The 57,671-nt window shown below is 34.4% G+C and carries 58 protein-coding genes, 1 tRNA gene and 1 other RNA gene (1 of these 60 cut by a window edge); 33 read left to right on the plus strand and 27 right to left on the minus strand.

Annotated elements, in window-relative coordinates:
- Positions 1-34: 34 nt before the first annotated feature.
- Positions 35-2,047 carry a potassium-transporting ATPase subunit KdpB gene (gene kdpB / locus F0460_RS03615; RefSeq protein ID WP_150010346.1) on the minus strand — a complete coding sequence of 671 codons (2,013 nt, stop codon included), beginning with the start codon at positions 2,045-2,047 and terminating at the stop codon, positions 35-37.
- 91 nt (positions 2,048-2,138) lie between these two features.
- Here kdpB and F0460_RS03620 point away from each other — a divergent pair, with 91 nt between their 5' ends.
- Entirely contained in the window at positions 2,139-2,498 is a 360-nt protein-coding gene (locus F0460_RS03620) for a four helix bundle protein (protein WP_150010348.1), read from the plus strand.
- 139 nt (positions 2,499-2,637) lie between these two features.
- Here the strand turns inward: F0460_RS03620 and kdpA are convergent, their stop codons facing one another.
- The 8 genes from kdpA to F0460_RS03660 all read right to left on the minus strand — a co-directional run bounded on the left by kdpA (position 2,638) and on the right by F0460_RS03660 (position 10,774).
- Entirely contained in the window at positions 2,638-4,326 is a 1,689-nt protein-coding gene (gene kdpA, locus F0460_RS03625; protein WP_150010350.1) for a potassium-transporting ATPase subunit KdpA, read from the minus strand.
- A gap of 122 nt (positions 4,327-4,448) precedes the next feature.
- Complete coding sequence (locus tag F0460_RS16415; RefSeq protein WP_223810762.1) at positions 4,449-4,526, minus strand: potassium-transporting ATPase subunit F; 78 nt, start codon at positions 4,524-4,526, stop codon at positions 4,449-4,451.
- A gap of 2 nt (positions 4,527-4,528) precedes the next feature.
- Positions 4,529-4,906, minus strand: a complete 378-nt coding sequence (locus tag F0460_RS03635) for a DUF7674 family protein (protein WP_150010352.1) — start codon at positions 4,904-4,906, stop codon at positions 4,529-4,531.
- 123 nt (positions 4,907-5,029) lie between these two features.
- Positions 5,030-5,389 (minus strand): DUF7674 family protein, encoded by a 360-nt coding sequence (locus F0460_RS03640; RefSeq protein ID WP_150010354.1) that lies wholly within the window; start codon positions 5,387-5,389, stop codon positions 5,030-5,032.
- 167 nt (positions 5,390-5,556) lie between these two features.
- Positions 5,557-6,897 (minus strand): sigma-54-dependent transcriptional regulator, encoded by a 1,341-nt coding sequence (locus F0460_RS03645; RefSeq protein WP_150010356.1) that lies wholly within the window; start codon positions 6,895-6,897, stop codon positions 5,557-5,559.
- Positions 6,898-6,908: 11 nt separating this feature from the next.
- Positions 6,909-8,900, minus strand: a complete 1,992-nt coding sequence (locus F0460_RS03650; RefSeq protein WP_150010358.1) for a KUP/HAK/KT family potassium transporter — start codon at positions 8,898-8,900, stop codon at positions 6,909-6,911.
- A 130-nt stretch (positions 8,901-9,030) separates the two neighbouring features.
- A complete protein-coding gene (locus tag F0460_RS03655) occupies positions 9,031-9,711 on the minus strand; it encodes a response regulator (RefSeq protein ID WP_150010360.1) in 681 nt (226 codons plus the stop codon).
- On the minus strand, positions 9,704-10,774 hold the full coding sequence (locus F0460_RS03660) for a sensor histidine kinase (RefSeq protein WP_150010362.1): 1,071 nt from the start codon (positions 10,772-10,774) through the stop codon (positions 9,704-9,706). Before F0460_RS03660 ends, F0460_RS03655 begins: the two co-directional genes overlap by 8 nt.
- Positions 10,775-11,002: 228 nt before the next feature.
- On the opposite strand from F0460_RS03660, the gene F0460_RS03670 reads away from it, so the two are divergent.
- From F0460_RS03670 to F0460_RS03735, 14 genes are all read left to right on the plus strand, one after another.
- The gene (locus F0460_RS03670; RefSeq protein ID WP_190304078.1) at positions 11,003-11,248 is read left to right on the plus strand and encodes a hypothetical protein; all 246 of its coding nucleotides are present in this window, start codon (positions 11,003-11,005) and stop codon (positions 11,246-11,248) included.
- A 467-nt stretch (positions 11,249-11,715) separates the two neighbouring features.
- The gene (locus F0460_RS03675; protein ID WP_150010364.1) at positions 11,716-12,024 is read left to right on the plus strand and encodes a phage integrase SAM-like domain-containing protein; all 309 of its coding nucleotides are present in this window, start codon (positions 11,716-11,718) and stop codon (positions 12,022-12,024) included.
- Between the two features lie 723 nt (positions 12,025-12,747).
- Positions 12,748-13,485, plus strand: coding sequence for a Fic family protein (locus F0460_RS03680; protein WP_150010366.1), 738 nt, complete (start codon positions 12,748-12,750; stop codon positions 13,483-13,485).
- A gap of 627 nt (positions 13,486-14,112) precedes the next feature.
- The gene (locus F0460_RS03685; RefSeq protein WP_150010368.1) at positions 14,113-15,156 is read left to right on the plus strand and encodes a hypothetical protein; all 1,044 of its coding nucleotides are present in this window, start codon (positions 14,113-14,115) and stop codon (positions 15,154-15,156) included.
- A gap of 1 nt (position 15,157) precedes the next feature.
- Positions 15,158-15,688 (plus strand): RNA-binding protein, encoded by a 531-nt coding sequence (locus tag F0460_RS03690; RefSeq protein WP_150010370.1) that lies wholly within the window; start codon positions 15,158-15,160, stop codon positions 15,686-15,688.
- Between the two features lie 54 nt (positions 15,689-15,742).
- Entirely contained in the window at positions 15,743-16,420 is a 678-nt protein-coding gene (locus F0460_RS03695; RefSeq protein WP_317132131.1) for a TIGR02117 family protein, read from the plus strand.
- 194 nt (positions 16,421-16,614) lie between these two features.
- Positions 16,615-16,824 carry a hypothetical protein gene (locus F0460_RS03700; RefSeq protein WP_150010372.1) on the plus strand — a complete coding sequence of 70 codons (210 nt, stop codon included), beginning with the start codon at positions 16,615-16,617 and terminating at the stop codon, positions 16,822-16,824.
- 148 nt (positions 16,825-16,972) lie between these two features.
- Positions 16,973-17,932 (plus strand): YihY/virulence factor BrkB family protein, encoded by a 960-nt coding sequence (locus F0460_RS03705; RefSeq protein ID WP_150010374.1) that lies wholly within the window; start codon positions 16,973-16,975, stop codon positions 17,930-17,932.
- Positions 17,933-17,986: 54 nt separating this feature from the next.
- Complete coding sequence (locus tag F0460_RS03710) at positions 17,987-19,840, plus strand: DNA topoisomerase IV subunit B (RefSeq protein ID WP_150010376.1); 1,854 nt, start codon at positions 17,987-17,989, stop codon at positions 19,838-19,840.
- A gap of 11 nt (positions 19,841-19,851) precedes the next feature.
- Complete coding sequence (locus tag F0460_RS03715) at positions 19,852-22,503, plus strand: DNA gyrase/topoisomerase IV subunit A (protein WP_150010378.1); 2,652 nt, start codon at positions 19,852-19,854, stop codon at positions 22,501-22,503.
- Between the two features lie 29 nt (positions 22,504-22,532).
- Positions 22,533-23,180, plus strand: coding sequence for a response regulator (locus tag F0460_RS03720; RefSeq protein ID WP_150010380.1), 648 nt, complete (start codon positions 22,533-22,535; stop codon positions 23,178-23,180).
- 276 nt (positions 23,181-23,456) lie between these two features.
- Positions 23,457-23,858, plus strand: a transfer-messenger RNA (tmRNA) gene (gene ssrA / locus F0460_RS03725).
- A gap of 95 nt (positions 23,859-23,953) precedes the next feature.
- Positions 23,954-24,487 (plus strand): hypothetical protein, encoded by a 534-nt coding sequence (locus tag F0460_RS03730; protein ID WP_150010382.1) that lies wholly within the window; start codon positions 23,954-23,956, stop codon positions 24,485-24,487.
- A 2-nt stretch (positions 24,488-24,489) separates the two neighbouring features.
- The gene (locus tag F0460_RS03735) at positions 24,490-25,392 is read left to right on the plus strand and encodes an IS3 family transposase (protein WP_150010384.1); all 903 of its coding nucleotides are present in this window, start codon (positions 24,490-24,492) and stop codon (positions 25,390-25,392) included.
- Between the two features lie 743 nt (positions 25,393-26,135).
- Here F0460_RS03735 and ychF read toward each other — a convergent pair.
- Positions 26,136-27,230 (minus strand): redox-regulated ATPase YchF, encoded by a 1,095-nt coding sequence (ychF, locus tag F0460_RS03740; RefSeq protein ID WP_150010386.1) that lies wholly within the window; start codon positions 27,228-27,230, stop codon positions 26,136-26,138.
- Between the two features lie 129 nt (positions 27,231-27,359).
- Here ychF and F0460_RS03745 point away from each other — a divergent pair, with 129 nt between their 5' ends.
- A complete protein-coding gene (locus tag F0460_RS03745; RefSeq protein ID WP_150010388.1) occupies positions 27,360-28,007 on the plus strand; it encodes a hypothetical protein in 648 nt (215 codons plus the stop codon).
- 34 nt (positions 28,008-28,041) lie between these two features.
- Here the strand turns inward: F0460_RS03745 and F0460_RS03750 are convergent, their stop codons facing one another.
- The gene (locus tag F0460_RS03750; protein ID WP_150010390.1) at positions 28,042-28,734 is read right to left on the minus strand and encodes a carboxylesterase family protein; all 693 of its coding nucleotides are present in this window, start codon (positions 28,732-28,734) and stop codon (positions 28,042-28,044) included.
- Positions 28,735-28,764: 30 nt separating this feature from the next.
- Positions 28,765-29,598: a 4,5-DOPA-extradiol-dioxygenase gene (gene ygiD, locus F0460_RS03755; protein WP_150010392.1), complete on the minus strand. Its 834-nt coding sequence runs from the start codon at positions 29,596-29,598 to the stop codon at positions 28,765-28,767.
- Between the two features lie 85 nt (positions 29,599-29,683).
- Here ygiD and F0460_RS03760 point away from each other — a divergent pair, with 85 nt between their 5' ends.
- Positions 29,684-30,271, plus strand: coding sequence for a hypothetical protein (locus F0460_RS03760; protein WP_150010394.1), 588 nt, complete (start codon positions 29,684-29,686; stop codon positions 30,269-30,271).
- Between the two features lie 9 nt (positions 30,272-30,280).
- Here the strand turns inward: F0460_RS03760 and pdxH are convergent, their stop codons facing one another.
- The 9 genes from pdxH to aroB all read right to left on the minus strand — a co-directional run bounded on the left by pdxH (position 30,281) and on the right by aroB (position 38,098).
- A complete protein-coding gene (pdxH, locus tag F0460_RS03765) occupies positions 30,281-30,925 on the minus strand; it encodes a pyridoxamine 5'-phosphate oxidase (protein ID WP_150010396.1) in 645 nt (214 codons plus the stop codon).
- A gap of 5 nt (positions 30,926-30,930) precedes the next feature.
- Positions 30,931-31,836, minus strand: coding sequence for a ribonuclease Z (locus F0460_RS03770; protein ID WP_150010398.1), 906 nt, complete (start codon positions 31,834-31,836; stop codon positions 30,931-30,933).
- Between the two features lie 24 nt (positions 31,837-31,860).
- On the minus strand, positions 31,861-32,187 hold the full coding sequence (locus F0460_RS03775; protein ID WP_150010400.1) for a ribonuclease Z: 327 nt from the start codon (positions 32,185-32,187) through the stop codon (positions 31,861-31,863).
- A 20-nt stretch (positions 32,188-32,207) separates the two neighbouring features.
- Positions 32,208-33,134, minus strand: a complete 927-nt coding sequence (locus F0460_RS03780; RefSeq protein ID WP_150010402.1) for an aspartate carbamoyltransferase catalytic subunit — start codon at positions 33,132-33,134, stop codon at positions 32,208-32,210.
- Between the two features lie 28 nt (positions 33,135-33,162).
- On the minus strand, positions 33,163-33,711 hold the full coding sequence (gene pyrR / locus F0460_RS03785; RefSeq protein ID WP_150010404.1) for a bifunctional pyr operon transcriptional regulator/uracil phosphoribosyltransferase PyrR: 549 nt from the start codon (positions 33,709-33,711) through the stop codon (positions 33,163-33,165).
- A gap of 120 nt (positions 33,712-33,831) precedes the next feature.
- Positions 33,832-34,275, minus strand: a complete 444-nt coding sequence (locus F0460_RS16105) for a DNA primase (RefSeq protein ID WP_190304079.1) — start codon at positions 34,273-34,275, stop codon at positions 33,832-33,834.
- 82 nt (positions 34,276-34,357) lie between these two features.
- Positions 34,358-35,332, minus strand: a complete 975-nt coding sequence (locus F0460_RS03790; RefSeq protein WP_150010406.1) for a deoxyhypusine synthase family protein — start codon at positions 35,330-35,332, stop codon at positions 34,358-34,360.
- A 17-nt stretch (positions 35,333-35,349) separates the two neighbouring features.
- Positions 35,350-36,762, minus strand: coding sequence for a type III PLP-dependent enzyme domain-containing protein (locus tag F0460_RS03795; RefSeq protein WP_150010408.1), 1,413 nt, complete (start codon positions 36,760-36,762; stop codon positions 35,350-35,352).
- 268 nt (positions 36,763-37,030) lie between these two features.
- Complete coding sequence (gene aroB, locus F0460_RS03800; protein ID WP_150010410.1) at positions 37,031-38,098, minus strand: 3-dehydroquinate synthase; 1,068 nt, start codon at positions 38,096-38,098, stop codon at positions 37,031-37,033.
- A gap of 75 nt (positions 38,099-38,173) precedes the next feature.
- Between aroB and F0460_RS03805 the strand changes: the two genes are divergently transcribed.
- Positions 38,174-39,346, plus strand: coding sequence for a proline dehydrogenase family protein (locus tag F0460_RS03805; RefSeq protein ID WP_150010412.1), 1,173 nt, complete (start codon positions 38,174-38,176; stop codon positions 39,344-39,346).
- A gap of 123 nt (positions 39,347-39,469) precedes the next feature.
- Here F0460_RS03805 and F0460_RS03810 read toward each other — a convergent pair whose 3' ends face one another.
- The gene (locus tag F0460_RS03810) at positions 39,470-41,389 is read right to left on the minus strand and encodes an amino acid permease (RefSeq protein WP_150010414.1); all 1,920 of its coding nucleotides are present in this window, start codon (positions 41,387-41,389) and stop codon (positions 39,470-39,472) included.
- Positions 41,390-41,611: 222 nt separating this feature from the next.
- Between F0460_RS03810 and F0460_RS03815 the strand changes: the two genes are divergently transcribed.
- The 9 genes from F0460_RS03815 to F0460_RS03855 all read left to right on the plus strand — a co-directional run bounded on the left by F0460_RS03815 (position 41,612) and on the right by F0460_RS03855 (position 49,188).
- A complete protein-coding gene (locus tag F0460_RS03815; protein WP_150010416.1) occupies positions 41,612-42,250 on the plus strand; it encodes a peroxiredoxin in 639 nt (212 codons plus the stop codon).
- 75 nt (positions 42,251-42,325) lie between these two features.
- Positions 42,326-42,634: a thioredoxin family protein gene (locus tag F0460_RS03820; protein WP_091525819.1), complete on the plus strand. Its 309-nt coding sequence runs from the start codon at positions 42,326-42,328 to the stop codon at positions 42,632-42,634.
- A 2-nt stretch (positions 42,635-42,636) separates the two neighbouring features.
- The gene (locus F0460_RS03825; protein WP_150010418.1) at positions 42,637-42,894 is read left to right on the plus strand and encodes a DUF6952 family protein; all 258 of its coding nucleotides are present in this window, start codon (positions 42,637-42,639) and stop codon (positions 42,892-42,894) included.
- Between the two features lie 98 nt (positions 42,895-42,992).
- Positions 42,993-43,364, plus strand: coding sequence for a diacylglycerol kinase family protein (locus tag F0460_RS03830; RefSeq protein ID WP_091525823.1), 372 nt, complete (start codon positions 42,993-42,995; stop codon positions 43,362-43,364).
- Between the two features lie 3 nt (positions 43,365-43,367).
- Entirely contained in the window at positions 43,368-45,812 is a 2,445-nt protein-coding gene (locus tag F0460_RS03835) for a DNA translocase FtsK (protein WP_397361822.1), read from the plus strand.
- The gene (locus tag F0460_RS03840; RefSeq protein WP_150010421.1) at positions 45,812-46,435 is read left to right on the plus strand and encodes a LolA family protein; all 624 of its coding nucleotides are present in this window, start codon (positions 45,812-45,814) and stop codon (positions 46,433-46,435) included. The genes F0460_RS03835 and F0460_RS03840 overlap by 1 nt, the downstream gene beginning before the upstream one ends.
- An 8-nt stretch (positions 46,436-46,443) precedes the next feature.
- Positions 46,444-47,889, plus strand: coding sequence for an LptF/LptG family permease (locus tag F0460_RS03845; RefSeq protein ID WP_150010423.1), 1,446 nt, complete (start codon positions 46,444-46,446; stop codon positions 47,887-47,889).
- 1 nt (position 47,890) lies between these two features.
- Positions 47,891-49,024, plus strand: coding sequence for a 3,4-dihydroxy-2-butanone-4-phosphate synthase (gene ribB, locus F0460_RS03850; protein ID WP_150010425.1), 1,134 nt, complete (start codon positions 47,891-47,893; stop codon positions 49,022-49,024).
- A gap of 79 nt (positions 49,025-49,103) precedes the next feature.
- Positions 49,104-49,188 (plus strand) — tRNA-Ser (locus F0460_RS03855).
- A gap of 271 nt (positions 49,189-49,459) precedes the next feature.
- Here F0460_RS03855 and F0460_RS03860 read toward each other — a convergent pair.
- Positions 49,460-49,867 (minus strand): alpha/beta hydrolase, encoded by a 408-nt coding sequence (locus F0460_RS03860; protein WP_150010427.1) that lies wholly within the window; start codon positions 49,865-49,867, stop codon positions 49,460-49,462.
- A gap of 429 nt (positions 49,868-50,296) precedes the next feature.
- Here F0460_RS03860 and F0460_RS03865 point away from each other — a divergent pair, with 429 nt between their 5' ends.
- The gene (locus F0460_RS03865) at positions 50,297-51,355 is read left to right on the plus strand and encodes a linear amide C-N hydrolase (RefSeq protein WP_150010429.1); all 1,059 of its coding nucleotides are present in this window, start codon (positions 50,297-50,299) and stop codon (positions 51,353-51,355) included.
- Positions 51,356-51,425: 70 nt separating this feature from the next.
- Here the strand turns inward: F0460_RS03865 and F0460_RS16110 are convergent, their stop codons facing one another.
- From F0460_RS16110 to F0460_RS03885, 4 genes are all read right to left on the minus strand, one after another.
- Positions 51,426-51,692 (minus strand): PepSY-like domain-containing protein, encoded by a 267-nt coding sequence (locus F0460_RS16110; RefSeq protein WP_190304080.1) that lies wholly within the window; start codon positions 51,690-51,692, stop codon positions 51,426-51,428.
- 201 nt (positions 51,693-51,893) lie between these two features.
- Positions 51,894-52,337, minus strand: coding sequence for a PepSY-like domain-containing protein (locus F0460_RS03875; protein ID WP_150010433.1), 444 nt, complete (start codon positions 52,335-52,337; stop codon positions 51,894-51,896).
- A gap of 54 nt (positions 52,338-52,391) precedes the next feature.
- Positions 52,392-53,675: a sensor histidine kinase gene (locus F0460_RS03880; protein ID WP_150010435.1), complete on the minus strand. Its 1,284-nt coding sequence runs from the start codon at positions 53,673-53,675 to the stop codon at positions 52,392-52,394.
- Entirely contained in the window at positions 53,672-54,343 is a 672-nt protein-coding gene (locus tag F0460_RS03885; RefSeq protein WP_150010437.1) for a response regulator transcription factor, read from the minus strand. The genes F0460_RS03880 and F0460_RS03885 overlap by 4 nt, the downstream gene beginning before the upstream one ends.
- 214 nt (positions 54,344-54,557) lie before the next feature.
- Between F0460_RS03885 and F0460_RS03890 the strand changes: the two genes are divergently transcribed.
- The 5 genes from F0460_RS03890 to F0460_RS03910 form a co-directional block, all read left to right on the plus strand.
- Positions 54,558-54,887 carry a PadR family transcriptional regulator gene (locus tag F0460_RS03890; protein ID WP_150010439.1) on the plus strand — a complete coding sequence of 110 codons (330 nt, stop codon included), beginning with the start codon at positions 54,558-54,560 and terminating at the stop codon, positions 54,885-54,887.
- Position 54,888: 1 nt separating this feature from the next.
- Positions 54,889-55,479, plus strand: a complete 591-nt coding sequence (locus F0460_RS03895) for an HAAS signaling domain-containing protein (RefSeq protein WP_150010441.1) — start codon at positions 54,889-54,891, stop codon at positions 55,477-55,479.
- A gap of 7 nt (positions 55,480-55,486) precedes the next feature.
- Positions 55,487-56,803, plus strand: a complete 1,317-nt coding sequence (locus tag F0460_RS03900; protein WP_150010443.1) for a serine hydrolase domain-containing protein — start codon at positions 55,487-55,489, stop codon at positions 56,801-56,803.
- A gap of 118 nt (positions 56,804-56,921) precedes the next feature.
- Entirely contained in the window at positions 56,922-57,098 is a 177-nt protein-coding gene (locus F0460_RS03905; RefSeq protein WP_150010445.1) for a histone H1, read from the plus strand.
- A 128-nt stretch (positions 57,099-57,226) separates the two neighbouring features.
- On the plus strand, positions 57,227-57,671 hold the 5' portion of the coding sequence (locus F0460_RS03910) for a TetR/AcrR family transcriptional regulator (protein WP_150010447.1). It continues 149 nt past the right edge of the window; 445 of the gene's 594 nt are visible here — the first part of the coding sequence; the start codon lies at positions 57,227-57,229; its stop codon lies beyond the right edge, outside the window.

Below are 57,671 nucleotides of genomic sequence, written 5' to 3' on the forward strand. Positions count from 1 at the left end.
CTTTTTACTTATTTACTTCTCACTTATTACTTTTTTAAATAAATAATGACACTACGATATCGATTAATTTAATCCCTATGAACGGAACAATAACGCCGCCCAAACCGTAGATAAAAAGACTTCTACGGAGTAATGCCGATGCACCGATTGGTTTGTAAGCAACCCCTTTCAAAGCCAGTGGAATAAGAAACGGAATGATAATCGCATTGAAGATTACAGCCGATAAAATGGCACTTTGCGGACTGGAAAGATTCATAATATTCAGACTTTGCAATGCCGGAATGGCTGTAATAAACAAGGCCGGAATAATCGCAAAATATTTAGCCACATCATTCGCAATACTGAATGTAGTAAGCGTTCCACGGGTCATTAACAACTGTTTTCCGATTTCTACCACTTCAATTAATTTGGTAGGATCATTGTCTAAATCCACCATATTTCCGGCTTCTTTTGCAGCTTGTGTTCCGCTGTTCATGGCTACCCCCACATCTGCCTGTGCCAATGCCGGTGCATCATTGGTACCGTCGCCCATCATGGCGACCAATCTTCCTTCAGCCTGTTCTTTCTTGATGTAATTCATTTTATCTTCCGGTTTTGCTTCGGCAATAAAATCATCTACACCCGCTTTTTCAGCTATGAATTTGGCTGTTAAAGGATTATCACCTGTAACCATTACGGTTTTAATACCCATTTTTCGCAAACGTTCAAACCGTTCCTGAATACCGGGTTTAATGATGTCTTGCAATTCAATTACACCCAGTGCTTTTTCATTTTCCGAAACCACTAAAGGAGTTCCGCCATTGCTCGATATTTCCTTTACCTTTTCTTCAATTTCTTTAGGGAAAACATTGTCTGCTTTTTCTACAATATTCCTAATAGCATCGGTTGATCCTTTGCGAATTCGGGTATTTTTAAAGTCAATTCCAGAGCTTCTTGTTTCAGCAGAAAACTGTATGAAATGCGGCTCATCAACTTGAAAACTCAATGGATTTACGCCCGCCAATTCAATAATCGACTTTCCTTCCGGGGTATCATCACTCATAGAACTCAATACGGCGGCACGTATCAGCTGCTTCTCATCAATGGTATTTGCAGGATAAAAATGAGTAGCTTTTCTGTTTCCTATGGTAATAGTACCTGTTTTGTCTAATAGCAATACATCAATATCTCCGGCTGTTTCCACGGCTTTTCCGCTTTTGGTGATCACATTGGCACGCAGAGCTCTGTCCATTCCTGCAATACCGATGGCAGAAAGCAAACCGCCAATTGTGGTAGGAATCAAGCACACAAACAACGCAATAAATGAGGCGATGGTAATGGGTGCATTGGCATAATCTGCAAAAGGTTTCAAGGTTACCGTTACAATGATAAATACCAATGTAAAGCCTGCCAACAGAATCGTCAAGGCAATTTCATTGGGTGTTTTTTGTCTAGATGCACCTTCTACCAAAGCAATCATCTTGTCCAAAAAACTTTCGCCGGGTTCGGTGGTTACTTTTACTTTTATTTTGTCTGATAAAACTTTGGTACCGCCCGTTACTGAGCTTTTATCTCCACCGGATTCTCTGATTACGGGTGCGGATTCACCGGTAATGGCACTTTCGTCAATCGTTGCCAAACCTTCTATAATTTCGCCATCGGTGGCAATAGCATCTCCTGCTTCGCAAATAAAAACATCTCCTTTTTTAAGCTGGGAAGAAGATATGATTTGACCGTTTTCTAATCTGGCCGGCGTTTCTTCCCGTGTTTTTCTTAAACTGTCTGCCTGTGCTTTTCCTCTTGCTTCGGCAATGGCTTCGGCGAAATTGGCGAAAAGCAAAGTAAGTAACAGGATTAAAAAGACCGAGAAATTGTAGCCGAAACTTCCTTGATTGGTTGCTCCAAACAATGTCCATAAAGAAACGACGAACATCACGGCAGTTCCTATTTCTACGGTAAACATTACCGGATTTCGAAACATTAATTTGGGATTGAGTTTCACAAAAGAGTGCTTGAAAGCTTCGTTCAGCAAATCTTTTTGAAACAATGATTTATTATCTGATTTCATTTTTTAATTTGTAAAATGTTATTTGTGAAAAGTTATTTGTGAAAAGTTATTTGTGAAATGAAAATGTTTATTTTAGTAAAAAACATTTCTTATGAAACCACACCAAAAATTAAACGTATGGGTAAATAGTTTCAAGTTTGTTAAAACACTTTATGAAACTACGAACACTTTTCCTGCCGAAGAAAAATTTGGATTAACATCGCAGATTCGTAGAGCTGCTGTTTCAGTTCCTGTTAACATTGCCGAAGGATCTGCGAGAAAAGGCAAAAAAGAGTTCATACAATTTCTATACATCTCATTGGGTTCATTGACAGAACTTGACACTTTAATTCTATTAAGTTGTGATTTAGGATTTATCTCAGGTGATAAGACAACCTTGCTGATAAACGAAATGGACTCCATTGGTAAAATGATATATGGTTTGATTAAAAAACTTGAAGGCGAGATGTGACGGAGGTGAGAAGTGAGATGTTTTTTGTGTGAGAAGGGATCAGTAAAAAGTGAGATGTTTTTGTGAAAAGTATAACTCTTACTTCTCATTAATCACTTTTTACCCTTTGTCTTTTCCCATTTTTACTTCTCACCTATCACTACTTCATTGAAAAATATTCTGCAATTGGACCCAATGTCAACGCCGGAAAAAACGACAATGCTGCTATGATTGCGATTACCGCGAATACCATTAAACCAAATGTTGCCGTATCAGTTTTTAACGTTCCGTTGCCTTCAGGAATGTATTTTTTGTTAGCCAAGAATCCTGCAATGGCAATCGGTCCGATGATGGGTAAGAATCTTCCCAAAATCAATACAAAACCGGTTGTGATGTTCCACCACAAATTATTGTCACCCAATCCTTCAAACCCGCTACCGTTGTTGGCTGCAGAGGATGTGTATTCGTACAAAATTTCACTAAAACCATGGAAACCGGGATTGTTCAAAGTTGAAGCTCCATGCTCTGGAAATGCCGTTGCTAAAGCGGTTCCCACCAATATTAAAAATGGATGCAGCAAAGCGATAATCATTGCAATCTTCATTTCTCTTGCTTCAATTTTTTTTCCCATAAATTCGGGTGTACGTCCTACCATTAATCCACTGATAAAAACAGCGAGGATAATGAAGATGAAAAAGTTGAGCAATCCCACGCCACAACCGCCATAAAAGGCATTAACCATCATTGCGAGTAATTCATTCATTCCAGACAAAGGCATGGTACTGTCATGCATCGCATTAACCGAACCAGTAGAAATTACGGTGGTTACAATACTCCAAAATCCTGTAGCAGCCGCACCAAACCTGATTTCCTTTCCTTCTGTTGCTCCTAATGAATTATCGATTCCCATTGCAGAAATGGCAGGGTTTCCATTCATTTCCATATTGATGTTGGGAATAGTGAGGAGTAAAAATCCAACGGTCATCACACCAAAAATCATCCATGAGAACTTCTTTCTCCTAATGAAATAACCAAATGCAAAAATCATTGCCAAGGGAATAATCAGCTGAGCAACCATCTCTACCATATTGGTAAAATAGTTGGGATTTTCGAACGGATGGGCAGAATTGACTCCAAAGAAACCACCGCCATTGGTACCCACGTGTTTGATGGCAATAAATGCGGCAGCCGGCCCGGTAGAAACATTTACGGTATCGCCCTGTAAAGACGTGATTTGATCTTTGCCTTCAAAAGTCATGGGTGTGCCACTGAAAACCAATAGCAGAGCCACGATAAACGAAACAGGCAATAAAATTCTGGTACAGGATTTTATTAGAAATTCATAGAAATTACCTAATTTATCGGTTGTTTTTTCTCGGAAAACTTTAAACAAAATGGCTGCCGCTGCCAAGCCTGTTCCGGCACTTACAAACTGTAAAAACATTAACCACATTTGCCCCAGATAGCTCATTCCTGTTTCACCGGAATAGTGTTGCAGATTGCAATTGACCACAAAAGAAATGGTGGTATTAAATGCCAAATCAGGACTCATATTCGGGTTTTTATCCGGGTTGAGCGGCAACCACTGCTGCGTCATTAAAATAGCCATACCCAACAGGAACCAAACAAGATTAATGGTCAGCATAGCAACCATGTGTTCTTTCCAGTTCATTTCTTTGCTGGGATTGATACCGCTGATTTTGTAAAATATTTTTTCTATGGGATTAAAAACGGGGTCGAGCAAGGTTTTCTCGCCGCCATAAACTTTTGCAATGTATATACCTAACGGCAGTGCTAAAACAAGTGCAGCAACAAACATTGCGATTATACCTAATATTTCTGTATTCATTTTTTATTTTTTTGTGAAATGTTTTTTTGTGAAATGTGAGATGTGATTAGTGAAAAGTAAGTAGTAAAATAAACTTGCTGTTTTCACCTCTTATTTTTTACTTCTTTCTCAAAATCGATCTATTAAAATTTTTCGGGTTTCAGCAAAACGTAAACGATATAGGCGAAAACGCCTGCTGCCAGGAAGAAAAGTGCTATCATAATTATTGTATTTTAATAAGTTGTGGTTGATACTGCTGTGTGTAAACCGCTTTAAACGGCAGCGGTATCTTTTTATAAATAAGATTCCATTGTTCGGTAGTAGCTCTTTTTTGAATTCCATTAAAAGAACGTACAAACAGATTTTCTACAATGTATCTTATATACTGGTCGCCGTTCATATAAACCCAATAAACAAAGCCTATGCGCCGGCTTACCGTCTTGACCCTGCCCTGAACAACCAACTGCTTTAAGTTATTGACCACAGCCTGCAGAACCCCCGGGAAATTTCCGTATTTAGAAAGACTTCTTATCTCAACTTTAATTTCTGAAAAACGACATCCCAGATAAGCGGAAGCCCTTAATGGTGTAATTTGGTACATGACTTATATTTTTTCAAAAAAACCGACTGATTTATAAAAGATTGCGAAGCAGGCACAACCTGCAATTATTAGAATGAGTGTTAACATTTTTTTGCTGTTTAGTTATTGGGATTAAATTCAAAATCAGATCGCAGAACTGTAAATCTGTTTCAGATAAACAGCCTGAAGGCTTTGTGGCAGTATATTAATCAACCGTTTACGATGGGAAAGTATGCACGAAGCAAGGACTGCATCCAATGAAAAAACAAATACATCGGTAACGGCAGTTTTAAGTACGGCATCTCCTTTGATATAAATATTCCCTATAAGTTTCATGCACTTATCCGTCATTAAATCGTTGTGCTGTTCTATCATTTTACGCGTATAACGTGTAACTGATCTAACTACTGCAAAAGGATTTCTGCCATTGGCTGTTCTTGTTATTTCAGGCTCGAGTTCAGGTAAGACAGCAGCTATTTCGACAATTAATTTAGTTTGATTCATTTTGACTGTAATTTGTTTTACTGCTTTATACCAACCAGATGCCAGATTTAGAATACCAACACAAAAGCACTAACTATCAATAACTTATAATTACAATTAAAAAGTAGCGCATAAAAAAAGCCTATCAAAATGATAGGCTTTTTCTCAAAACGATACGGTAAGATAATTTACAGACCATATTCTTCGATTTTACGGTAGAGGGTGGCAGTGCCTATTTCGAGCAGTCTTGCTGTTTCGGCTTTGTTGCCACCGGTATGGTTAAGAACCTTTTGAATATGAAGTTTTTCGACACTCTGCATTGAAAATGCCGAAAGTTGCCTGCCAATTACAGCACTTGATTTCACTTGAATTTCCACAGGTAAATCATCAAGCGATAATTCATTCCCGTTGGAAAGGATTACAGCTCTTTCTATCACATTTTTCAATTCCCGAATATTTCCATTCCATTGATGTTGTTGCAACGCCGTAATAAAATCAGCATGGATTGCAGTTATTTTTTTATTCATTTTCAATGCGAAAATACCGGTAAAATGATGTGCTAAAATCTCGAGATCGGCTACTCTTTCACGCAATGCCGGCAATTGTATTTGAAACACAGATATACGGTAGAACAAATCTTCACGAAAATGCCAGTGCTCAATCTCTTGCTTTAGATCACGATTGGTAGCAGCAATAATACGCACATTTACTTTAGTGGGCTTTGTTTCGCCAACCTTTATAAACTCACCCGATTCAATCACCCGCAGTAATTTTGCCTGTAAATCTAAAGCCATTTCACCCAATTCGTCTAAAAATATGGTTCCATTATGGGCTTCTTCAAACAAACCTTTTTGGTCCTTCGCCGCACCGGTAAAGGCTCCAGCTTTATGACCAAACATTTCACTCTCCAACAAATCTTTGCTGAAAGCCGAGCAATTTATGGCAACAAAATTCTCTTTACTGCGGTTACTTTCGTGATGGATTGCTTGTGCAAACACTTCTTTACCAGTTCCTGTTTCACCGGTTAAAAGTATAGTCGTATCCGTTTTTGCAACCTTTTTAGCCAGTTCAACAGCCTGTAAAATTGGCTTTGATTTTCCGATAATTTTATCAAAAGAATGTTTGCCTTCCAGCTGTTTTTCCAACTTTAATAATCTATTATTAAGCGCAGCTTTTTCGATAGCCCGATAAAGCAACGGGATGATTCTGTTATTGTCGTCGCCTTTTGTAATATAATCAAATGCACCATTTTTTATTGCCTGAACACCATCGGGGATATTGCCGTAAGCAGTTAGCAAAATGATTTCTGTGGCGGGATATTTTTCTTTAATAATTTTTGAAAGTTCCACACCGCTGCCATCGGGCAATTTCACATCGCAAAGCACTACATCTACCGTTTGTCTGGATAATTTCTGCAATCCCGTTTTACAGTCGGCAACCTGTATTACTTCAAACCCTTCCAGAGTAATGATCCTTGCAAGCAGTGTGCGAAGTTTCTCTTCGTCGTCTATTATCAATACTTTTTTCAAAACCTACCTTTTTAAGATCTATCAGTAATTTTACGTTTTAAATCAAACGCTTTTACCGGTTGGTAAACCAACGGAATATGTTCGATCAACACATCGTTTCTGTCCAGACCAAATGCCTGTTCATCTTTTTGGGCAAACTGTTTAAGGAAGAAATACGATTTTAAGGTAATGCTTTCTTTGATTGCAAATTCGTTATCTACCGAAAGATATGCCTGTAAAACGATAAATTTAAAATCGATGGAAGGATTGTATTTGGTACTTCCATTATTACGCAGGTGCAGATTAAGTTCTTTGTTGGCTATTAAATCGTCAATCACTTTTTCGAAATACAGTTCGGTTTTTGGCTGTATGCGGAAACCTATGTTCAATACAATTTTAATAACCTTATCGTCTACCAGTTCAGACACTTCATAATTTAAGGTATAGGGATTGTTTGTTCTGTTGATATGGAAAAACCAGTAAACATCTGCCCTTTTAGGTTTTTTATCGAATATTGAACGGATAATTCTGGCTTCGATCTGATCTCTTCTATCTGCTTTTGTAAGGTAAATTAAATGCGTTGTAAATTTCGGGATGCTTTCATCATTACTCAACTCTGCAATGGTATGGGCGTATTTACCCAAATCTTCGAATTTGGTATAACTGCTGTTTATTTTTCTGGCGAAATAACTTACATACATTACAAAAAAGAATATTCCACCTGCAATCACGGTTATGTAACCACCTTCTTGGAACTTAACCACATTGGCAACAAAGAACGACAATTCGATAAGAAGAAATACCGCCAAAAACAGGAGTACCAGCAGCTTGTTCCACTTTAACTTGAACAACAGGAAGTAAGACAGCAGAACGGTAGTAGTAATCATTGCCAAAGTAATGGCAAGACCATATGCGGCTTCCATGTGTGACGAATCTTGAAAATAAAGAATTACAAGAACACAGCCTATCCACAATAAATTATTTACACTTGGTATATAAATCTGTCCTTTGGTATCAGAAGGCTGCTTAACCCCTACTCTTTGCCAGAAATTAAGGTTTATAGCTTCGTTAATCAGTGTAAACGAACCGCTTATCAATGCCTGTGAAGCAACTATAGCCGCCAGCGTTGCAATTACTATACCCGGTATTAAGAACCATTCGGGCATCATTTCAAAAAACGGGTTACGCCCGTTCAGGTGCAAACCACCGTGATTTAGCAACCATGATGCCTGTCCCAGGTAATTTACAATAAGACACAGTTTTACAAATGCCCATGTAATGCGGATATTATCTTTACCGCAATGCCCCAGATCAGAGTACAATGCTTCTGCACCTGTAGTACATAAGAATACCGCACCCAAAAGCCAGAATCCCTGAGGATAATGCGTTAACAGTTCATACGCATAATAGGGATTCAATGCACGAATTACAGATGGTGACTGAACCACCTGGAAAAGTCCGATTGCCAGCAGCACGGAAAACCAGATCATCATAACCGGGCCAAATGCCTTACCCATTTTGTGCGATCCGAAGCGCTGCAGGAAGAATACAAGCGATACTACTGCAATAACAACAGGTACCACAGGAATATGCTTTAAACCGTTGATTTTTTCCAATCCTTCAATAGCCGAAGTTACAGATACAGCAGGTGTAATCATCCCATCTGCAAGCAGTGCCGCAGCACCAATCATGGTAGGTATAACCAATTTTTTACCGTACCGCCTTACAAGCGAATATAAAGAAAAAATACCGCCTTCGCCCTGGTTATCTGCTTTCAGGGTTAGCCATACATATTTTATGGTAGTCTGCAGAACAAGTGTCCAAAAAACGCAAGACACACCGCCTAAAACCAATAATTCGGAGATTTCTCTTTTTCCGATGATTGCCTTAAAGGTGTAAAGCGGACTGGTACCTATATCGCCATATATAATGCCAAGGGCAACAAGTAAAGTAGCAAAAGTTATTTTACTGTGGTTATTTACCAAAGAATGACCTGTGTTTGGTATAGATGAATTTTCTTTCATTTATATAGTTGTTGTAATTTTTGTACAAATTTGGACAACAACCCATCAAGGAAATATAAAATTTATCCGAAACCGTATAAAGAAAATATAAAGACCGATATAAGTTTGAGATAAACCAGCCTGAAAACAACTATTGAAACCTGTATCCTACCCCATTTTCGGTAATAATATGTACCGGTTCGTTAGGCGAATCTTCGATCTTTTTTCTTAAAGCAGCTACAAAGACGCGCAGATACTGCGTTTCGGCCTGACTGCCCACACCCCAAATTTCCTTCAGAATATATTGATGCGTGAGTACGCTGCCTTCGTGTTTGGCAAAAAGTACCAGCAGATTATATTCTGTAGAAGTAAGTTTAATAATTTCATTATTTTTCTTTACCGTATGTGCCGTAAGATCTATTTCGAGATTGCCGATGACAAAAACACTGGAATTATTATCTATATTATGATTTCTACGGATTGCCGAACGTATACGAGCAAGAAGTTCTGCAGTACGAAACGGTTTGCATAGGTAATCTGTAGCCCCATTGTCTAGCGCAGTTACGATATCGTGCTCACTATTTTGTACAGACAAGATGATGACAGACTTTCGGTACCACTGCCTTAATTCTTTAAGTACCTCATGACCGCTTTTATCAGGCAGACCCAAATCGAGCAAAATCAATTCGGGAGTATGGTTAGCAGCCAATAGAATACCCTCGTGACCTGTTTCTGCCAGAAATGTTTTATAATCGTTACTTTTCAGCGTAATTTCCAAAAGTTTTCTGATTTGTGGCTCATCGTCGATAATCAAAATCTCGTTTCTACTCATTTTTCAAATTGTTTAAATAAGACATTTCGGCGGGTATTCTTATAATAAATCTTGCACCGCCCGTTGGAATATTTTCAAGTGTTACGGTTCCGTTCTGCGCCTCGGTAAATCCTTTAACAATTGACAACCCCAGTCCGCTACCGCCTGATTTTGTATTAGGCAGTCTGTAAAACTTATCAAATACCATAGAAAGCTGTTGTTGCGGGAAGCCATTTCCATTGTCGGAAACCGTTATGATGCAGTCATCTAAAAGTGGGGCTACTTCAACCATTACCACTGACTGTTTGGGAGTGTACAATACCGCGTTATGAATAAGGTTTAACAGGATCTGCTCGGTAAAACCGATATCAAACTTAAACAACGGAAGGTTTGCAGTAGGAGTAAAAGATATCTTATGCCCGTTTAAAACATCTGCTTTACGGATAATGCCGTTAACCAGTTCTTCCATATCGCACCAATCTAGTTTGGGTTTAAGCGTTCCGCTTTCCAACCTGCTCATATTCAAAATATTTTCAACCTGACGGTTTAAACGTATACTTGCAATGCCGATATCGTTGAGCAGATCGAACTGTTGTTCCTTATCAAGCTTATCATTATTGTCCTTTAATGTATCAACCGTTCCCAAAATGGTAGCTATAGGAGTTCTTAACTCATGCGAAAGAGAGTTAAGCAGGGTATTGTACAAGGTAATGGTTTTTTCTTTCTCTTCCCTGTCTCGAACATTTTTCTCTGCCTGCCTGATTTTAAAGGTAAGTACCGCATTTAACATGGCTACAAAGAAATACGACATAAACATAAGCAGATCTTCGGCATTGCCTACATCAAGAGTGAAAATAGGCGGAATGAAGCAGTAATTCCAGATAAAAGCACTTAACAGCGCCGAAAGTAATACCGGAAAAATATCGTAAAGCATTGCGATTACAGATACTGTAAGCAGAAGTATGAGCGCCACGATTCTGTAATTAAGATCTTCTTTAACGATAAAACACAAGCCCGACACGCTTAGAACTATTGCTACGCTGACAATATACTGTAATTTACCCTTGTTTAATGTAAAAAGCATCAGTTTAAAATTTACATACGCTAAAGGTAATTGTAAATTTTATAAATGAAAAAATGATAAAGCTTCTTTTTAATTATCTGACCTACAAAATAATTTCTTTTTCAAAACAGATACTGCTTTCTACATCTGCATATTGACCATAGTTAGGTATAATTTGAAAATCATTTTTCTTATACAGATCAATTGAATCAATCATATTTGGAAATAAGGAACTTGATGAAAACAAGCTTGAAAAAAGTATCAAACCTATTGGAACACTATGAAAATGGAACAGTTGAGGAAAAAAGAATTATAGTGAGTTCGATGTTCCCAGAAAATTTGGAATTTGACGGAGCCAAACATCGAACTCAAAGATTAAACGAAGCCATCATACTTATTTATCAGAATAACAGTAAATTACAAGGTAAAATAAAGGAAACAAATCTATCCTTTTTAGACTTGTCCCCAGAAGTGGAGTCGCAGGGAATTTTTTAGATACAATCTAATATTTCCATAACTAGCTCTAAAATTGTACATAAAACTTTTGTAATCGAGATATTTTCAAATTTTCAAATGTAGAATGAAATCTAAAGAAATTGAATCAAATCGACAGAAACTATACAAGTACTATACAACTTATTTGTATTTGTAACTTTACTAAAAATAAGGAAAATTATGGCAACAATACAATTCTTGTAAAGATTAAAAAAAGAAAAAACAAACCTAACATTACGGGTATTTAACAGAATTGAACAAAGGAATACTTTTGTTGAATGTAAAACAAAGGTTGAGGTTACTAAGTTATATTGGGAGAAACATCATAATGGAAAACCAAAAGAAATTGAAATCAGAAATAAAATCATTGAGGTTAATGCAGAACTAAATCTTATTGAAAACTATGATTCAACAAATAGTAAATTTGGTAATTCCTGTAAATATTACAAAAGAATGGTCACCAACAAATGGAAGAGTTTTACAACCCTAAAACAAATGATATTAAAGTACCTCATACTTTGGTTGATTATATTGATTTCTATATTGATTACAGGCAGCATGAAATGAAATCAACATCGGTAAAAAAATATACTACAATTAAACATAAATTGGAACGTTTGCAACTACATCGGAAAAAAGTTATACTTATTAATGAAGTAGACGAAAGTTTTAAAAAAGAATTTGAAACTTATTTAAAAAGTGAACAATATTCTCAAAACACGTTACAAAGAGAATTCAAATTTATAAAGTCGTTTTGTATGAAGCTAAATATTTAGGTGTTGAAACAGTCGGCAACTTGACAAATTAAGTTTTAAGGAAGAGAAATTTGAAAAAAATTATTTGTCGTTTGAAGAAATAAAAATTAAATAATCTATTGAAGATGAAAAACTTACATATGGTTAAAAAAATACACGTGATTGGTTAATTATTAGTTGTTTCACAAGGCAACGTATTTCAGATTTTATGAAATTCAGTAAGAAGAATATAACGGTAGATGAAGGAAATCATTATATTGAGTTTATCAAAAAAAAACAGATAAATCAATGGAAATAGCCATGCACCCAAAAGTTTTAGAAATTTTAAATATAAAGAAATGGAGAATTTCCTTACGCCCTTTCAGATCAAAAATATAGTGAATATATTAAACAGATTTGCAAAATAGCCGAATTAAACCAACCAATAAAAGGAAAACTGTTACAAGAAACAGATGTAGATAGAAAAAAAGAAGGTATTTATGAAAAGCGGAAATTGGTTAGTAGCCATATTGGGCGGCGTTCGTTTGCTATAAATCATTTTGGAATAATACCAATATCTTTTATGATGAATATCACAGGTCATTCCACAGAAAGAGAATTTTTGAATTACATCGGTAAATCAAGTAAAGTGATTGCAAAAGAGACTTTTGCTTTTTATATAAACCAATCAAATTAAAAATTTCAATTCATAAAAAGGTAAAAACTAAAATCATACCTTTACAATTAAAATTATCAAAGATGCAAATGCGAGAGCAACTACAGTATTTAGACGAATTAAAGAACAAACTTAATGCGTTACGAAATCAGCAGGGCGACAAAGTCGCTAAAGCTTTTGATATAGAATATACTTATGAAAGTAACAAAATCGAGGGGAATACGCTAACGTTGCAAGAAACTGCTTTGGTTATTGAAAAAGGATTAACCATTGGCGGAAAAAGTTTAAATGAACATTTAGAAGCTATAAACCACGATTATGCTATTGAATTTATAAAAGAGTTAGCAACTGAAAAAAATAGTATTACCGAACGTGATGTGTTGCAGATACACCGTTTAATTCTACAAGGAATAAACAATAATAATGCAGGAAAGTACCGTAATGAACAGGTTCTTATTTCAGGATCAAAACACGTACCACCACAACATTATTTAATACAAGAAGAAATGGACAATTTATTTATTTGGTATAATGAAAATAAAGAGAAATTACACCCTGTAGTATTAAGTGCCGAAATGCACGAACGGTTGGTTACAATACACCCTTTTGTTGACGGCAACGGTAGAACATCAAGACTATTAATGAACCTGATCTTATTGCAAAATGGTTTCCCTATCGCAATTTTAAAAGGAGATACAGAAAATAGATTAAAGTATTACGACACGTTGGAAATAGCTCAAATAAACCACGATAAACAACCGTTTATATACTTTATTATTGATAATGTAAAAGAAACAATGCAACGTATTATTAGAATCGTAAAATAATCTTTATCATTAGTATGACGTTAGAAAATTACGCTAAATTAGATTTTGAATCTTTTATAAAAAATTATGATATAGCTTTGGTTCATTCTTTTAGAAGGAAGCAAAAATATTATGCTATTACTGAACAAGATAATTACAATCTTGAATACGATAACGAGGAAAAAAATTCATAGAAAAAATAAATGCTCTTCTATTAAAAGAGAGCATTTATTTTGATGAAATATCACAAACATTGTAAAGAAACTAATAAAAACCTTTTTTTGTACTTTATTATGAAAGAGAAAATTCATTAAACAAAGTAACATTTTTAGAATATAATTTCTATCAGTACGAAGTTCCAAGAATTATTAATCAATCAATTATTAAACCCTATTTATCAATAGAAGGCGATCCTTATTTTAGAAAAGAACATGCTGATTTTCAAACTATCGGATTTTCTGGTTTAATAAATCATCAGGTTATGCCAAGAATTTTTGTTGGTGTTCGATACAATACTTCAATCTATACTTTTGGATATGCAAGAAACGGTTTTGAATATCAAGATGTTATAGGGCTTGATTTTAGAATGAAATTCTAATAATATCAATAAAGATAAATTTATAAAACATTCAACTTAAACGAAATAAATTGAAAACACTATTTAAAATTTCAGCAATACTTTTAACGCTTGGCTTAACATCGTGCAGTACCGTTTTTAGAACCAAAACGCATACCATAAATGTGTTTACAAACGCGGCAGAAGCTAAAGTAACAGTAAACGATTCTGTATATTCGCTTCCTGCAAAGATTAAACTTTTGCGAAGTAAAAAACCGGTAACATTATCTTATCAATCAGAAAACAAACAGTTTGATACCATTGTTAGTGCCGTAAAAGGACCTGTTTTTTATTTGGGAAATCTGCCATCGCTTCCGTTTTTTGGTGTTGGTTATTGGGTTGATCTTACAACACAGAAACGATTTAAATATCCTAAAAATATCTTTTTAAACGATAAAGAAGGTTTGAAAATTCAAGAGTATAAAGCCGACAGGTACATTGCCAAACGTAATATAACTGATACGGTAAAACAATTGGAAATTAGAGAAAACATCAACAAACATTTTGCCGCAGCAGATGCTAAAAGAAAAGTGCGCGAGCAGCGTGAATTTAAACGATACAACCCTACCGAAGGTACTTTTAAATTTAATATGCAGCCGCCTACTTTGTCTTTAATGGGTTTTTCTAGTAAAAACACAAACGTAGATTATTTTAGTAACTCTGTCGGGGGAATGGGGTTTGGAATTGGCGGTGATTATTATTATAAAAACAATCGATTTATTTCTTTGGAATTATCACATAGAGTAAATCAATTCAGTCCGCCTGGTCTCCATACAGAGTACAATTTTCTTGCTCATAATTTAAATATCTCACTTCGTAAAGGGCATCGTTGGCAACGACTTGAATACAGTTATGGTTTAGCTTTTAATTTGTTTGATACCGAATATTCACAAGGTAATAGATCAGTATACAATACTTACAATACGTTAGGTTTTTCGGGTTTATTCAGCTATCAGTTAACATCGGTTATGTATATTGGTGTTCGATACAATCCGTCTGTTTACAATTTAAGAAGTTTTAACAAAGGTTTCGATTACGGACATGTTTTAGGTATTGATTATCGAATTAAATTCTAACATGTACAATCGTTCTAACTTCTTTAAAAATACGTTTGCGGTATTTAACAAAACAAATCAGCCAAATGATTTTGTAAAAGCAAATTATGTAAGCAAACACGGCAGTAGTTATTTTTTTACGAAAGAGGGTGTTTACAGATATTCAAACCATTGGGGCAGAGTTGGAAATTGTCGTTGGCGGTTAGAGAATATCGACCATAAACAACAAACCAATTATTGGGGCTTTTGTAGTTGGCAGCATTTTTACAATAACGAAGAAGGATTGCCTTTGTATTTTATAGAAAAAGTGGGCGAAATCAATTATTCCTACAATCATAAAAAAAATAAAGAACAATCAAATGTAGTGTATCGATCTGCTGCTGACACCGCTAAAATCCTGAAAAAAATCCACGAAATACAAGAGAATGATTCTTGGGCAAAGCATCTAAAATATCATGATTATACTGAAGTTCAAGAGTATTTTATCAATCAATTAATAGCTACCAATAAAACCTTTATAAAAATTAAGCAGGAATATATCGCACTAAAATAAATAAAACTTTGTAAACAAATTATTTGTAAATTGTGACATAAAATAGATTTGTATTTGAAAACACTGAAGAAAATTGTGGGATATTTGTTATTAGTTGTAGGCTTTTTGGTTATCTATTTAATTTTAGCCACTGGCGCAGCGTGCATTCCTGTTAATAAAGACCAATCTGAATATAAAGAGCAGAATTTATCCATCTACATTTTAACCAATGGTGTGCATACCGATATTGTTGTGCCTTACTTTAACGAAGCTTATGATTGGCGCACCTATTTGGACCCTAGTTTAACACCTGGAAAGCAAACATCGGCACAATGGGTTTCTTTTGGTTGGGGCGATAAAGGTTTTTACCTGCAAACACCCGAATGGAAAGATCTAAAAGCATCGGTTGCATTCAATGCAGCTTTTGGTTTAAGCGAATCTGCTATGCATGTTACGTATCACGATAAATTGGTTACGAGCGATGATTGTATCGAAATTAAACTGAACAAAGAACAATACCAGCGACTTTGTAAATATATATTGAACAGGTTTGATATGGAAAATAATAAGTTGGTTCTTGTAGAAACCGATCAAAATTATGGTTTGAACGATGTTTTTTACGAAGCAAAAGGCAAATACAATTTGTTTTACACCTGCAATACATGGGCAAATAATGTGTTGAAATCTGGCAATTTAAAAGCCAGTTTATTTACTCTTTGGGACAAAGGAATTTTTTATCATTACAGAAAATAATAGTCTAAATATTTTCATTACAATTTAAAAAGCACTCAACCGAGTGTTTTTTTGTAACATAATTTTTTGATGTTACTTAAAAAGTTGCTATATTGTATATTCCTTTAAAGCATAATAAAAATCACTTATAATTATTAAATACCTAACAGTAAGGTAATATTTAGCTATTATTTTTAATTATAAAAAGATATATTATGAGACTAGTTCAATGGAAACAATATCCGCAGTGCCAACCGGAAGAATCAGGATTATACGTAGTTAACTGGAAACTGAATAATATATATTCAAACGTTTTGTCGTTTTTTGATTCCAATACAAAAAAATGGTACGATTGTTACGATCGCGGAAAAATAATCGACGGAATAAACGCTTTTAATCCTTACAAAGTAGTTCCGTTTATTTAATTGTAAGTACTGTAATTGCATCTTTGCAAAATATAATTTCATTATTTTGAATATTTACAGATTATTCAATAAAATCTTATCTCTGTAATTTAGTAATTCAATTTTTAAATTGATACTTTTAAAATAAAATACATCAACAATCACCGCTATGATTAAAGAAAAATTTAAAGGGATATTCAATTTATTCAAAGTTTCTGTAAACGAATTTTTAGATGATAACTGCATGAAATTCAGTGCGTCGTTATCGTACTATACCATATTTTCTATACCGCCGTTAGCAATTTTAATTATAACATCTGCCGGATATTTTTTTGGTGAAGAAGCCGTTCGTGGCGAGTTTTTCTTGCAAATTGAAAATCTTGTAGGTCAAAAAGCAGCGTTTCAAATACAGGAAGCTATTAAAAACATAAAATTATCAAACAATTTAAGTATTGCAGCCATTGTAGGTGCTGTAACACTTTTGTTTTCCGCATCGGGGATTTTTGCCGAAATTCAAAGCTCTATCAATTATATCTGGGAATTAAAACCCAAACCTAAAAAAGGAATCATGCGCTTTGTTGTAAATCGATTATTGTCTTTCTCAATGATTGGTGCTTTAGGATTTATCTTATTGGTCAGTTTAATGATCAATTCGGTAATCGATTATATGTACGATCAGTTAAGTCGACTTTTTCACGACGATACCGTTCTTATCGCTTCATGGGTTAACACAGGAGTTGTAGCTATAATTATTACCATAATTTTCGGATTTATCTTTAAAACATTACCCGACGGAAAGTTAGGATGGAAAGAAACTGCCGTTGGATCTGGCTTTACAGCCGTTTTATTTATGATTGGTAAATGGGGAATTGGTCTGTATTTGGGAAATTCATCGCAGTTAGATTTGTATGGCGCAGCAGGTTCTGTATTGGTAATTTTAGTATGGGTTTACTACTCGGCAATTATATTATATTTTGGTGCGGTGTTTACAAAAAATTATTCAGAAATGTACGGAAAGCCCATTCAGCCAAACAATTACACGGTTAGAGTTATTTATAAGGAAGAAGAAGTTAAGTTTGCAAAAACCGATGCAGAAATTAATGATAAATTAGCTTCAAATGAAAAATAAATGCTTTTAAATCTGTAATAATTTCTGTATTTTTACAGAAATTCACTACATTTTATGCTACAAGAATCTCAGTATACTGAAGATAACATCCGATCGCTCGATTGGAAAGAACATATTCGTACACGCCCTGGAATGTATATTGGTAAATTAGGCGACGGTTCATCGCCCGATGACGGTATATATATATTGATAAAAGAGGTGATGGACAACTGTATCGATGAATTTGTAATGGGCGCCGGAAAAACTATTGAAGTTACCATTAAAGACCGAACTGTTTCGGTTCGTGATTATGGTCGTGGAATTCCGTTAGGAAAAGTTGTTGAAGTGGTTTCCCGAATGAACACGGGTGGAAAGTATGATTCTAAAGCCTTCAAAAAATCGGTAGGATTAAATGGTGTTGGTACAAAAGCAGTAAATGCGCTGTCGTCTTATTTTCGTGTAGAATCGGTTCGTGACAATCAGCAAAAAGCTGCCGAATTTAGTGCCGGAAATTTAACTTTAGAAGAAGAGCAGGTAGAAACCACCAAACGTAAAGGAACAAAAGTTACTTTTACGGCAGATGAAACCATCTTTAAAAACTACAAGTTTCGTAACGATTATATCGTTCGCATGCTTAAAAATTACTGTTACCTGAATAAAGGGTTGACGATAATTTACAATGGCGAAAAGTTTGTTTCCGAAAACGGATTGAAAGATTTGCTGCAGGAAACCATTGCCGATGAGGACATGATCTATCCGATTATTCACTTAACGGGTAATGATATCGAAATTGCCTTAACACACAGTAAAACGCAGTATTCTGAAGAATATTATTCGTTTGTAAACGGTCAAAATACTACGCAAGGTGGAACACATTTAACCGCTTTTAAAGAAGCTATTGTTCGAACCATAAAAGAGTTTTACAATAAAAATTTCGAAGCATCTGATGTTCGTAAGTCGATCGTTTCTGCCATTTCACTAAAGGTTGAAGAACCTGTTTTTGAATCGCAGACCAAAACAAAACTGGGTTCAACCGATATGGGACCCGACTTATCAACAGTTCGTACGTTTGTAAATGATTTTATCAAAACAAATCTTGATAATTTCCTGCATAAAAATCCAGAAGTAGCCGATGCCTTGTTGCGAAAAATTCTTCAGGCAGAACGTGAGCGTAAAGAACTTTCGGGAATTCGTAAACTAGCAAAAGATCGCGCTAAAAAAGCATCACTTCATAACAAAAAACTACGCGATTGTCGTGTGCATTTAACCGATGCCAAGAATCCACGCAGTTTAGAAAGTACCTTGTTTATTACCGAGGGAAATTCAGCTTCGGGATCTATCACCAAATCACGCGATGTGAATACACAAGCCGTTTTTAGTTTACGTGGGAAGCCTTTGAATACTTACGGAATGTCTAAAAAAATTGTGTACGAAAACGAAGAATTCAATTTATTACAGGCTGCGTTAAATATCGAAGAAGATTACGAAGATTTACGTTACAACAACATTGTTTTGGCAACCGATGCCGATGTGGACGGTATGCACATTCGTTTGTTAATGATTACTTTTTTCTTACAGTTTTTTCCCGAATTGATAAAAGAAGGACATTTGTACATTCTGCAAACGCCTTTGTTTCGTGTGCGTAACAAGAAAAAGACAATCTATTGTTATTCTGATCAGGAGCGTATTGATGCCATTGAAGAGTTAAAACCAAAACCCGAAATTACCCGATTTAAAGGTTTGGGAGAAATATCGCCCGATGAATTCAAGAATTTTATAGGTCAGGATATCCGTTTGGAACCTGTAATGTTAGATAAATCATCGTCTATAGAAAAACTATTGGAGTTTTATATGGGTAAAAATACACCTGATAGACAAGAGTTTATTATTGCAAATTTAAAAGTTGAATTAGATAAAGTAGAAGCCTAGCTTTTTAAATAATGACAGAAGAAGAGTTAAACAATTTAAATGAAGATTCTGAATTAAACAGTTACGAGCCGGAGTTGGATCATAACGGTTTGGAAAGCGCAGAAGCAGAAACCATAAAGAAAGTTACAGGCATGTACGAAGATTGGTTTTTGGAATATGCTTCGTACGTAATTTTAGAACGTGCTGTTCCTGCAATCGAAGATGGTTTTAAACCGGTTCAGCGCAGAATTATGCACTCAATGAAAGAGTTAGACGATGGTCGTTACAACAAAGTAGCAAACATCGTTGGTCACACTATGCAGTATCACCCGCATGGTGATGCCAGTATTGGCGATGCTATGGTACAGGTAGGTCAGAAAGATCTGTTAATTGATACACAGGGAAACTGGGGAAATATTTTAACGGGTGACGATGCTGCGGCTTCACGTTATATCGAAGCGCGTTTAAGTAAATTCGCGTTAGATGTTTTGTATTCGCCAAAAATTACACCATGGCAGCTTTCGTACGATGGTCGTAGAAACGAACCTATAAATCTTCCTGCAAAATTCCCAATATTATTAGCACAGGGTGGCGAAGGAATTGCCGTTGGTTTATCAACCAAAATTCTTCCGCATAACTTTATAGAGTTAATAGATGCTTCAATAAAAATACTAAAGGGTAAACCATTTATAATTTACCCCGATTTTGTAACAGCAGGTATTGCAGATATTTCTAATTATAACGATGGTGCTCGTGGCGGACGTGTTCGTGTTCGCGCGCGTATTTCTCAATTAGATAAAACTACGCTGGTAATCAAAGAAATACCATTTTCTACTACAACTACTACTTTAATTGATAGTATTTTAAAAGCCAACGAAAAAGGTAAAATTAAAGTTAAAAAAGTAGAAGATAATACATCGTCTGATGTTGAAATTTTGATTCATTTACCGCCGGGCGTATCGCCAGATAAAACCATAGATGCCCTTTATGCTTTTACAAGTTGCGAGGTTTCTATTGCTCCGCTTGGTTGTGTAATTCAAAATAACCGACCTTTATTTACAGGAGTTTCCGATATGTTGAAGCAGTCAACCGAAAGAACGGTTGATTTGTTACGTCAGGAATTGATTATTGAATTAAACGAATTAGAAGAACAATGGCATTTTTCATCATTGGAACGAATTTTCATTGAAAACAGAATTTACCGTAGAATTGAAGAAGAAGAAACGTGGGAAGGTGTGATTTCTGCTATCGATGAAGGATTGAAACCTTTTACGAAACATTTGAAACGCGCAGTAAACACTGATGATATTTTGCGCTTAACTGAAATCAGAATTAAAAGAATTTCTCGATTCGATTTAGATAAAGCACAGGAAAAACTGGATGCTTTAGAAGGCGATATTGAAAAGGTAAAATACAATATCGAACATATTATCGATTTTACCATTTCATTCTTCACCACTTTAAAAGAAAAATACGGCAAAGGTCGCGAACGTAAAACCGAATTGCGCAGTTTTGATAATATCGAAGCCACAAAAGTAGTTCTACGCAACCAAAAGCTGTATGTAAATAAAGAAGAAGGCTTTATTGGTACGGCTTTACGTAAAGATGAATACCTTGCAGATTGTTCTGATATTGATGATGTAATTGTGTTTTTGCGCGATGGTAGCATGATCGTATCAAAAATCGAAGAGAAAAAATTCGTTGGTAAAGACATTATTCACGCTGCGGTTTTCAATAAAAACGATAAACGTACCATTTATAACATGATTTATCGCGATGGAAAAGCAGGTGCATCGTTCGTAAAACGATTTAATGTTTCGGGAATTACACGTGATAAAGTGTACGATTTAACGCAGGAAAAACCAGGGTCGCAAGTATTATATTTCTCAAGCAATCCAAACGGTGAAGCCGAAGTTGTTACCATTTTATTACGAATGTTAACCAATGTTAAAAAGCTGAAATTCGATTTAGATTTTGCCGATTTGTTAATAAAAGGTCGGGTATCAAAAGGAAATACTGTTACAAAATATCCAATAAAAAAAATAGAATTAAAAGAAAAAGGAATATCAACCCTTCGTCCGCGAAAAGTTTGGTTCGATGATACCGTTCACCGCTTAAATGTTGATGGTAGAGGTGAATTATTAGGCGAATTCAAACCGGAAGACCGATTGTTGATTATTACCCAAAGTGGAAAGATTAAAACGATTATTCCTGAATTGACCACGCATTTTGATGATGATGTAATTGTGTTGGAAAAATGGATTCCCAATAAACCGATTTCCTGTATTTATTTCGATCCGGAAAAAGACAAGTATTTCGTTAAACGCTTTTTGGTAGAATCGGTCAATAAAGAAGAGGTTTTCATTTCCGAACATCCGTATTCGCGTCTTGAAATTGTTTCAACAGATTATCGTCCGGTAGCAGAGATCGTTTTTGCAAAGATCAAAGGTGTAGAAAAAGAACCTTTAACCGTTAATTTTGAAGAATTTATTTCTGTAAAGGGAATCAAAGCTCAGGGAAATCAGCTTTCAAGCGATAAAATTAAACTGATCAATTTGCTGGAATCTTTACCTTACGAAGAAGAAATTACAGAAAATGAAATGCCTCAAGATTTTATTGATACGGTCGATGAAAAAACGCTGACTATAGAAGAAGACGGACAGATCGGATTTAATCTGGAATAAACAAACGTTTAATTTAACACCAAAACACTATGAATTTTGTACTTATCGACGATCATCCCTTTATTTTAGAAGGCTATGGCAATGTTATAACACAAAATTATCCGCAAAGTAAAATTGCAAAATTAGCAAGCTGTAAAGAGGTTTTTGAATATTTTGAAAATGTTCCTCAAGCAAAACTGACTGATATTGCTTTGATTGATTTTAATATTCCGGCTTACGATGATAAAAACATTAAAAACGGAATAGATGCTGCCAATCTGGTACGAAAAGTTATTCCGTATTGCAAAATTATTATGTTAACAGCGCATACCGAAAAGATTTTTATTTTGGATATTATAAAGAATGTAAAACCCGATGGTTTTTTTACCAAAGGTGAACTTACTCCTGAAAATTTGAAAAATCTGATCGAAAATGTGTTGAATCATGATAAGTTTTACAGTGATTTTGTACAGGAAACCTTCAATGAATCATTAGACGACAAGTCGTTGATTGACGATTACAACAGACAGATTTTATATTTATTATCAAAAGGATACAAAATAATAGAATTAGACAAAATAATACCTATATCATACAGCGCCATACAAAAACGCATTGCAAAAATGAAACAGGTAATGAAAGTAGATGATGATAAAGGACTTGTAAAGGCAGCTATAAAAAACGGATATTTATCTTAAACTATAAGAAGTGAGTATTTTGCTCACATTTTGTTAAGTTTTCGCATCTAATTATTTTTATTAATAGTTTGCCTATACATTTGTACAACATTTGAATCACAAAATATTTAATAAATTATTGGGCAAAAATAATTAGGGAATATTAAGTTGTCACGTTTTAATAAGGTTAGATTAGGTTTAGAACGTATATGTTGTTTTGTTGATTACTTAAAAGATTCAAATGATAAATCCTGCTTGGTTGGCAGGATTTTTTTTATTATTTTTGTACCACTTTTTGGGGCCGATCGGTTTTGACAGCAGGTGGAATTGAAAAGTAAGCACGTCGAGCGCTCATACACAGCTCGTAAATATCATGAATGAACTTTTTTTTACACGGCGAAGATAACTACGCTTTAGCTGCTTAATCCGAATTATAGTAAGATTTGAGCCTTGTCCTATTAGATAGGAGAGCTAAATTCCTTAAAGAAGCCTTGATTTATGGCGTTTTAACAAAAGGAATCGTAAAAGTAAATCTAGAGTAAATAGCACCTCGGAAGTTACTCGAAACCTTAAGAGGTTAAGCATAAAGTGGCTGTTTTTGGCAAAGCTTTATGACGAAAATCTAAACAAAAACTAAACGTGTAGAAAGCTCTTTGATTGCTTGTTTGGACCAGGGTTCGATTCCCTGCGGCTCCACAGAAATAAAATATAACGCATTGATTTTTTATATCAATGCGTTTTTATTTTGTGAAAATTGACTTGTCCTGAATTAGCTATACACAAATTACAAGTGTATGAAAAAAACAGAACAAGTTCATTATGCAGTTCGGGAGAACGAGCGTAGCCGCTATGACAAGCGTTTAGTTATGAAAATTGTCAAAGAAGTTGAAAATGGTTTACCGAGAAAGGAAGCTACTAGAATTTATGGTTTAGGGAAAGCAACCCTAGATGTGTGGATGCGAAATTATGGATCAGAGATTTATCATGAAGCTATAAAACGTCGGAGCTACACCAAGCTTGAAAAGCGAACAATCGTAAGTGCTATAGAGCAGGGAAGAATGACTGTAAATGAAGCAAAAATAGCTTATCAGATAAAAAATGAAAAATTAATTAACGAGTGGGTAAGGCAATATAAAGATGAAAAGGTCAATATTTGTTCTGATAATGAGTTTGTTATGAATAAATTTGACTTAATTTCAAAGAAGGCAGAAAAAGAATCTTTACAGAAAGCAGAACTTCAGATAAAAGCTTTAAATACTCTGATAGACGTTGCCGGTGAACAATTAAAGATTGATATTAGAAAAAAGTTTGGTGCCAGGCAGTCTTAAAAATGAAAGAGGATTTTCCTCACTTGGGAATAGCTGTTTTATGTGGATTGTTTGGCAAAACAAGGCATGCATATTATGATTTTCTGTGGCGTAAAGAAAGTAATTTAATTAAAGAAGATATTATACTTCAAGAAGTAATTGCTATTAGAAAAGAACTGCCACGAGTCGGTACTAGAAAACTTCATTATCTAATTCAAAATAAATTACGCTCACATGAGATAAGTTTTGGAAGAGATTATTTATTTGATTTATTATCAGAGCATAAATTGCTAATAAGACAAAGAAGAAGAAATGTTGTAACAACAAACTCCAGAAATTGGATGAGGAAATACAGCAATTTAGTAAAGAACTTAGTTGTAACAAGGCCTGAGCAGGTTTGGGTAAGTGATATAACATATATACGACTAGGTAATCAATGGGGTTATCTTAGCTTAATAACAGATGCTTATTCAAGAAAAATAATGGGATATTGCTTCCGTGAGGATTTATCAGCCGATGGTTGTATTGAAGCACTTAATATGGCGGTAAATAATAGGCTTTACTATGAATCCATAATTCATCATTCTGATAGAGGATCGCAATATTGCTCACATAAATATGTAGATTTATTGCTCTCTAATAACATAGCTATAAGTATGACAGAAAAAGGTGATCCCTATGAAAACGCAATGGCAGAAAGGGTTAATGGAATAATTAAAATGGAATTTAACCTGTATGAAAGCACATTAGGTTTTGATCAGACAAAGATTAAAATTAATAATAGTATTAAATCTTATAATGAATTGAGACCACATGCAAGCTGTGATTATTTAACTCCAAATGCTGCGCATTTACAGTCAGAAAAATTAAAGAAAAGATGGAAAAACTATAATAGAAGTTTTAATTATCAAAACTCCCTTGTATAGTAAGTTTAGGATTACCATCAATTGGTGTATAACTATAACAGGATTTAATTAAAAAATGTATAGTTTTTAGGACGGGTCAAAGAATAAAATTCATTAATTGTATTAATTATATAAAAGCAAATATCATACTTCTCAAAATAAAATTTAGACGATTCTAACTTAGCATATAAACTAAAAAAATTTATACAATCAATTTCTACCAAATTATATCTGTTTTTTTTATTAAACACCTCATTGTTACAATAAATTATGTTGTTTCTCACATTAATCAAAAATGAAAGTTTTTTATTTAAAATATCTAAATCTTGTTTATCATTAGCAAACTTTAAGATTATTTGTTCTAATTTTTTGTGATTATTTAGATCTTGATTAATAGACAGTAGACTCGTTATTAATTTAAGTTCAATTTCAAAATTTGAAATAATACTCAGGCTAGTTGAATTAATAAAAATAGATTTATAATCATTTAGATATAATGATAATCTTAAATCTGTATTTATCATTGAGAATTTAATCTCGGGATTTTCTCCTTCTAATTCTTTAATAATGATAGCTTGTTAAGACTTGGATTTTCGTTAGAAAAACCCATCATATAAATACTTGGAAGCATTAAATTAAAAAATATTTCTCCTTTTTTGGTATGTACTCTTTTATCAAAATCTTTCTGTGCTTTTGATTTGCACCAAATGTAAAAAAAAGTTAATAAAAAAGCCGGATTTAACATTCGGCTCTTAAAAACTGGTTTAAACATTAAAGCGGAAATGCATTACATCACCATCTTTAACAATATATTCTTTACCTTCAACACGCAGTTTTCCGGCTTCTTTTACTTTAGCTTCTGATCCAAAAGAAACATAATCGTTATAAGCGATTACTTCGGCACGGATAAATCCTTTTTCAAAATCACTGTGAATTACTCCGGCAGCTTTTGGTGCTGAATCTCCCACTTTAATAGTCCAAGCACGAACTTCTTTTACACCTGCCGTGAAATACGTTTGTAAATTCAATAATTTGTAAGCAGCGCGAATCAATACAGCCGATCCTGGTTCTGTTAAGCCCATGTCTTCCAAGAAAATCTGACGCTCTTCATAGCTTTCCAATTCGGTAATATCAGCTTCTGCACCAACAGATAAAATAATTACTTCGGCATTTTCATCCTTTACTAATTCTTTTACTTTTTCAACATATTCGTTTCCGTTAACTGCAGATTCTTCATTAACATTACAAACGTAAAGAACCGGTTTTGCTGTAATCAATTGAAAATCTTCTAACAACGCTTCTTCGTCTTGATTTTGCGCAACTACTGTTCTTGCCGATTTTGCTTGTAATAATGCTTCGCGAATACGCTCTAACAAAGCAGTTTCAACCTGTGCTTCTTTATTACCGGTTTTAGCAGCTTTCTTTGTTTTTTCCAAACGTTTTTCAACCGTTTCCAAGTCTTTTAACTGCAATTCTATATCAATGGTTTCTTTATCGCGAATAGGATCCACACTACCGTCAACATGCACAATATTATCATTGTCAAAACAACGCAAAACGTGAATAATAGCGTTACACTCGCGAATATTTCCTAAAAACTGATTACCTAAACCTTCGCCTTTACTTGCACCTTTAACCAAACCTGCAATATCAACAATATCAACAGTAGCCATTTGCACGCGCTCTGGTTTAACCAATTCTTCTAATTTATTAATTCTAGGATCTGGTACGTTTACAACCCCAATATTTGGTTCGATTGTACAAAAAGGAAAGTTTGCACTTTGTGCTTTTGCGTTAGACAAACAGTTGAACAAAGTTGATTTTCCTACGTTTGGTAATCCTACAATACCTGCTTTCATATAGTTGTGCTATTTTATATCGATTTTTAAAACGATGCAAATATATCGTTTTTAATTGGATTTTTTAGATATCATAAGTAGTTTGGTTTATTGTTAAAAAAAATTATATTTGAAGTAAATTAATATCTTATGAAAAAATTCAAACTTTTATTATTTATTTTTTTTCCATTAATTTCTTTAGCACAGAAACCAAAAATTAAATATCTTGATTTTGATGGTAAAGAAATAAGTTACAGTCAGTTTAACCAAATTCAAAGTAAAGGAATTTTAGTTGGGCAAAATGATGACGGAACTATTTACAGATTGATTAAAGAACGAGAAAAATCTGGAAAAATTAATGATTATAAAGAGCTTGTCAATTCTTTAAATAATTCTTTATCAACGAATTTAGATTTTAAAAAACCATTATTCGTTTATTATTATCCCGGACCTGACGCCACAAATATTTCTAAAAATCCTACTCCAAATGGTTCTCAAATTTTTAAGGATGAAACAGATGTTTTTGAAAACAAATTCAAAGAAACTATAGATGGTCAAACACTATTTTTATACAAAAAGGAGTCGAAAAACGTTTATAGTAATCATAAATACATGCCGTGGAAAAAAGATCCAAACAATGAAATAGAAAAAAGATTTTTTAGCGAATACCATTATCAATACGCAAGTTTCGTGGTCATTTTTCCAAATGGAGATTACAATGCTTATTTAGGTGAATTTTCATACGATTACGTATTTGATTACGTAAAAAATTGGAAGAAAAAGAATAAATCAAAATAAAAAAAGTGAACTCAACATTGAGTTCACTTTTTTACTATAACGTATTATTATTTTTACTTTTTGTATGTTTAAGCAACCAGTCATACAATTCCATGTGGCGATATAAATCTTCAACACTGCCATGATTACCTCCTTTTACAACCTGCAATTCAATTGGTGCTTGTTTATTGCATTTCTTTACAGCATTTACAATTTTCTGCGATTCAGACAACGGTACAATAAAATCTTTGTCGCCATGAATTACTTTAATTGGAACTTGAGCCAAATTACACGCATCTCCCACATCTCCTCCGCCACAAATTGATATCGCTGCAGCAACTCTATCCGGATATTCGCCAACATATTTCATTGTTCCGTATGATCCCAAACTCATTCCCGTTACGTAAATTCGGTCTTCATCAATACCGTAGGTTTTAATCATGTAGCTTACAATTTCATCTACTTTATCGGCATTCCAAGGTCCCGATGGTAATTGTGGTGCAACCAGATACGCAGGAATATCCAACCCTTTCTCAACTCCTTTTAAAGCACCGTAACGTTTAACTCGATCTATATTTGTGCCCGACAAACTTTTACCATGCAAAAATACAATCAACGGCATTTTATCGGTAGGTTTACTTGGTTCGTTCAGCCAGAAATTATACATTGTTTTGTTTAAAACAGCTTTTGGCTGGGCAAATATATTGATGCTTAAAAATAAAAATACGACTTTAAAAATGGTTTTCATGGACAATTTTTAAAGCAAATATAACATTATTTATCCTAAACAGAATGATGTCATTGACAACGATCCGCCAACATATTCATCGTTAAAAATAGAAACATCGTCTTTATTGTTCATTAAAGCCAACGCGTACAGCATAGGATAATAATGATCCGGCGTAGGAATTGCAAGCCTTGCAGCTTCACCCAATCGATCGTATTCTATTAAATCTTTATGATCTTTTGAAAGGATTCTCTTTTTAAAAGTTTCATTCAAACTTTTTGCCCAATCAAAACCAAAACCGGGTTCTGCCATATTATTCCAATCGATCATCCGCAAATTGTGAATCATATTTCCGCTGCCAATTACTAGAACACCTCGCTTACGCAGATCATAAAGTTCTTTTGCCAAATTATAATGATAAGCAGCCGGTTTGTTATAATCGATACTTAACTGTAAAACGGGCACGTTGGCATCAGGAAACATGTGTCTAACTACAGTCCAAGTTCCATGATCCAAGCCCCAATCGTGATCCAAACCTACATTGGTTGATGTGATTAATTTCGTAGTTTCTTCTGCCAAAAACGGACTTCCAGGTGCGGGATATTGCACATCAAACAATTCTTTTGGAAATCCTCCAAAATCGTGAATCGTTTTAGGTTCGCTCATGGCTGTTATCAAAGTTCCTGTTGTTAACCAATGTGCAGAAACCACCAAAACGGCGCAAGGTAAATCAATTGTTTTACCAATTTCCTGCCATTTTTTTGAGAATATATTTTGTTCGATTCCGTTCATTGGCGATCCGTGACCTATGAAAAAAACAGGTTGTAATTTTTCGCGTACTTTGAACTGATCTGTATAATTTTTAAAATTGTTCATAAATAACATTTATCTTATACAAATTTCGACACTTCTTTCAATTATATTCTTAATTTAGATTAATATGTTACCAATAAAAATCAGATTTTATTTAATGAGGAATTTTTACATTATCATCATACTTTTTGTTTCGAATTTAATTACTGCACAGAATTTTGCAAACGAAATTATTATTGTACAAAATGAAATAAGCAAAACCATAACGAAGGAAAATGATCGGATTAATTTAAAAAAACAACCGTTTACAATTCAGTTTCAAAGTAAATTTCACAATTCTAAAAAAGAAAATTTCAACGGATTAAAGGTAACTGTTGTAAAAAACGAAGCTGATTTGCAAGTTATTGAAGAAGGAAACCCAATAAATCTGATTCCATTTTTTGAAGAAGTTTCTGCAGTATTACCAGATAGCGACGGTTTTTATTCATCTGTAGTTATTAGCGATTATGTGCATCACTATTTATTTTACGAAAATGATACAAACAAAAGTATTCAACTGATTTCGAAAAAGAACGAAATTGGTTTATTTGAATGGAATGTTGAACGGTTTTATTTAGAAGGAAAAGAATTTCCTATTGAAAGCCTGAAAGAAAACAAACTCACTTTTATTATTCTGAACGATTTCAATTCAAACAAAATAATTGATGCTGACGAATTACGAATCGTGAGAGTTCAATTTGACTAATTTTAGAAATTACGGAGCCAAACGTTCTATTTTCCAATCGCCCGATTCTAATAAAGTGTAACGGATACGGTCGTGTAAACGGTTTGCGCGTCCCTGCCAAAATTCAATCGACACTGGTTTTACCAAAACTCCACCCCAATTTTCTGGTCTAGGCACTTCGATATTTTCATATTTATCCTCTAATATCTTTAATTTTTCATCTAAAAATTCTCTGTTTGGAATAATCGAGCTTTGTTGCGAAACAACTGTTCCGATCTGACTTCCTTTTGGTCGGGAATGAAAATATCCTTCAGAATATACTTCGGTTTGTTTTTCTGCAATTCCCTTGATGATTACCTGACGTTCTACCGATGGCCAGAAAAAAGACAAACAAACCTGTGAGTTTTGTAACAATGCTTTTCCTTTTTCAGAATCATAATTCGTAACAAAAGTAAATCCGTATTCATCGTATTTTTTTAGCAATACAATGCGCGATTTTGGAAATCCGTCTAAACCAATCGTTGAAATAGTCATCGCGTTCACCTCTTCTACTCCACCAAATTCCTCGGTTTCGTAAAACCATTTCTGAAACTGCATCATTGGGTTTTTATCAATCATTGATTCCAACAATTCGCTTTTTTCGTACGATTTTCTATAATTACTTAAATCACTCATTCTTTCTAAAATTTAAAAACCAAACCATCGTCTGCTAAAAAAGTAGGTTCAAAAACAGTATCGGCTTCTTTTTTAAACAGATTAATATCGGAATATCTTGTGGAATAATGTCCTAAAATTAAATTTTTAACATTGGCTTTTTTTGCGATAGTTGCTGCCTGAATGGCTGTTGAATGCCCCGTTGGAATACATTTTTCAATATCCTGCTCCAAAAAAGTACTTTCGTGATACAAAACATCCACATTTTCAATCAACGGAATAATTTCTTCATTGTAAACTGTATCCGAACAAAAAGCGTACGATTGTGTTGGTAACGGATCAAAAGTTACGGTTTCGTTTTCTATAACAGTTCCATCTTCCTGTTTTAAATCACTGCCTTGTTTCAGCTTGTTAAAGTAACAAACATCGATGTTTTGTCCAGTTGCAGCATCGATGTTTATACGACGCAAACCCGGTTTTTCCTTAAACAAATAACCGTTGGTGTACACGCGATGCTTCAATGGAATAGTGTAAACGGCAATTTTATCATCTTCAAAAATTAATTCCGATTGATCAGATTCCAATTCATGAAAAAACAGATTATATTTTGTGTACGATTTACTCAATTTAATTTGCAATAGAATAATCTCTTTTATGCCTTTTGGTCCGTAAATATGCAGATCATTTGGTCTGTTTAAAAGAGAAAATGTAGATATCAACCCGATCAATCCAAAGAAATGATCGCCATGCAAATGAGAAATAAATATCTGGTTAATGCGTGAAAATTTAATTTTATGCTTTCGCAACTGCACTTGCGTTCCTTCGCCACAATCGATCAAATACATCTGATTGTTGATTTCCAATACCTGCGATGTTGGATTGGTTATGGTGCGTGGAGTTGCCGAATAGCAGCCTAAAATACTTACTTTCATTTACTTTTAATGCTAAAAAAAGATTTAGAATCCTAAATCTCTTTCAATTTCTTCCATTTCGATGATATCGAAACCTTCTTGAAGTGTTGGTACAACGATTATTTCTTCTGAAACTTCGTCAAAATCAATATCTGCAACAATTACAAACGATTTTTTCTGTTTTTTTTGAAGAACCGCCAATGATTCAAAAGGAATAATTTCAGACGGACGCAATGCTAATTCTTCTAAATCGATAATTATGTTTTTATCTTTAAATACGTTTGGCTGATCGATTATTTTTTCGGCGAAATCAGTAAGATCCTCGCTACTTTTTTTAAATACAACAACGTTATTTTTCTCTTTCACTTTCATATTTTCTTTTAAAAATACAATTATTTTATTTTAGATGCAAGCAAATAAATAACTGCCATACGTATTGCTACACCGTTTTCTACTTGATCTAAAATTACCGACTGTTGAGAATCGGCAACATCAGAAGTAATTTCAACGCCACGATTAATTGGTCCAGGGTGCATAATGATTATTTCTTTGTTTAAAGAATCTAACAACGCTTTATCTACACCATATTGTTGTGCATATTCGCGGGTTGATGGGAAATAATTTACATCTAAACGCTCGTTTTGTACACGCAGCATATTTGCAACATCGCACCATTCTAAAGCTTTACGTAAATTAGGTTCGTATTTTACACCTAAATCAGTAATATAGCGCGGTATCAAGGTTTTTGGTCCGCAAACCATTACTTCGGCTCCCTGCATCTGCAAAGCAAAAATGTTTGACAATGCCACACGCGAATGCAAAACATCACCTACAATAACAACTTTTTTACCTGCAACTTCACCCAAACGTTCGCGAATTGAAAAACTGTCCAATAAAGCCTGTGTTGGATGTTCGTGTGCACCGTCACCAGCATTTACAATACTTGCCTTTACATTACGCGACAAAAAATGAGCCGCACCTGGATTGCTGTGACGCATTACTACCATATCAACCTTCATTGAAAGTATGTTGTTAACGGTATCAATCAGCGTTTCGCCTTTTTTTACAGAAGACTGTGCTGCGGAAAAACTGATAACATCTGCAGACAAACGTTTCTGTGCCAGTTCAAAAGACAATTTAGTTCGGGTACTGTTTTCGAAAAAAATGTTGGCAATTGTTATATCTCTTAACGACGGAACCTTTTTTATAGGGCGATTAATTACTTCTTTGAAATGATCTGCTGTTTCAAAAATTAAATCAATATCATTTTTGTTGATGTATTTAATACCTAATAAATGGTTAACGCTTAATTCTTTCATTTTGAATTTGCTGTTGTGTTGTTTTAAATTATGAAGGATTAGATATCAGGTAAACTTCGTCTGCCGGTGCATCTTCGTTTTTCCACTGAACTTTTACTTTTTCGTTGTTGAAGGCATCAACTTGTCGACCACGGTAATCGGGCTGAATTGGTAAATGTCTGCTAAAACGTCGATCAATCAATACCAATAATTCGATTTCATTTGGTCTGCCAAACGATTGAATTGCTGTTAAAGCGGCACGAATGCTTCTGCCTGTATGCAGTACATCATCTACAAAAACCACGTTTTTATCTTCAACTAAAAAATCTATCTGTGTTTTATTTGCCTCCAAAGGTTTATCGTTTCTACGGAAATCGTCTCTGAAAAAAGTGATGTCTAAAAAACCTAAATCAACTGATGGAATTCCGTATTCGTTTTTCAATATAGTTGAAATACGCTCTGCCAAAAATTTGCCACGCGGCTGAATACCTATTAATACCGTGTTAGAAAAATCGTTGTGCTTTTCTATTAACTGGCACGCTAAACGATGTAAGATGATATCAACTTCTTTGGAAGTTAATAGTATTTTTGAACTCATAGCGAAGTGTTGTTTGGCTGTAAAATTACTATTTTATAATTATTTTAGCTATTATTTGATTGGATTTTTCGGGATTGATTCCATAAAAAAATCTAACTTTTAAAAAGTTAGATTTTTTTATTATTTGTCATCGTCGTCATCTTCCTCGTCGTCGTCAAAATCTTCATCATCCTCATCGTCGAAGTCTTCATCATCAAAATCATCGTCATCGTCTGAATCATCCTCGTCGTCATCTTTCTTTTTCTTTTCAGACTTCTTTTTCGATGCTTTTTTTGATTTTTGATCGTCTTCGTCTTCATCAATATCCAAATCTTTTACATTGATTGAATCAACAGAAGAAATATCTTCTTCATCAAAATTTTCAATTCTATCTTGTAACTTGGTACTTACTTTTACTAAATAAATAGTATCGTTGGTTTTTACTTCAACAGCTTCAATAAGTTCACCTTTAGCATTGGTAAATTGGATGACATCGGCATCATCATATCCGTCGGGAAATCTTTCGACTAACAAGCTTAAAATTTCGTTTGTTAATTTTGCGTAATCAACAATTATTCTCTTCATTATTGTGGTAGTTATTGTGTTTCAAAAATACAATAGCTGTGCTGTATTATGCAAATTATTTGAAACTTTTTTTCTGTTTTTTTTATTGTCCTAAGATATAGGCGAATACCAATGGCGCAACAATAGTAGCATCAGATTCGATCATAAATTTAGGTGTATCGATATCTAATTTACCCCAAGTAATTTTCTCGTTTGGAACTGCACCAGAGTAAGATCCATAAGATGTTGTTGAATCAGAAATCTGACAGAAATACGACCAGAAAGGTACATCTTCCCACTCTAAATCCTGATACATCATTGGAACTACACAAATTGGAAAATCGCCCGAAATACCACCTGCAACCTGGAAGAAACCTACACCTTTACCACCGGAATTAGCACGATACCATTCTGTTAAGTAAATCATGTATTCGATACCCGATTTTACGGTTGATGCCTGTAAATTTCCTTTAATTACGTTTGATGCAAAGATGTTTCCTGTTGTAGAATCTTCCCAACCCGGACAAACAATCGGCAGGTTTTTCTTTGCTGCTTCAACAATCCAAGAATCTTTTGGATCGATCTCATAATACTGCTCTAAAACTCCAGAATTTACTACCTGATACAAAAATTCATGCGGTAAATAACGTTCTCCTTTTGCTTCTGCTGCATACCAAACATCTTCTAAATGTTGTTGTAAACGGCGAAATGCTTCTTCTTCTGGAATACACGTATCTGTAACACGGTTAAAGTGCGTATCTAATAATTCGCGTTCTTGTTCCGGCGTTAAATCTCTCCAGTTCGGAATTCTTTTATAGTGTGAATGTGCAACCAAATTCATTACATCTTCTTCTAAATTTGCACCTGTACATGAAATAATATGTACTTTGTCCTGACGGATCATTTCTGCCAACGAAACTCCTAATTCTGCAGTTGACATTGCGCCACCTAACGAAATAAGCATTTTACCGCCTTCTAATAAATGTTGTTCGTAACCTTTTGCTGCATCAACCAAAGCTGCTGCGTTGAAATGACGGTAATTATGTTCGATAAATTGCGAAATTGGTCCTTTCATAATTCTATTATTTTTCTTTATTATTTTGTTTGTTTATTATTTGAATATCCTAAGATTTTTAAAACATCGTCTGCGGTTTGCTGTTCCGAGAAAATTTCGGTTGCCAGAATTCCGTTTTCGTCACGATCTATTAAAATATGTTTTGGTTGGGGAATTAAACAGTGATGAATTCCACCTTGTCCACCAATTGTTTCCTGATATGCACCCGTGTTGAAAAAACCTATATACAGCGGTTTTTCTTTATTGAATTTAGGCAGATAAATAGCATTCCAGTTTTGTTCTGAATTGTAATAATCATCAGAATCACAAGTCATTCCACCTAAAAGAACGCGCTCATAAGATTCGTTCCATCGGTTTACCGCCAACATAATGAATCGTTTGTTAATTGCCCAAGTATCTGGCAACGTGGTGATGAAAGACGAATCGATCATATTCCATTTTTCACGATCGTTCTGTTGTTTCTGATACAAAACTTTATAGATTGCTCCCCCCGATTCTCCTACCGTAAACGATCCAAATTCTGTAAAAATATTTGGCAAATCTACATCGGCTTCTTCACATGCCATTTTGATCTGATTGACAATTTCATCAACCATATACGCGTAATCGTAATCAAAATTCAACGAGTTTTTAATAGGGAAACCACCACCAATATTTAAGCCGGTTAATGTTGGGCATTCTTTTTTAAGACTTGTGTAAACTTTTAAACATTTACCCAATTCGTTCCAATAATACGCCGTATCGCGAATACCGGTATTAATAAAGAAATGCAACATTTTAAGTTCAACATTCGTATTTTCGGCAACAGTTTTTCTGTAAAAAGGCAGAATATTTTTGTAACCGATACCCAAACGCGATGTATAAAATTCGAATTTTGGCTCTTCTTCTGATGCAATACGAATTCCGATTTGGAATTTTCCTTTGATACGTTCTTGCAACAAATCCAATTCTTCGTAATTATCAATAATCGGAATGGTATTTTTATGTCCGCCATTAATTAAACGTGCAATATTTTCAACATATTGGTCGCGTTTAAAACCGTTGCAGATTACAATTGTCTTTTTATTTATTTTACCGTTCGCCAGTAAATTCTCAACAATATTAATATCAAAAGCCGACGACGTTTCCACATGGATATCGTTCTTAAAAGCTTCGTTCATAACATATTCAAAGTGTGAACTTTTAGTACAGTAGCAATAGTAATAATTACCTTCGTACTTATGTTTTTCCATTGCTTTTCTAAACCAGCCTTTTGCCTTGTTTATATTGTTTGAAATTTGTGGAAGATAGGTAAATTTCAATGGTGTTCCGTATTGTTCTACCAATTTCATTAAATCGATATTATGGAACATTAAATTGTCTTTATTTAATGAAAACTCTTCTTGCGGAAAGTAAAATGTTTGGTTTATTAAGTCGAAATATTTTGTATTCATAAAAAATCTTCTTTAAAAAATTATTAATTAGTTAAGTGTATTTGATATAAATACGATTTTCAAACCCGTAGATTGGCAAAAGCAATTGATAATTTTTGATTGTAGATTTTACTTACAATTACAGCCTTTAAAGGTTTATTTAAAGTAACAGATAAACCCAACTGTTTTATAACCCGACTGATTTTTTTAACCAACGGATTTAAAACATTTATTATTGGAAGGTTATAATTTTTGTTCACTTACAAAATTTAGTAACGTTAATAGTAAATTAATTGTACAAATAATCGTTAAAAGCTTCGGTAATCAACTCACTTTCAACAACTTCATTAAAAACACCTTTACCAATACCGCTTAACAACGTAAACTGCACAATACCGTTCACATTCTTTTTATCGTGTATTAGTAAATGGGTACAAATTTCAATATCATTTTCGGTAAAAACAATATTTTCAAACATCAAATTTAAAGTTTCTTTTATTTCTAAATATGAATTTTTTGTTAACAAGTCTTTTTTGTACGAAATAAATGCTTCCAAAATCATTCCTATTGCAACAGCTTCGCCATGTAACAAAGGCTGAATACCTTTTCCGGAATGACTGTATGTTTCGATTACGTGACCTAATGTGTGTCCGAAATTTAATAATTTTCTAACATTTTCTTCGAATGGATCCTGCAAAACAATTTCGTTTTTAATGGAAACCGAATGATAAATAAGCAACAATAAATCTTCGGTTGTTAATTCGCCTAAATTTTTAAGCTGATTCCAATACGATGCATCCGCAATTAAACCGTGCTTAAACATTTCTGCCAAACCAGAACGCATCTGATTTCCCGGTAATGTTTCCAGAAAAGCAGTATCAATCAAAACCATTTGCGGTTGCGAAAAACTGCCCACCATGTTTTTTAATCCGCCTAAATTAACGCCGGTTTTTGTTCCAACCGAAGCATCAACCATTGCCAGCAAACTTGTTGGTATGTTCACAAAATCGATTCCTCTTTTATAGGTTGATGCAACAAATCCGCCTAAATCGCAAACCATTCCGCCACCTACATTAATAAGGAGTGCTTTTCTGTCGATATTCAGCTCAACCAAACTTTCCCAAACAGCAGTGCAGGTTTCTACGGTTTTGTTTTCTTCGCCCTGTTCAATTTCAATAATTTCAAAAGTAACATCAACAGCCAGCCACTGCAACACATAATTTAAACAATGTTGTGCTGTATTTTCATCGACCAACAATACAATTTTACTGTATTTTTTATCGTTAATTAGCTGTGAAAGAGTAGAATAACAATCAACTCCAAAACCAATAATGTAATCTGCTGCCTGTATTTGCATGCTTAAAAAAAATTTGATGTAAAAATAAAGCAATTTTTATAACTATTGTATCTTTGCAGCACAACTTTAAACCTAATGGAGAAGATATTTGATAATACCGAGGTTGCTTTTGCATTAAAAAACAACACCGAACTAAATAAAGCATACTACTTGTTTAAGTTAATAAGCAGTAATGCATTAGTTAAAATAGGTACCTCTTTAACAAGTTTTGCCATATCAACAAACCTGCCTGTAAAGGGATTGATAAAATCTACCGTATTTGATCATTTTTGCGGTGGTGTAACAGAAGAAGACTGCTTAAAAGTGGTTGATAAAATGTACACAAAAGGTGTTTCGTCGGTTTTAGATTATTCTGTTGAAGGAAAAGAAACCCAGGAACAGTTTGATCATGCGTTGCAAATGACCTTAAAAACCATTGAATTTGCTAAAGAACGCACGGCAATTCCGTTTGCTGTTTTTAAACCTACAGGTGTTGGCAGATTTTTCTTATTTGAAAAGAAAGGCGAAAATTTACCTTTTACCGATGCTGAACAACAAGAATGGAACCGAATTGTAGAACGTTTTGACATTATTTGCAGAACGGCTTACGAAAAAGGTGTTTTATTATTGATTGATGCCGAAGAAAGCTGGATGCAGGATGCTGCCGATGATTTGGTTTTGGATATGATGCGTAGGTACAACAAAGAAAAGTGTATTGTTTTTAACACGGCACAAACATATCGTTGGGATCGTTTTGACTTTGTTAAGAACACGCATGCCGTTGGTTTACGCGAAGGCTTTCATGTTGGTTTTAAAGTGGTTCGCGGTGCTTATATGGAAAAAGAGCGTGCACGTGCCGAAGAAAAAGGTTACCCCTCGCCCATTTGCGCTACCAAGGCTCAAACCGATGCTACTTTTAATAAAACGGTTACCTATATGGTGGAAAACTTGGAAAATAAAATTGCTTTGTTTGCCGGTACACACAACGAAGACAGCAGTTATATGTTAATGGAACTGATGACCAAAAATAATATTCCACACACAGACAAACGCATTTGGTTCGGGCAATTGTATGGAATGAGCGATAACATTAGCTACAACCTATCAAACCACAATTACAACGTTGCTAAATATTTACCTTTTGGACCTGTTTATGATGTTGTTCCATATTTGATTCGTCGTGCGAATGAAAACACATCGGTTGCCGGACAAACAAACCGCGAATTAGATTTGTTGGATAAAGAATTAAAACGAAGAAGATCGAAATAGATAAATTTATCAAAATCATATAAAAATTAAAGCACTCTAAATTGAGTGCTTTAATTTTTTAGTATATACTTAAAGATTCCTGCGGAAAGACAATATATTATTTGATCTATATAATGCTTAGATTCAACTTTTAGCTTTATTTAATTTACTATGAAAACGCGAATAGCTAAAGTAAATCAATAGACCTATAATTAACCATACGCTGAAATACAACCAGTTCCAAATGGTTAATTCTGCCATCATATAAATACAGCAAATTAATCCTAACATTGGTATCAAGGAAAGATTTTTTCTAAAACTCCAGATACACAAGAAAACCATCGCTACTAAAAATAACCACATAGGTATTTTATGTTTGAACAAATGAAAACCTGTTTCGAACTTTAATTGTTGATCTACCGGAGCTTTTTCAATCAAAACCACATATTGATCTCCTGATTTTTCTTTTACAGATGAAAGCATCGCTTCTAAATCATTATTAAAATCAATTGGTTTTAATTGATAAGCAGTTTCTACATAAGAAGACATTTTTACAGCATCGTCTTTAGAAAGCTGTGTAACAAAATCTGTAGGTTCGTAAACTTGAGGTGTATTATAAACAAATGCTTCTGCTCCGTTTTTATTCCACATGAAAATCGAAATCAATCCTAAAATAAATCCGACAGGTAAAATATATTTTCCGTTTAAATAAGGAATACGGAATTTTCCACGCGGAATATCTTTATCCTGCAAAACCAAAACACCCGCACAAACCAATGAGAAGGCAAATAATGTACCAATACTGCATAAATCGGTTACCATTGTTAAATTCATAAACAAAGCAGGAATTGCCACAACAAAACCTGTAACAATAGTAGCAAACGATGGTGTTTTATATTTTGGATGGATTTTAGAAAACTTGAGTGGTAATAATCCGTCACGGCTCATACTCATCCAGATTCTCGGTTGTCCCATCTGAAAAACCAAAAGCACACTCGCCATAGCAACTACGGCACTTACAGCCACGATTCCGGCAAACCATTTCAAATCAACCTGATCAAAAACGTACGCCAACGGATCGCCTACATTCAACTGTTTGTAATTAACCATACCTGTTAAAACCAACGCGATGGCAATGTATAAAATAGTACAGATAACGATAGACCAAATCATGCTTCGAGGCAAATCGCGCTGCGGATTTTTACATTCTTCTGCTGTTGTAGAAATAGCATCAAAACCAATATAGGCAAAGAAAACTGCCGACACTCCCTTTAAAACGCCCGATAAACCGTTTGGAGCAAAAGGATAGAAATTATCGGTATCCACATAAAAAATCCCGACAATTAAAACCAATGCAATCACCGCTAACTTAACATAAACCATGATGTTGCTTGCGTTACGCGATTCTTTCATACCGCGATAAACCAACCAGGTAATCAGCACAATAATTGCCAATGCAGGAATATCTGCCACAAAATGAAAGCTTCCAATTCGCGGAGCAGTTGTCCAAGCCGTATGTGCCAATTGTAAATTATTAGGCAGGTTTTCAAACGATTTTCCGCTAGTCATCAATGCCACAGCATCGTCAAAACCTTTGTGCGCCGAAAGGTAATCCATCTGAATCCATTGCGGCAAATGAATCCCCATATTGCTTAACAATCCGGTAAAATAATCACTCCACGAAATTGCCAACGTAATGTTTCCTACGGCATATTCCATAATTAACGACCAACCTATGATCCAAGCAATTACCTCACCAAAAGCTACATAACTATAGGTATAAGCACTGCCCGAAACCGGAACCATCGACGCAAATTCGGCATACGCCATTGCTGCAAATCCGCAGGCTAGCGCAGTAAACATAAACAGGAAAATCACTGCCGGACCTCCATCAAAACTCGCCTGCCCAATGGTACTGAACACACCGGCACCAACAATAGCGGCAATTCCGAAAAATATTAAATCTTTCTGTGTTAAGAATTTGCCCAAGCTGTCTTTTTTACCTTCATTCGCCTGTAATTCGGCTAAAATATTGGTCACATTTTTTTTACGGAATATATTCATTTACTGTAAAAAGTATGATAATTGTTATTTTTTATTTTGGTAAATCTAACTAATTTTACCAAAAGATTACAAGCTATTTGAAATTCATTTACTATAATCAAAATTTATTGTTTGATAAATTTTAACGATAAAAAATTTATAGTTCATTTAAAAATTGAAGGTATCTTTGTATTACAAAATTGAGAAACAACAAATAATCAGTAACTTAAAAAGATAAAAATTATGGCTTTAGTAGGAAAACAATTCCCAAACATTACAGTTGATGCAATTTCTGAAATGGGTGACGATTTAAGAATCAACGTTTTAGAAGAAGCAACAAAAAACAACAAAAAAGTATTATTATTCTGGTATCCAAAAGATTTTACTTTTGTCTGCCCTACAGAATTACACGCTTTTCAGGCTGCTTTACCGGAATTCGAAAAAAGAAACACGGTTGTAATTGGTGCATCTTGTGATACAAATGAAGTTCACTTTGCTTGGTTGAATACTGCAAAAGATAATGGTGGAATTGAAGGTGTAACCTACCCTTTATTAGCTGATACTACTAGAAACTTATCAAGCGTTTTAGGAATTTTAGATGTTACTTCTGAAGTTTATAACGAAGAATTAGATTCAGTTCAAATCGAAGGATCAAACGTAACTTACCGTGCTACTTATTTAATTGACGAAACTGGAAAAATTTTCCACGAAGCAGTTAACGACATGCCATTAGGACGTAACGTAAACGAATTCATCCGTTTAATTGATGCTTACGCACACGTACAAACTCACGGCGAAGTTTGTCCTGCAAACTGGGAAGAAGGTAAAGAAGCTATGAACGCAAACCGCCTTTCTACTGCAGAATATTTAGCTAAACTTTAATTTGTTCAAAGTTTAAGGCTTAAAGTTCAAAGTTCTGAGCGAAACCTTAAACTTTAAACCTTAAACAAAAAAATTATGTTATTAGAATTAGAACAAGATAATTTACAGGAGCTGGTTGCAAACAACCCTAAAGTAGCTGTACAATTTTCGGCTTCATGGTGCGGAAACTGTCGTATTATGAAACCAAAATTCAAAAAAATGGCTACCGAAAAAGAAGATGTAACTTTTGTAATTGTTGATGCAGAAAAATTTCCTGAATCAAGAAAATTAGCTAACGTTTCAAATTTACCAACATTCGCTATTTTTAATGGTGGTGCCTTGGTTGATGAAACACAGACTAACAAAGCCGATGTTTTAGCAGAATTAGTTAACAAATTAGCTTAATTATGAAACTACCTGTAATTAAACATTTAACTGAATTTATTCAGGAAAATGATCAAGACTATATCAATGAAACCATTGAAGTTTTAGAGGCTTTATGCGAAGTTCCGTCTTTAAAAGATGAAGAATTAGATGTAATTGCTGAATTAATTTCAAACATGTACGGTGCCGTTGAAGTTGACAAGCTTATTAAGGCGGGAACGCCTAAAAAAGAAGCTTTAAATACTTTTATGCAGCGCGTATTGGGATCTATTGATAAATAAAAATCTTAAACACGAATATAAACCACGAGCAACAACTCGTGGTTTTTTTATTTCTACAATGATAAATAATTCAGTAATTTTGCCGAAATTGCTTTTGAATGAAACACCAACAAACATCCTTTATTTCGGGCAGAATTAAGAGTGTAACCTATGCCGTTAAAGGATTTTACTTATTAATTACCACCGAACACAGTATTATGGTTCAGTTAACCATTAGTGCGTTAATGTGTATTCTTGGTTTTTATTTAAAAATCAGCGCTGTAGAATGGATGTTTCAAATACTAGCAATTGGGTTGGTTTTAACTGCCGAAAGTTTAAATACTGCCATTGAAGCAATTTGCGATTACATTCAACCAAATTTCGACAAAAAAATAGGTTTTATTAAAGATATTGCAGCGGGTGCTGTAACATTTGCCGCATTAACGGCAGTTGTTATAGGCGCGATTATTTATTTACCAAAATTAATTTAGAAAATGACTGCTAAAAAACAAAATACAAAACAGGCTAACAATAAGCAAATGCCGCCTAAACCAAAGCAAACTGCTACAAACGGAGCGCGCATAAGCTTTATTTTTGGAACTTTATTTTTAATGTTTTCTGTAATTTTATTGTGCAGTTTCATTTCGTACTTTACTTCGGGCAATTACGACCAAAGTGTGGTTGCCGAATTAAACAACCGCGAAATAGAACCCGAAAACTGGGTTGGCAAATTAGGTGCCTGGTTGGCACATAAATTTATTTTCGAAGGATTTGGTATTGCATCGTTCCTATTTATAAAAATATTTGGCGAAGTTGCTTTATGGTTTGGAATACGTTTTAACGCAGCCAAATTACGTCGCATGATTTTTTGGGATTTATTTGCCATCATCGTGTTATCAATTGCATTGGGTCATTTTGGATCGAAATATCCGTTTTTAGGTGGAACAGTCGGTTTTGAAATGAACGATTACCTTCAAGATTATATTGGACAAATCGGAGCGATGCTTGTGGTACTTTTCCTGATTATTTTCTATCTGATTTTCAGAATAAAAATGACTCCGAAAGCTTTCACAAACGTGGTTTCAAACACGCATGCTAAAATCAAGGATAATATCGAAAAAGCCGAAGAAATAATAAATACACAACCGGTTCAGCCAATAAATATTAATCAACCTGTAAGAGAAGATGCTAAAATCATCGTTCCTCCTACTCCGGTTAAAGAAGAAATTCCCGTTGCGAAAATCGACAATGAAGTATCGTTCGATCTAAAGAAAACAGAGAGAAAACCGGAACCTGTACACGATTTTTCTATTACAGATACTTCAGCGAACGCAGATCATCACGAAGAATTCATTATTGAAACTATTGAAGAAGAAGAACCACTTGCCGATGATGATTTATCGAAAAAAATTGTTGAGAATTTTGGTTTGTTTGATCCAACGTTAGAGTTGTCAAAATACCAGTTTCCAACAAGCGAATTGCTGTTTGAACACACAACCGGCGGAATTACCATTAATCAGGCAGAATTAGAAGAAAACAAAAACCGTATTTTAGAAACGCTGAACAATTATAAAATCGGGATTGCACAGATTAAAGCAACTGTTGGTCCAACCGTAACGCTTTATGAAATTGTGCCCGATGCAGGAATCCGTATTTCAAAAATTAAGAGTTTAGAAGACGATATCGCACTGTCTTTATCGGCTTTAGGAATCCGTATTATTGCACCAATTCCAGGAAAAGGAACCATAGGTATTGAAGTTCCGAATACCAAACCATCGACCGTTTCAATGAAATCGCTGATTTTATCTCCGAAATTTCAAAATGCAGAAATGGAACTTCCAATTGCAATCGGTAAAACCATTTCTAACGAAACCTTTGTATTCGATTTAGCAAAAATGCCCCATTTATTAATGGCAGGTGCTACCGGACAAGGAAAATCGGTTGGTTTAAATGCTGTTTTGACATCGTTACTTTATAAAAAACATCCTGCCGAAGTAAAATTTGTTTTGGTAGATCCTAAAAAAGTAGAATTAACGTTGTTTAATAAAATTGAGCGTCACTTTTTAGCCAAATTACCAGATACCGAAGACGCAATTATAACAGATAACACAAAGGTTATCAACACTTTAAATTCGTTATGTATTGAAATGGACAACCGTTATTCTTTGTTGAAAGATGCCATGGTTCGAAACATTAAAGAATACAATGAAAAATTCAAACAACGCAAATTAAACCCAGAACAAGGTCACCGCTTTTTACCTTACATTATTTTGGTGGTTGATGAGTTCGCCGATTTAATTATGACGGCAGGCAAAGAAGTTGAAACACCTATTGCCCGTTTGGCTCAATTGGCGCGTGCAATTGGTATCCACTTAATTATTGCAACGCAACGTCCGTCGGTAAACGTAATTACAGGTATCATTAAAGCCAATTTCCCTGCACGAATTGCTTTCCGAGTGAGTTCGAAAATCGATTCGAGAACTATTTTAGATGGTCCTGGAGCAGATCAATTGATTGGTCGCGGAGATATGCTTTTTACACAAGGAAACGATACGGTTCGTGTACAATGTGGTTTTGTTGATACACCCGAAGTTGAAAAAATTACAGAATTTATCGGCTCTCAAAAAGGTTATGGTGATGCTTATTTGTTACCGGAATATGTTGGTGAAGAAAGTGGCACAAGTCTTGATATTGACATTGCAGACCGCGATGTTATGTTCCGTGAAGCTGCAGAAATTATTGTTACAGCCCAGCAAGGATCGGCATCGTTGTTACAAAGAAAACTAAAATTAGGTTACAACCGTGCCGGCAGATTGATAGATCAGTTGGAAGCAGCCGGTATTGTCGGTTCTTTTGAAGGAAGCAAGGCACGATCTGTAAACATTACCGATTTGGTTTCTTTAGACGAATTTTTAAACAACGAAAAAAACAGAATGTAATGAAAAAATTAGCTGCAATAATCTCAATTGTTTTTATAAGTGTATCAAGCTACGCGCAAAATGCCACTGCTGCAAAAAAATTGTTAGACGAAGTTTCTGCAAAAACAAAAACGTACAACAATATGGTAATTGATTTCAGTTTTAACAACGGAAAACAAGATGCCAAAGGAAAAGCAACTATTCAAGGCGAAAAATATGTGGTAGTTTTTATGGGAATTACCCAGATTTTTGACGGATCTAAAATGTACATCATCAACCCAAACGATGAAGAAGTAACGGTTGCCAGCGCAAAATCTGCCGATTCACAAGCAGTTAGCATTGCAAGTTTGCTATCGTTCTACAAAAAAGGTTACACGTACGCGTGGGATAAAAAACAAATCATAAACGGTAAATCTATTCAGTTTATCAAACTTATTCCTACCAGCAGTAAAGATGTTAAAGAGGTTTATTTGGGTATTGATACAAAAACCAAAAATATTTACAATAGAACCGATGTTTACAAAGGCGGCAGTAAATCAATTATTACCATAAAATCTTTTAAAACAAATCAAACTTTGTCAAAAAACCTTTTTACCTTTACAAAATCTAAATATCCAAATTATTACATCAACAATTTAGATTAAAGTAACACGTGAAAATACTTGATCGATATATATTAATAAGTTTTGTAAAAACGTTTTTTTCGGTATTTGCAATCTTGTTTTTCATTTTTGTATTACAAGGAGTTTGGGTCTTTATTGGCGAATTAGCTGGTAAAGACCTTGATTTTATTACAATAATTAAATTTTTATTTTTCTATTCGCCAAAAATGATTCCAATGGTGCTGCCTTTGTCAGTGCTACTGGCATCGATTATGACCTTTGGCGATTTTTCTGAAAATTACGAATTTGCAGCTATGAAATCGTCTGGAATTTCATTGCAAAGAGCCATGCGTTCGTTGATTGTTTTCATATTGATTTTATCGGGAGTTTCGTTTTGGTTTGTGAACAATGTAGCACCAAAATCAGAATTTAAGTTCGTAAACATGCGTCGTGACATTATTCACACCAAGCCGGCAATGGCAATTGCTGCGGGGCAGTTTAACGATTTAGGCGCGATGAACATTAAGGTGGATGAAAAATACGGAGAGAAAGACGAAAAACTTCGAAACGTAACCATACACGTTATCAACCAACAAAGCAGTTTGAACAAAACCGTGATTAAAGCTAAAACCGGAAAGATCGAAACCAACGAAAACAGTCCGATTTTAAAGCTGCATTTATTCGATGGAAATTATTATGAAGATGTAACATCGCGCCGCAGTTCTGATACAAAACCTTTTATAAAATCGGAATTTGAACATTACATCATGAGTATCGATGTATCTGAATTTGATAAATCTGATGATGAAATGCAGGAAATATCAAATACGGCAACCATGATGAATATTTCGCAGTTAAACTATACGATTGATTCGTTAAACGTGAATTTCAAAAATGAAATAAAAACGCAGGTTGATGCCGATAATAGCAACAATCGTTTGTTTTTATCGAATGCAGAAAAAGACAACGATATTGTTTACAAAACAATCAGTTTAGATTCATTACTGTCGATTAAAAAACGATCTCAAAAAATAAGTCTGTACGCAAATGCATCGGCAGTAGCAGAAAATATCCGATTCAATATCACCAACAACAAAAGTGCACTTTTAGAAAAAACCAAGCACATTAACCGCCATTGGATTGCTTTTTACGAAAAATTCGTCATTGCATTTTCATGTCTTTTAATGTTCTTCATTGGTGCTCCGCTGGGTGCAATCATTAGAAAAGGTGGTTTGGGTTTACCAATGGTTTTTGCCGTATTAATATTTATTTCGTACCACTTTATAAACACATTTGGTAAAAAACTGGCACAAGAAAACGGTATTACACCTTTTTTCGGTGCCTGGTTATCTACTATGGTATTGTTGCCAATGGCAATTACATTAACTTATAAAGCCACAAAAGACAGGGGAATTAACAGTATAGATAACTTGTTGTATCCTGTTACAAATTATCTGAAAACAAAATTTAAAAAGAAACAACAAAACAACACATAAAATGTCTGATATAAAATTAAACACCATAGAAGAAGCTATCGAAGATATTCGTCAAGGGAAAATAATTATTGTAGTAGATGACGAAGATCGTGAAAACGAGGGCGATTTTATAGCTGCAGCAGAAAAAGTAACGCCAGAAATGATCAACTTTATGGCAAAGCACGGTCGCGGTTTAATTTGTGCACCTTTAACGCAAAAACGCTGTAAAGAATTAGATCTTCACCCAATGGTAATCAACAATACGGTTTTACATCAAACTGCTTTTACGGTGTCGGTTGATTTAATCGGACACGGATGTACTACTGGAATTTCGGCACACGATCGATCAAAAACCATTGAGTTTTTAGTAAAAGACGATACAAAACCAGAAGATTTAGGTAGACCCGGACATATATTTCCATTAATTGCAAAAGAAGGCGGTGTTTTAAGAAGAACCGGACATACCGAAGCAGCTGTTGATTTAGCCAGATTGGCAGGTTTTAAACCAGCAGGAATTTTAGTCGAAATTTTAAATGAAGATGGATCAATGGCTCGTTTGCCTCAATTGGTCGATGTTGCGAAGAAATTCGATATGAAACTGATTTCGATTGAAGATTTGGTTGCATACAGAATGAAACACGACAGTTTGATTCAGAAAAAAGAAGATTTCGACTTACAAACCAAATATGGAACGTACCGTTTACGTGCCTATTTACAGGTAACCAACAAACAAGTCCATATTGCACTGACAAAAGGAGTTTGGAATAATGGAGACGCAGTTTTAACCAGAATTAACTCATCGCAGGTTAATAATGATATATTAGGAAATCTTACCAATAATCAGGATGAAAAGCTAGATTTAATGTTCCAAGCAATTGATCGTGAAGGAAAAGGTGCGATTTTGTTTATCAACCAAGAATACAATACCCTTGATTTACTAAAACGCCTAGGCGAATTAAAAGAATTACAGTCAGAAACTGATGCTATTGTGAAAGCTCCGAAAATTCAGCTTGATAATAAAGATTTCGGAATTGGTGCGCAGATATTACACGACATCAACATTTCGAAAATCAAATTAATGAGTAATTCTGAACACAGCAAACGCGTTGGTATGGTTGGTTATGGTTTGGAAATTGTAGATCATATTAATTTTTAGATTTTTTTCATCTCACTATTTGCAGATTAATAAAAACATATTATATTTGCACCACAATTAACGAAGGAAACAACGTTAAGGAGAAATGGCAGAGTGGTCGAATGCGGCAGTCTTGAAAACTGTTGACTGTAACAGGTCCGGGGGTTCGAATCCCTCTTTCTCCGCGAGCCGAAAGGAAAATCGTACTAAAATCCACTAAATTCAACAATTTAGTGGGTTTTTACTTTTAGGGCTATATCAAATTATTCATTAAATCTAAAAGTTTAGGTGTCTTTCAATGTGTCACTAAAAAATTAAATTTAAAGTAACTCCTCTCAATGAAAACACCGCTACGACAAGGTGTTCAACGGCATATTCAAAAAATGTACATCTTGTGTGTAGTTATTAAATCGAATAAATTTAATCCTAACTTTAAGGTCACCAACAATGAACACATCAGTATGTATTCTCTTTTACATTAAGAGAGCAAAAGCAAACAATATCTGTTTTATCAATCAGATCAATCTTCGGATTTTTAAAAGAAGGATCGATAATCGGAGAAATTAAAAATAGTTTATCTGGTAACCTTATTTTATTTTCAATTAATCTTTGCGTAAGTGTTATCGGTAAGGCTCCTCCTACCGAATCTCCTATACAGATTATATTCTCAGAATCAAAATGCTGTAATGCTTCTCTATAAACTTCGTCAATATTTCTAGAAATTTCGGGGATTTTATTTTCGGGAGCTTTAGGATAATTGCACATCCAAACAGTATATCGTGTAAGTCTGCTCAATTTTTCCATCGTGTCCCAATGATGCTTTACCGGTCCGTAACCAAATGCACCACCATGTATAAAAAGAATTAATTTTTTCGATTCTTTTACTGAACTTCCTTCAGTAACTTCAGTGTTGGAAACCCTAAAAGTAGTTAAACGGCTCTTTTGCCTAAAATACTTATTCCTGGGAACAGGAACATCTTATTTACGCAGTTTTCTATAATTGATAGAATCAGTATTAAAAGTTTTTTTATGCCTTTCAATCTGATAACAAATAAGGCAAGATAATATGATAAACTGTATTTCATAAGATTAATTTAAGTTGATTTATAAAGTTAGGTCTTTACATGCTAGTTAGCAACCGTAGTTCCATGATTGTTTGAATAAAATATTATCTTAAGATTATTTTAATGATTTTTTTATTATATAAACACAAATACATCAAGTACTATTCATTATTTTTTGTTAAATTTACATTAATCAACAACATCTCTAACCTTTAAAAGCAATCTTAACATGAAGAAAAATATTTTTTACAAAGCTGCCCTTTGTTTTACTGCTGCCTTGTTATTTGGCAATATACCACAAGCAGATGCCTGCACCCGCGTGGTCTACAAAGGTACCAACCAAACAATTATTACGGCTAGATCTATGGACTGGAAACATGAGATTGATGCAAATTTATGGATTTTTCCACGCGGCATGGAACGTTCAGGAAATGTAGGAAAAAGCTCCGTAAAATGGAACTCAAAGTATGGAAGCGTAATAGCGAGTGCTTGGGATATTGCAACAACCGACGGAATAAACGAAAAAGGTTTGGTAGCAAATGTGCTGTGGCTTGTTGAAAGTGAATACCCAAAGTTTGACTCAAAGGCATCAAAACAAGGTCTGACAATTTCTGCATGGGCGCAGTATGTGCTTGATAATTATGCTTCGGTTAAAGAAGCCGTGCAGGATTTGGAAAAGGAATCATTCGTTATAGTGTCTGATTTTATACCAGGAACAGATCAGTTTACTACACTGCATCTGTCAATTTCAGATGCATCGGGCGACAATGCTATTTTTGAATACATTGGAGGAAAACTTAAGATTCATCATGATCCTTCGTACACCGTTATGACCAATTCGCCTGTGTTTGAAGAGCAGTTGGCTATAAGCAAATATTGGAAAAGTATTCCCGGAACCATTATGCTTCCTGGTACAAACAGGGCTGCCGACCGTTTTGCAAGAGCTGCCTACTATATCAATGCCATACCGCAGACCGCAGACACACAGACTTCTGTTGCCAGTGTTTTCAGCGTTATACGCAACTGTTCTGTTCCTTTGGGAATTTCATCGGAAACGGAACCCAACATATCCTCTACCCGCTGGCGATCAGTTGCAGATCATAAAAATCTGGTTTACTATTTTGAAACCGTGAAAACACCCAATACTTTCTGGGTTGACTTGAAAAAAATTGATTTCGGAAAGAAAGGCGGCGTTAAAAGATTAAGCTTGAGTAAAAACGAAACCTATTCAGGGGAAACATCCAAACAGTTTGCAGATGCGAAACCTTTTACTTTTATAGGACTGTAAAACAACAAACCTCCCGCAGTGAATCGGGAGGTTTAAATATCTGTTAATATTGTTTATCTTTAAAAACTGTTTAGTTTTCCATTCCTAAAAAAATCCCCTCTCTACTAAATCTCAAATCGAAATTATTTGTAAGGTCTACATTAAAGCCATATATTTCCTTACCAATACTTTCAATTGAAGCTGAAGGATAATTAGAATTTACGTATGTTACAATATTAGCATGTATAAAACTGGTTGGTAAACTGCGTCCGTTTCCGTCAACTTCTGTCCACATACCGTTTTTATCGAAATCGACCTGTGTTCCATCTGTTAAACGTACTTCATAATATTCGTCCACAGACCTTGCATCTCTCTGAATTTGTACTATCGGGTATCCTAGAAAATAAGTTTCTAAAAATGATTTTGACTGAGACGGAAGTTCAGATGTCTGAACGATGGTTTCTGAATTATTGTCGTCTGAAGAGCAAGAAGCTGCTAATAGCGTAACAAAAAAAAGGTTGATAATGATAAAACTATTCTTTTCATATCGTACTCAATTTTAATCGTCTATTCTTTTAAATTCTCCCTGAGCGTTAAATTCCAATTCCAATCCGTTAGACAACTTAACATCCTGTTTCCCGAAACGCCCTTTTTCAATCTTTACAATATGGGTATTGGGAAACTTCTGTTTAACATGATTCAGGATGTTTTTTGAAATAAATGCAGTTGGAATTACTGTTCTGTTGCCATCAACTTCTGTCCAATTTCCGTCTGAATCGAATTCGATTTCCCTGCCGTCGCTAAATTTTATTTTATAATCTGTAGAAAAAGTTTCTTTATCCTTTTTGATGTAATCAACGGTACTTTTTGAGAAATGTTCCAATACGAATTTCTGTACCACATTAGGCAGTTCGGCTTTCGTAATAATTGTTTCCTGTGCGTATGAGCCTATTCCTGTTAAAAGGAAAAAGGCTGCCAAAAATTTAAGCTGTACTTTTTTCATGATATTGATCTTTTAAAATTATACAGCAAAGGTCTACAGCAAATTAGGAAGCATTTAGGAATTCTTGGTTTTTAAAGAAAAAACATGAAAGTTATTTTCAAACGAGTACAGAATATTGAGTGCAGCATGATTTTCTGCAATACTTTTAACTATTGAAAGTCCCAGCCCTGTTGAAGAATTATCGTTTACAGCCTTGTAAAACCGGTTAAAAACTAGCTCACTCAAAGGTTCATTCCCTATAGACGTATTTTTAATTTCTACACCATAAGAATCTACTGTAACGATGATTTTTCCACCGTCTGAATTGTATTTTACAGCGTTTCTTATAAGGTTTGAAATAAGTATGTAGGCAAGATCAGGATTAATTACCGTTTTAAACTGTGCTGATTCAGAAAAATCAAGATCTATATTTTTAAACTGCAACAAGTCTAAGAAGTCTTCCAAAACATGCTTCAGTACCTCATTCATTTCAATTTCACTTTTATCTGCATACTGGTTGTTTTCTATTCTGGAAAGCATTAAAAGTGATTTGTTCAGATTTACCAAACGGATCAACCCGTTCTTAGTTTCACTTAGATCTATCAGATTATCTTGGGGAAAAGATTCTTTTTCAATAAGCAGATCCAGTTTGTTAATGGCAATTGCCAAAGGTGTCTGCAATTCATGCGAGGCATTTTCTATAAACTGTTTCTGCTGTAGAAAAGCCGCTTCGTTTCTTTCGATCATTTTGTCTATTTTCTGATCAAGCAGTTTAAATTCCCGTATTTCTGTAGTACTTTGTTTTGCTTTGTATAATTTTCCAAACTCATACTTCCCAAGATTGTCTAAAGTAATGTAAAAGGGTTTCCATACTTTTTTAAGTACAATGTTATTAATAAGTACAATACTTACCACTAAAAAAATATACAGGAAAATAAGCGCAAAAAACAGATCCAACCTAAAATCGTCTTCTTCCACGGTTGATGTTCTTATTTCAAGCTTCTGACAATTTCCGTTGCGATCAACGAAATATGTTTCCAAAATCCTGTAAGGTTCCATTTCGTCATCATATTCCATATAAAAGAGTTGGTTCCTAAAGAAATTTCCTTCTTTATATTGCGAATGATTTACAGGTGTAATCTTGAACTGGTTAAAATTAAACTCCTTGATTTGCAGAGTAGCTTCGTCTGTATATGCTTTTCTTATGATCTGAATTTTCAAATCTTTGAGTCCGTCATCGGTATTGTCATAAAGTTCATCGAGAATAACAGCATAAAAAAGTGCTGCCCATACAGCTATAATAACCAGTAATGCTAAAGCAAGATATTTTAACGTATAATTTTTTAGCGAAATACTCATACTAATTTATATCCAATTCCATAGACTGCCTGAAAGTCAATTTCTGCATGGCTTTCTTTCAGTTTTCTACGAAGGTTTTTAATTTGCGAATAGATAAAATCCAAACTATCTGCCTGATCTATATAATCTCCCCAAACCGATTCAGCTAATGAAGTTTTCTGCAGAATTCTTTCGGGGCGGATCATAAAATAATAAAGCAAGTCAAACTCTTTACGGTTTAACAAAAGCTCTATCGAGTCCACAAAAACTTTACGTTCGTCAGGAAAAAGTGCTACATTTTTAAAAACAACACTGCTTTCCCCTTTCTGATTATTTCGACGGATAGCCGATTTAATGCGAGAATGCAGTTCCATTAGGCTGAAAGGCTTTGCCAGATAATCATCTGCTCCAAGATCTAATCCCAGAACTTTATCTTCTACCGAATCTTTTGCAGAAAGTATAATAACCGCATCTTTTTTACTTAATGCTTTTATTTCTTTAAGCAAATCTATCCCGCTTCCATCTGGCAACATGATATCCAATAAAATGCAGTCATAATCATAGGTTCCTATCCTTTCCAATGCTAATCTATAATTATTTGCTGTTTCAACAATGTATTTTTCGTTTTCCAAAAAATGTTTCACCGTTGCAAGCAAAGTGGGTTCGTCTTCTATAATAAGTATTTTCATGCACTAGAAAATTTTTCACAAAAGTGAAAATAAATTTAGGAATGATTTAGGAATAAAACCGTATTTGGGGAAATATTATTTTTCAGCGGAAACATCGTTTCAGATATACTTAAAGGAATCAGATCTTTCAAAAGAATAAACAACGGATAAAATATTTTAAATTAATTTTTAAAAACACATTGTTATACTATGTAATTTGTTATACATTTGATTTATGAATGAAGAGTATAAAAACAAATGGATATCACAATTAAAGAAAGGTACACTTCCTTTTATTGTACTTAGCGTTTTAAGAAGAAATACTTATTACGGATATGACCTTATAAACGAAATTAAAAAGCTTACGGATATTGTTATTGCTGAAGGTACACTGTACCCTTTGCTAGTAAGACTGAAAAATGAAAACCTTGTATCGCATTCTTGGGTAGAACAAGAATCGGGAATCCCGAGGAAATACTACCAGATTACCGAAGAAGGTAAAAATACCCTAAATGCAATGAAGGACTACTGGACATATATCAACAATACCATACAATCAATTTAAGATGAAATTCAAAGAACTTACCTTTAAAGACCAACATACCGAAAGAATCTACAAAGATTATATTAGCCGGGTTAAAAATTCCGTAAAATCACTAAACAGCGACAACCAGAACGAAACGCTTCTGGAAATCAACAGTCATATTTATGAAGCCTTGCAAGCGCCTGCAGAAAACGAAACCACAGATTTGCTGAATGTTCTGCAAAAGCTGGGCAGTCCGGAACATTTTCTAAAAGAATTGGTTCCCGAAAAAAAATTGGAAGAAGCAGCAAGTTCCTTTAATCCTTTAAAAATACTGAAAGCTTTGATTTTAAACTTCGGAAATGGATTTTCTTATATTGTATTCTTTATACTTTATGTACTCCTTGCAGGATTTATTTTTATGATTTATTCAAAAATCGTCAATCCTGAGCAAACCGGATTTTTTTATACAAATGCCACTTCATGGGTATTGGGGATTTCAAAAAATTACAATCCGCATGAAAAAGAACTGTTAGGCAACTGGTTTATTCCGGTTATGATACTGCTGACTATTCTTTTTTACGTTGTAATTACCTTGTTGTTAAGATTTAAAAAGAAATTCCTTAAAAAATAAATTCAAAATGAGACAGACATTACTTTTATGCATTACCCTGGTAACTGCAGGAGCACTATACGCCCAAAACTTCAGCGAGGGAAAGATGGACAGCCTGTTCACTATATTAAAGCAAAAGGACAAATACATGGGCAGTATTGCCCTATCAGAAAATGGAAAAATTATTTACACAAATGCTGTTGGTTTTGCCGATATAGAAGCTGTAAAGAAAGCAGATACCCAGACACGTTACCGAATTGGCTCAGTATCCAAACTGTTCACAGCCACATTGGTTATGAAGGCTGTAGAGGAAAAGAAAATTTCACTTCAACAAACTTTAGATGCTTATTTTCCTAAAATAAAAAACTCGGACAAAATAACCATTCACCAACTTTTGAACCACCGTAGTGGTATTCATAACTTTACGGACGACGACGAGTACTTTGAATATTATACCCAACAACAAACAAAATATCAGATACTTACAATTATAGAGAAAGGCAATAGTGATTTTGAACCGGATACCAAAGCAGCGTACAGCAATTCAAACTACGTTCTTTTAGGCTATATACTTGAAAAGGTTTACCAAGCCGAATATTCGGTAATTCTAAATGAAAAAATAACCAAGCCTCTGAATTTGACAAACACTTTTGTTGGCGGGAAAATAAATCCAAATAAGAATGAAGCGTTTTCTTACGATTTTAAAGAAACATGGCAGAAAGAACCTGAAACAGATTTGAGTATACCTGCCGGTGCTGGCGCACTGGTCTCTACTCCTATCGATCTTGTCATATTTATTGAAAGTTTATTTAACGGTAAAATCATCAGCCAAAAATCACTGGAAATCATGAAAACCATAAAAGATGGTTACGGCAGCGGTATGTTCGAGCTTCCCAACACAGGCAAAACCAATTACGGACATGACGGCGCAATAGATCGTTTCAATTCTTTGGTAACCTACCTTCCTGCCGATAAGCTAGCAATCGCGATAATATCAAACGGCGGTGTTTATAAAAACGAAAATATTCTTTTATGCGCGGTAAACAGTTATTATGACAAACCATTCGAACTGCCGACGTTTGAAAACCTTATGGTTTCCATTAAAATATTAGAACAGTATACCGGCGAATACAGCAGTGAACAGTTGCCTATAAAAATTACCGTAGATATTGATGAGAACCAATTGACAGCGCAGGCAACCGGACAAAAAGCCTTTCATTTGGAAGCCAGTTCGGAAACGGTCTTTAAATTTGAAAAAGCTGGCATTGTATTGGAATTTGATGCGCAGAAAAATCAGATGATTTTGAAGCAGGCTGGGAAAGAGTTTAAACTGAACAAGCAATAAAATCAACTACATTTCACAATTTTCATTCTAAAATAATTGATATCCTTATATAAACAGCTTTTTTGAAGTATAGAAAAAGCTTACTTTTGCATCATTATAAAAATTTAAACAATATATCATGCAAGAACTAATCGGAAAAATCAATGCTGAAATGGCAGCTTTCAACGAAGACGCACAATTACAATCAGAAAAAGCAAACAAAGCTGCAGGAACAAGAGCCCGCAAATCGACATTAAACCTAGAAAAGCTTTTAAAAGAATTCCGTAAGTTATCTTTAGAAGAATCAAAGAAATAATAGAAGCTCCATAAGGAGCTTTTATTATTTAACAGAGCATATCAATATTTTGTAATCGGAAAAATATCATAAATAAATATACCGTATGGTATATTTTACTATATTTGATACTAATTTAATTCAATAAAATGTCAAAAGCAGACCTAACGCGTCAGTTGATTATAGAAAAAACAGCTACAATTTTTAACAAGAAAGGGTTTGCAGGTACATCGTTGTCAGATATAACTAATGCAACCGGACTTACAAAGGGTAGTATTTACGGAAATTTTGAAAATAAAGAAGAAGTAGCACTTGCCGTCTTTAAGCACAACGCAGGTGAATTATGGAAAAAGAAAGAGAACTGGATCTCGGGTTACAGTGATGCCAAGTCAAAATTAACGGCACTTATTGACTTTTACCGAAAAAACTGGAGAGAGCTTTTTGAAAACGGAGGCTGCCCTGTTATGAATGCCGCGACAGATGCCGACGATGTAATGCCCTTAATGAAAGAACGCGTAAAAAAAACAGTTGAAAACTGGGTAAATAATGTTGCGAAAATTCTGGAAGAAGGTATCGAACAAAATACATTTAAAC

This window comes from Paenimyroides baculatum (assembly GCF_008629655.1).
GTDB classification, from domain to species: Bacteria; Bacteroidota; Bacteroidia; order Flavobacteriales; family Flavobacteriaceae; genus Flavobacterium; species Flavobacterium baculatum.

Coding starts and splice junctions, on each gene's coding strand:
- kdpB (WP_150010346.1), bottom strand. CDS start 2,047: ATGAAATCAGATAATAAATCATTGTTTCAAAAAGATTTGCTGAACGAA.
- F0460_RS03620 (WP_150010348.1), top strand. CDS start 2,139: ATGAAACCACACCAAAAATTAAACGTATGGGTAAATAGTTTCAAGTTT.
- kdpA (WP_150010350.1), bottom strand. CDS start 4,326: ATGAATACAGAAATATTAGGTATAATCGCAATGTTTGTTGCTGCACTT.
- F0460_RS16415 (WP_223810762.1), bottom strand. CDS start 4,526: ATGATAGCACTTTTCTTCCTGGCAGCAGGCGTTTTCGCCTATATCGTT.
- F0460_RS03635 (WP_150010352.1), bottom strand. CDS start 4,906: ATGTACCAAATTACACCATTAAGGGCTTCCGCTTATCTGGGATGTCGT.
- F0460_RS03640 (WP_150010354.1), bottom strand. CDS start 5,389: ATGAATCAAACTAAATTAATTGTCGAAATAGCTGCTGTCTTACCTGAA.
- F0460_RS03650 (WP_150010358.1), bottom strand. CDS start 8,900: ATGAAAGAAAATTCATCTATACCAAACACAGGTCATTCTTTGGTAAAT.
- F0460_RS03655 (WP_150010360.1), bottom strand. CDS start 9,711: ATGAGTAGAAACGAGATTTTGATTATCGACGATGAGCCACAAATCAGA.
- F0460_RS03660 (WP_150010362.1), bottom strand. CDS start 10,774: ATGCTTTTTACATTAAACAAGGGTAAATTACAGTATATTGTCAGCGTA.
- F0460_RS03675 (WP_150010364.1), top strand. CDS start 11,716: ATGGAAGAGTTTTACAACCCTAAAACAAATGATATTAAAGTACCTCAT.
- F0460_RS03680 (WP_150010366.1), top strand. CDS start 12,748: ATGCGAGAGCAACTACAGTATTTAGACGAATTAAAGAACAAACTTAAT.
- F0460_RS03690 (WP_150010370.1), top strand. CDS start 15,158: ATGTACAATCGTTCTAACTTCTTTAAAAATACGTTTGCGGTATTTAAC.
- F0460_RS03700 (WP_150010372.1), top strand. CDS start 16,615: ATGAGACTAGTTCAATGGAAACAATATCCGCAGTGCCAACCGGAAGAA.
- F0460_RS03705 (WP_150010374.1), top strand. CDS start 16,973: ATGATTAAAGAAAAATTTAAAGGGATATTCAATTTATTCAAAGTTTCT.
- F0460_RS03710 (WP_150010376.1), top strand. CDS start 17,987: ATGCTACAAGAATCTCAGTATACTGAAGATAACATCCGATCGCTCGAT.
- F0460_RS03715 (WP_150010378.1), top strand. CDS start 19,852: ATGACAGAAGAAGAGTTAAACAATTTAAATGAAGATTCTGAATTAAAC.
- F0460_RS03720 (WP_150010380.1), top strand. CDS start 22,533: ATGAATTTTGTACTTATCGACGATCATCCCTTTATTTTAGAAGGCTAT.
- F0460_RS03730 (WP_150010382.1), top strand. CDS start 23,954: ATGAAAAAAACAGAACAAGTTCATTATGCAGTTCGGGAGAACGAGCGT.
- F0460_RS03735 (WP_150010384.1), top strand. CDS start 24,490: ATGAAAGAGGATTTTCCTCACTTGGGAATAGCTGTTTTATGTGGATTG.
- ychF (WP_150010386.1), bottom strand. CDS start 27,230: ATGAAAGCAGGTATTGTAGGATTACCAAACGTAGGAAAATCAACTTTG.
- F0460_RS03745 (WP_150010388.1), top strand. CDS start 27,360: ATGAAAAAATTCAAACTTTTATTATTTATTTTTTTTCCATTAATTTCT.
- F0460_RS03750 (WP_150010390.1), bottom strand. CDS start 28,734: ATGAAAACCATTTTTAAAGTCGTATTTTTATTTTTAAGCATCAATATA.
- ygiD (WP_150010392.1), bottom strand. CDS start 29,598: ATGTTATTTATGAACAATTTTAAAAATTATACAGATCAGTTCAAAGTA.
- F0460_RS03760 (WP_150010394.1), top strand. CDS start 29,684: ATGAGGAATTTTTACATTATCATCATACTTTTTGTTTCGAATTTAATT.
- pdxH (WP_150010396.1), bottom strand. CDS start 30,925: ATGAGTGATTTAAGTAATTATAGAAAATCGTACGAAAAAAGCGAATTG.
- F0460_RS03770 (WP_150010398.1), bottom strand. CDS start 31,836: ATGAAAGTAAGTATTTTAGGCTGCTATTCGGCAACTCCACGCACCATA.
- F0460_RS03775 (WP_150010400.1), bottom strand. CDS start 32,187: ATGAAAGTGAAAGAGAAAAATAACGTTGTTGTATTTAAAAAAAGTAGC.
- F0460_RS03780 (WP_150010402.1), bottom strand. CDS start 33,134: ATGAAAGAATTAAGCGTTAACCATTTATTAGGTATTAAATACATCAAC.
- pyrR (WP_150010404.1), bottom strand. CDS start 33,711: ATGAGTTCAAAAATACTATTAACTTCCAAAGAAGTTGATATCATCTTA.
- F0460_RS16105 (WP_190304079.1), bottom strand. CDS start 34,275: ATGAAGAGAATAATTGTTGATTACGCAAAATTAACAAACGAAATTTTA.
- F0460_RS03795 (WP_150010408.1), bottom strand. CDS start 36,762: ATGAATACAAAATATTTCGACTTAATAAACCAAACATTTTACTTTCCG.
- aroB (WP_150010410.1), bottom strand. CDS start 38,098: ATGCAAATACAGGCAGCAGATTACATTATTGGTTTTGGAGTTGATTGT.
- F0460_RS03805 (WP_150010412.1), top strand. CDS start 38,174: ATGGAGAAGATATTTGATAATACCGAGGTTGCTTTTGCATTAAAAAAC.
- F0460_RS03810 (WP_150010414.1), bottom strand. CDS start 41,389: ATGAATATATTCCGTAAAAAAAATGTGACCAATATTTTAGCCGAATTA.
- F0460_RS03815 (WP_150010416.1), top strand. CDS start 41,612: ATGGCTTTAGTAGGAAAACAATTCCCAAACATTACAGTTGATGCAATT.
- F0460_RS03820 (WP_091525819.1), top strand. CDS start 42,326: ATGTTATTAGAATTAGAACAAGATAATTTACAGGAGCTGGTTGCAAAC.
- F0460_RS03825 (WP_150010418.1), top strand. CDS start 42,637: ATGAAACTACCTGTAATTAAACATTTAACTGAATTTATTCAGGAAAAT.
- F0460_RS03830 (WP_091525823.1), top strand. CDS start 42,993: ATGAAACACCAACAAACATCCTTTATTTCGGGCAGAATTAAGAGTGTA.
- F0460_RS03835 (WP_397361822.1), top strand. CDS start 43,368: ATGACTGCTAAAAAACAAAATACAAAACAGGCTAACAATAAGCAAATG.
- F0460_RS03840 (WP_150010421.1), top strand. CDS start 45,812: ATGAAAAAATTAGCTGCAATAATCTCAATTGTTTTTATAAGTGTATCA.
- ribB (WP_150010425.1), top strand. CDS start 47,891: ATGTCTGATATAAAATTAAACACCATAGAAGAAGCTATCGAAGATATT.
- F0460_RS03865 (WP_150010429.1), top strand. CDS start 50,297: ATGAAGAAAAATATTTTTTACAAAGCTGCCCTTTGTTTTACTGCTGCC.
- F0460_RS03875 (WP_150010433.1), bottom strand. CDS start 52,337: ATGAAAAAAGTACAGCTTAAATTTTTGGCAGCCTTTTTCCTTTTAACA.
- F0460_RS03880 (WP_150010435.1), bottom strand. CDS start 53,675: ATGAGTATTTCGCTAAAAAATTATACGTTAAAATATCTTGCTTTAGCA.
- F0460_RS03885 (WP_150010437.1), bottom strand. CDS start 54,343: ATGAAAATACTTATTATAGAAGACGAACCCACTTTGCTTGCAACGGTG.
- F0460_RS03890 (WP_150010439.1), top strand. CDS start 54,558: ATGAATGAAGAGTATAAAAACAAATGGATATCACAATTAAAGAAAGGT.
- F0460_RS03895 (WP_150010441.1), top strand. CDS start 54,889: ATGAAATTCAAAGAACTTACCTTTAAAGACCAACATACCGAAAGAATC.
- F0460_RS03900 (WP_150010443.1), top strand. CDS start 55,487: ATGAGACAGACATTACTTTTATGCATTACCCTGGTAACTGCAGGAGCA.
- F0460_RS03905 (WP_150010445.1), top strand. CDS start 56,922: ATGCAAGAACTAATCGGAAAAATCAATGCTGAAATGGCAGCTTTCAAC.